At 61.5% G+C, this 47790-nt stretch carries 50 protein-coding genes and 1 other RNA gene (1 of these 51 only partly in view); 17 read left to right on the top strand and 34 right to left on the bottom strand.

What is annotated here, in order from left to right; translation table 11 throughout:
* The first annotated feature begins 698 nt into the window (after positions 1-698).
* The 4 genes from ABDX79_RS17020 to ABDX79_RS17005 all read left to right on the top strand — a co-directional run bounded on the left by ABDX79_RS17020 (position 699) and on the right by ABDX79_RS17005 (position 4599).
* Positions 699-1034 carry a helix-turn-helix domain-containing protein gene (locus ABDX79_RS17020; protein ID WP_010185539.1) on the top strand — a complete coding sequence of 112 codons (336 nt, stop codon included), beginning with the start codon at positions 699-701 and terminating at the stop codon, positions 1032-1034.
* A complete protein-coding gene (locus ABDX79_RS17015; RefSeq protein ID WP_346221496.1) occupies positions 1027-2274 on the top strand; it encodes a type II toxin-antitoxin system HipA family toxin in 1248 nt (415 codons plus the stop codon). Before ABDX79_RS17020 ends, ABDX79_RS17015 begins: the two co-directional genes overlap by 8 nt.
* A complete protein-coding gene (locus ABDX79_RS17010) occupies positions 2271-3395 on the top strand; it encodes a hypothetical protein (RefSeq protein WP_346221495.1) in 1125 nt (374 codons plus the stop codon). The genes ABDX79_RS17015 and ABDX79_RS17010 overlap by 4 nt, the downstream gene beginning before the upstream one ends.
* Positions 3396-3525: 130 nt before the next feature.
* Entirely contained in the window at positions 3526-4599 is a 1074-nt protein-coding gene (locus ABDX79_RS17005; RefSeq protein WP_346221494.1) for a hypothetical protein, read from the top strand.
* Positions 4600-4637: 38 nt separating this feature from the next.
* Here ABDX79_RS17005 and ABDX79_RS17000 read toward each other — a convergent pair whose 3' ends face one another.
* Genes ABDX79_RS17000 through ABDX79_RS16990 form a run of 3 tightly spaced genes read right to left on the bottom strand, consistent with a single transcriptional unit; the run spans position 4638 to position 8013 of the window.
* Positions 4638-6527 (bottom strand): UvrD-helicase domain-containing protein, encoded by a 1890-nt coding sequence (locus ABDX79_RS17000; RefSeq protein WP_346221493.1) that lies wholly within the window; start codon positions 6525-6527, stop codon positions 4638-4640.
* Complete coding sequence (locus ABDX79_RS16995; RefSeq protein ID WP_346221503.1) at positions 6524-7717, bottom strand: ATP-dependent nuclease; 1194 nt, start codon at positions 7715-7717, stop codon at positions 6524-6526. The genes ABDX79_RS17000 and ABDX79_RS16995 overlap by 4 nt, the downstream gene beginning before the upstream one ends.
* Positions 7718-7749: 32 nt before the next feature.
* Positions 7750-8013 (bottom strand): integrase core domain-containing protein, encoded by a 264-nt coding sequence (locus ABDX79_RS16990; RefSeq protein ID WP_463671192.1) that lies wholly within the window; start codon positions 8011-8013, stop codon positions 7750-7752.
* On the opposite strand from ABDX79_RS16990, the gene ABDX79_RS16985 reads away from it, so the two are divergent.
* On the top strand, positions 7909-8433 hold the full coding sequence (locus tag ABDX79_RS16985) for a putative immunity protein (RefSeq protein WP_346221492.1): 525 nt from the start codon (positions 7909-7911) through the stop codon (positions 8431-8433). The two genes, ABDX79_RS16990 and ABDX79_RS16985, sit on opposite strands and share 105 nt — an antisense overlap.
* 125 nt (positions 8434-8558) lie before the next feature.
* Here ABDX79_RS16985 and ABDX79_RS16980 read toward each other — a convergent pair whose 3' ends face one another.
* Positions 8559-9503 carry a MerR family transcriptional regulator gene (locus tag ABDX79_RS16980; RefSeq protein WP_346221491.1) on the bottom strand — a complete coding sequence of 315 codons (945 nt, stop codon included), beginning with the start codon at positions 9501-9503 and terminating at the stop codon, positions 8559-8561.
* 417 nt (positions 9504-9920) lie between these two features.
* On the opposite strand from ABDX79_RS16980, the gene ABDX79_RS16975 reads away from it, so the two are divergent.
* A complete protein-coding gene (locus tag ABDX79_RS16975) occupies positions 9921-10190 on the top strand; it encodes a helix-turn-helix transcriptional regulator (protein WP_346221490.1) in 270 nt (89 codons plus the stop codon).
* On the opposite strand, the gene ABDX79_RS16970 is transcribed toward ABDX79_RS16975, so the two are convergent.
* Both ABDX79_RS16970 and guaA read right to left on the bottom strand, forming a co-directional pair.
* Positions 10180-11436: a tyrosine-type recombinase/integrase gene (locus ABDX79_RS16970; RefSeq protein ID WP_346221489.1), complete on the bottom strand. Its 1257-nt coding sequence runs from the start codon at positions 11434-11436 to the stop codon at positions 10180-10182. The two genes, ABDX79_RS16975 and ABDX79_RS16970, sit on opposite strands and share 11 nt — an antisense overlap.
* A gap of 319 nt (positions 11437-11755) precedes the next feature.
* Positions 11756-13312 (bottom strand): glutamine-hydrolyzing GMP synthase, encoded by a 1557-nt coding sequence (guaA, locus tag ABDX79_RS16965; protein ID WP_346221488.1) that lies wholly within the window; start codon positions 13310-13312, stop codon positions 11756-11758.
* 101 nt (positions 13313-13413) lie between these two features.
* On the opposite strand from guaA, the gene ABDX79_RS16960 reads away from it, so the two are divergent.
* Positions 13414-14046 carry a hypothetical protein gene (locus tag ABDX79_RS16960; protein WP_346221487.1) on the top strand — a complete coding sequence of 211 codons (633 nt, stop codon included), beginning with the start codon at positions 13414-13416 and terminating at the stop codon, positions 14044-14046.
* Here ABDX79_RS16960 and ABDX79_RS16955 read toward each other — a convergent pair.
* The 14 genes from ABDX79_RS16955 to ABDX79_RS16890 form a co-directional block, all read right to left on the bottom strand.
* Positions 14029-14685: a 5'-methylthioadenosine/S-adenosylhomocysteine nucleosidase gene (locus ABDX79_RS16955; protein ID WP_346221486.1), complete on the bottom strand. Its 657-nt coding sequence runs from the start codon at positions 14683-14685 to the stop codon at positions 14029-14031. The genes ABDX79_RS16960 and ABDX79_RS16955 overlap by 18 nt on opposite strands.
* A complete protein-coding gene (locus tag ABDX79_RS16950) occupies positions 14682-15131 on the bottom strand; it encodes a TspO/MBR family protein (protein WP_346221485.1) in 450 nt (149 codons plus the stop codon). Before ABDX79_RS16950 ends, ABDX79_RS16955 begins: the two co-directional genes overlap by 4 nt.
* On the bottom strand, positions 15131-16432 hold the full coding sequence (locus ABDX79_RS16945) for an RsmB/NOP family class I SAM-dependent RNA methyltransferase (protein WP_346221484.1): 1302 nt from the start codon (positions 16430-16432) through the stop codon (positions 15131-15133). Before ABDX79_RS16945 ends, ABDX79_RS16950 begins: the two co-directional genes overlap by 1 nt.
* 131 nt (positions 16433-16563) lie before the next feature.
* Positions 16564-17673 carry a YeeE/YedE family protein gene (locus tag ABDX79_RS16940; protein WP_346221483.1) on the bottom strand — a complete coding sequence of 370 codons (1110 nt, stop codon included), beginning with the start codon at positions 17671-17673 and terminating at the stop codon, positions 16564-16566.
* 160 nt (positions 17674-17833) lie between these two features.
* Positions 17834-18349: a DsrE family protein gene (locus ABDX79_RS16935; protein WP_346221482.1), complete on the bottom strand. Its 516-nt coding sequence runs from the start codon at positions 18347-18349 to the stop codon at positions 17834-17836.
* A 133-nt stretch (positions 18350-18482) separates the two neighbouring features.
* Entirely contained in the window at positions 18483-19271 is a 789-nt protein-coding gene (locus ABDX79_RS16930; protein ID WP_346221481.1) for a c-type cytochrome, read from the bottom strand.
* Positions 19255-20544, bottom strand: coding sequence for a sulfite dehydrogenase (soxC, locus tag ABDX79_RS16925; protein WP_346221480.1), 1290 nt, complete (start codon positions 20542-20544; stop codon positions 19255-19257). The genes ABDX79_RS16930 and soxC overlap by 17 nt, the downstream gene beginning before the upstream one ends.
* A 76-nt stretch (positions 20545-20620) precedes the next feature.
* Positions 20621-22315 (bottom strand): thiosulfohydrolase SoxB, encoded by a 1695-nt coding sequence (gene soxB / locus ABDX79_RS16920; RefSeq protein WP_346221479.1) that lies wholly within the window; start codon positions 22313-22315, stop codon positions 20621-20623.
* A gap of 226 nt (positions 22316-22541) precedes the next feature.
* The gene (soxA, locus tag ABDX79_RS16915) at positions 22542-23408 is read right to left on the bottom strand and encodes a sulfur oxidation c-type cytochrome SoxA (RefSeq protein WP_346221478.1); all 867 of its coding nucleotides are present in this window, start codon (positions 23406-23408) and stop codon (positions 22542-22544) included.
* 161 nt (positions 23409-23569) lie between these two features.
* Positions 23570-23896, bottom strand: coding sequence for a thiosulfate oxidation carrier complex protein SoxZ (gene soxZ, locus ABDX79_RS16910; protein WP_346221477.1), 327 nt, complete (start codon positions 23894-23896; stop codon positions 23570-23572).
* Between the two features lie 92 nt (positions 23897-23988).
* The gene (gene soxY, locus ABDX79_RS16905; RefSeq protein ID WP_346221476.1) at positions 23989-24447 is read right to left on the bottom strand and encodes a thiosulfate oxidation carrier protein SoxY; all 459 of its coding nucleotides are present in this window, start codon (positions 24445-24447) and stop codon (positions 23989-23991) included.
* Positions 24444-24908 carry a sulfur oxidation c-type cytochrome SoxX gene (gene soxX / locus ABDX79_RS16900; RefSeq protein WP_346221475.1) on the bottom strand — a complete coding sequence of 155 codons (465 nt, stop codon included), beginning with the start codon at positions 24906-24908 and terminating at the stop codon, positions 24444-24446. The genes soxY and soxX overlap by 4 nt, the downstream gene beginning before the upstream one ends.
* A 164-nt stretch (positions 24909-25072) precedes the next feature.
* Positions 25073-25657 (bottom strand): thioredoxin family protein, encoded by a 585-nt coding sequence (locus ABDX79_RS16895; RefSeq protein ID WP_346221474.1) that lies wholly within the window; start codon positions 25655-25657, stop codon positions 25073-25075.
* 49 nt (positions 25658-25706) lie between these two features.
* Positions 25707-26441: a cytochrome c biogenesis CcdA family protein gene (locus ABDX79_RS16890; RefSeq protein ID WP_346221473.1), complete on the bottom strand. Its 735-nt coding sequence runs from the start codon at positions 26439-26441 to the stop codon at positions 25707-25709.
* 140 nt (positions 26442-26581) lie between these two features.
* Between ABDX79_RS16890 and ABDX79_RS16885 the strand changes: the two genes are divergently transcribed.
* Complete coding sequence (locus ABDX79_RS16885) at positions 26582-26971, top strand: thioredoxin fold domain-containing protein (RefSeq protein WP_463671191.1); 390 nt, start codon at positions 26582-26584, stop codon at positions 26969-26971.
* Between the two features lie 14 nt (positions 26972-26985).
* Positions 26986-27339, top strand: coding sequence for an ArsR/SmtB family transcription factor (locus tag ABDX79_RS16880; protein WP_346221502.1), 354 nt, complete (start codon positions 26986-26988; stop codon positions 27337-27339).
* Positions 27340-27397: 58 nt separating this feature from the next.
* Here ABDX79_RS16880 and ABDX79_RS16875 read toward each other — a convergent pair whose 3' ends face one another.
* Positions 27398-28303: a mechanosensitive ion channel family protein gene (locus ABDX79_RS16875; RefSeq protein ID WP_346221471.1), complete on the bottom strand. Its 906-nt coding sequence runs from the start codon at positions 28301-28303 to the stop codon at positions 27398-27400.
* A 478-nt stretch (positions 28304-28781) separates the two neighbouring features.
* Between ABDX79_RS16875 and ABDX79_RS16870 the strand changes: the two genes are divergently transcribed.
* Together ABDX79_RS16870 and ABDX79_RS16865 are read left to right on the top strand one after the other, a co-directional pair.
* Complete coding sequence (locus ABDX79_RS16870; RefSeq protein ID WP_346221470.1) at positions 28782-29534, top strand: class I SAM-dependent methyltransferase; 753 nt, start codon at positions 28782-28784, stop codon at positions 29532-29534.
* Positions 29535-29665: 131 nt separating this feature from the next.
* Entirely contained in the window at positions 29666-30751 is a 1086-nt protein-coding gene (locus ABDX79_RS16865; RefSeq protein ID WP_346221469.1) for a YeeE/YedE family protein, read from the top strand.
* Between the two features lie 173 nt (positions 30752-30924).
* Here the strand turns inward: ABDX79_RS16865 and ABDX79_RS16860 are convergent, their stop codons facing one another.
* Complete coding sequence (locus tag ABDX79_RS16860) at positions 30925-31653, bottom strand: outer membrane protein (RefSeq protein ID WP_346221468.1); 729 nt, start codon at positions 31651-31653, stop codon at positions 30925-30927.
* Between the two features lie 264 nt (positions 31654-31917).
* Complete coding sequence (locus tag ABDX79_RS16855) at positions 31918-32820, bottom strand: MBL fold metallo-hydrolase (protein WP_346221467.1); 903 nt, start codon at positions 32818-32820, stop codon at positions 31918-31920.
* Between the two features lie 236 nt (positions 32821-33056).
* On the opposite strand from ABDX79_RS16855, the gene tal reads away from it, so the two are divergent.
* Positions 33057-34001, top strand: a complete 945-nt coding sequence (tal, locus tag ABDX79_RS16850) for a transaldolase (protein ID WP_346221466.1) — start codon at positions 33057-33059, stop codon at positions 33999-34001.
* A 45-nt stretch (positions 34002-34046) separates the two neighbouring features.
* Here the strand turns inward: tal and ABDX79_RS16845 are convergent, their stop codons facing one another.
* The 3 genes from ABDX79_RS16845 to ABDX79_RS16835 form a co-directional block, all read right to left on the bottom strand.
* Positions 34047-34766 carry a Crp/Fnr family transcriptional regulator gene (locus ABDX79_RS16845; protein ID WP_346221465.1) on the bottom strand — a complete coding sequence of 240 codons (720 nt, stop codon included), beginning with the start codon at positions 34764-34766 and terminating at the stop codon, positions 34047-34049.
* A 407-nt stretch (positions 34767-35173) separates the two neighbouring features.
* Positions 35174-35995, bottom strand: a complete 822-nt coding sequence (locus ABDX79_RS16840) for a TIGR00282 family metallophosphoesterase (protein ID WP_346221501.1) — start codon at positions 35993-35995, stop codon at positions 35174-35176.
* Positions 35996-36089: 94 nt separating this feature from the next.
* Positions 36090-36731 carry a glutathione S-transferase N-terminal domain-containing protein gene (locus ABDX79_RS16835; RefSeq protein ID WP_346221464.1) on the bottom strand — a complete coding sequence of 214 codons (642 nt, stop codon included), beginning with the start codon at positions 36729-36731 and terminating at the stop codon, positions 36090-36092.
* A 110-nt stretch (positions 36732-36841) separates the two neighbouring features.
* Between ABDX79_RS16835 and ABDX79_RS16830 the strand changes: the two genes are divergently transcribed.
* Positions 36842-37363 (top strand): CAP domain-containing protein, encoded by a 522-nt coding sequence (locus ABDX79_RS16830; RefSeq protein ID WP_346221463.1) that lies wholly within the window; start codon positions 36842-36844, stop codon positions 37361-37363.
* A gap of 13 nt (positions 37364-37376) precedes the next feature.
* On the opposite strand, the gene ABDX79_RS16825 is transcribed toward ABDX79_RS16830, so the two are convergent.
* Together ABDX79_RS16825 and ssrS are read right to left on the bottom strand one after the other, a co-directional pair.
* On the bottom strand, positions 37377-37955 hold the full coding sequence (locus tag ABDX79_RS16825; RefSeq protein WP_346221462.1) for a 5-formyltetrahydrofolate cyclo-ligase: 579 nt from the start codon (positions 37953-37955) through the stop codon (positions 37377-37379).
* 74 nt (positions 37956-38029) lie between these two features.
* Positions 38030-38187: non-coding RNA, 6S RNA (ssrS, locus tag ABDX79_RS16820), on the bottom strand.
* 216 nt (positions 38188-38403) lie between these two features.
* On the opposite strand from ssrS, the gene hslV reads away from it, so the two are divergent.
* On the top strand, positions 38404-38958 hold the full coding sequence (gene hslV / locus ABDX79_RS16815; protein WP_346221500.1) for an ATP-dependent protease subunit HslV: 555 nt from the start codon (positions 38404-38406) through the stop codon (positions 38956-38958).
* Between the two features lie 62 nt (positions 38959-39020).
* On the opposite strand, the gene ABDX79_RS16810 is transcribed toward hslV, so the two are convergent.
* Together ABDX79_RS16810 and ABDX79_RS16805 are read right to left on the bottom strand one after the other, a co-directional pair.
* Positions 39021-39791 carry a fatty acid desaturase gene (locus ABDX79_RS16810; RefSeq protein ID WP_346221461.1) on the bottom strand — a complete coding sequence of 257 codons (771 nt, stop codon included), beginning with the start codon at positions 39789-39791 and terminating at the stop codon, positions 39021-39023.
* Between the two features lie 14 nt (positions 39792-39805).
* The gene (locus ABDX79_RS16805) at positions 39806-41146 is read right to left on the bottom strand and encodes a glycosyltransferase (RefSeq protein WP_346221460.1); all 1341 of its coding nucleotides are present in this window, start codon (positions 41144-41146) and stop codon (positions 39806-39808) included.
* A 182-nt stretch (positions 41147-41328) separates the two neighbouring features.
* Between ABDX79_RS16805 and ABDX79_RS16800 the strand changes: the two genes are divergently transcribed.
* Entirely contained in the window at positions 41329-41937 is a 609-nt protein-coding gene (locus ABDX79_RS16800; RefSeq protein ID WP_346221459.1) for a DUF2585 family protein, read from the top strand.
* A gap of 181 nt (positions 41938-42118) precedes the next feature.
* A complete protein-coding gene (locus tag ABDX79_RS16795; RefSeq protein WP_346221458.1) occupies positions 42119-42661 on the top strand; it encodes a sterol desaturase family protein in 543 nt (180 codons plus the stop codon).
* Positions 42662-42765: 104 nt separating this feature from the next.
* On the opposite strand, the gene ABDX79_RS16790 is transcribed toward ABDX79_RS16795, so the two are convergent.
* From ABDX79_RS16790 to rpmE, 4 genes are all read right to left on the bottom strand, one after another.
* Positions 42766-43704 carry an HlyD family secretion protein gene (locus ABDX79_RS16790; RefSeq protein ID WP_346221457.1) on the bottom strand — a complete coding sequence of 313 codons (939 nt, stop codon included), beginning with the start codon at positions 43702-43704 and terminating at the stop codon, positions 42766-42768.
* Between the two features lie 21 nt (positions 43705-43725).
* The gene (locus tag ABDX79_RS16785; protein WP_346221456.1) at positions 43726-43929 is read right to left on the bottom strand and encodes a DUF1656 domain-containing protein; all 204 of its coding nucleotides are present in this window, start codon (positions 43927-43929) and stop codon (positions 43726-43728) included.
* Entirely contained in the window at positions 43919-46051 is a 2133-nt protein-coding gene (locus ABDX79_RS16780; protein WP_346221455.1) for an FUSC family protein, read from the bottom strand. The genes ABDX79_RS16785 and ABDX79_RS16780 overlap by 11 nt, the downstream gene beginning before the upstream one ends.
* 321 nt (positions 46052-46372) lie before the next feature.
* Positions 46373-46594, bottom strand: a complete 222-nt coding sequence (gene rpmE, locus ABDX79_RS16775; RefSeq protein ID WP_007067658.1) for a 50S ribosomal protein L31 — start codon at positions 46592-46594, stop codon at positions 46373-46375.
* A gap of 243 nt (positions 46595-46837) precedes the next feature.
* Between rpmE and ABDX79_RS16770 the strand changes: the two genes are divergently transcribed.
* Positions 46838-47790, top strand: partial view of an ABC transporter transmembrane domain-containing protein gene (locus ABDX79_RS16770; RefSeq protein WP_346221499.1) — the 5' portion only. Its footprint extends 847 nt past the window's final position; only the first 953 of its 1800 coding nucleotides appear in the window; the start codon lies at positions 46838-46840; its stop codon lies beyond the right edge, outside the window.

The raw sequence follows: 47790 nt of genomic DNA, 5'->3' as shown, positions 1-47790 counted from the left end.
CGAGGCCTTCGCAGAGATCGACAAGGAGGAGATCGATCCGATCCTCACCATCACAACCATGAAAGCCGCCTGATCATGACCTCAGGCCACCCAGAAAATTACACCAGCTTGACGGACGTGACCGATACGACGCCCGTCGCGCACTCATAAACCATGGCTAGGCCCAGCGCCTTCGGCTGATGTCAAGCACTGTCATGCGGGTCAAATTCCGCTCGCCTCATAGCGTATCCGGCTGATTATGCCGGATACGCTATGAGGCGAGCGCGGCAAAGCCACGTTTTCAAATCCGTTATTGCGAAGAACCGCGTAGAGCCTCCGTCATTCCCACTCGATTATCAACTGACGTATTAAGCATCTGAATCAATTGCGAAAAATATTTTCGCGATTTCTGTATACCGTCATATAGACCGTCAAAAGTACCGGCCTTTGAAATCATTGGCTTTTTCTGGCAGATCGCGAAAATTGTGGTTCCGCCATCTATCGACAGGCGCGGCGGCGACATCGCCCCGAAAGTCCGCCCAGCCCGGACCGCCGCCTCTACGCCAGACTACGCCGGCCACGATTCAGCCTCCCGGAATTATACCGTCACGGCCCCGGTCTGCCACCCCTCCCTCAATGGGATGGCCATCGCGCGAGGGCTAGGAAAATTGTAATCTTCGTGCTACATATCTCGCCAATCTGTAGTGCGAAGGTTTCAAATGCCTACACCACATAACCCTCCAGCCGCTGTGCGGCGCGTTCTGCGCAAGCTCGGCGCAGACATCCACGATGCCCGTAGGCGTCGGCGGCTGCCAATGGCTGTCGTCGCAGAACGCGCCTTCACATCCCGCTCGACCCTGCAAAAGGTCGAGGCTGGGGACACCAATGTCAGCATCGGCATTTATGCAGGCGTCCTTCAGGCGCTCGGCTTGCTCGACGGTCTGGGCCAGATCGCCGACATCGGCAACGACCCTGTTGGCCAAGCGCTGGCCAGCGCGGAACTGCCCAAGCACGTCCATCTCAAGCGAACAGTCGGATCATCTCGCGATGGCTGACTTCGAGGTACATATCGACTTGGATGGCCGCACGCGCCCTATCGGCCTGGCGAGGAGCAATCGCGTTCGAGGCGCGGAGACTATCCTTTTCGAATATGATGGCGCGTGGCTCGCCGATCCCGACCGGTTCTCGCTTGAGCCTGCCCTTGCCCTAAGCCGCGGTGCCTTCGCCCCTCCTGCCGGACTGGTGACTTTTGGCTCCATCGGAGACTCAGCGCCCGACACATGGGGGCGCCGTCTTATGCAACGGGCCGAGCGCCGTCTTGCCGAACGCGGAGGGCGCGCCGTTCGCACCCTTGCGGAAAGTGATTACCTGCTCGGCGTCGCCGACGAGACTCGCCTGGGTGCCCTCAGATTCCGTTGGGCAGGCGAAGAGGCGTTCCAGGCGCCGATCCGCGCCGGCGTCCCCGCTCTGATCGAACTCGGGCGGCTGCTCCAGATCACCGAACGGATCCTCCGGGACGAGGAAACGGACGACGATCTTCAACTCATCTTCGCCCCCGGCTCCTCCCTTGGCGGCGCGCGGCCGAAAGCGTCGGTCATCGACCAGCACGGACACCTCTCCATCGCCAAATTCCCGAAGGAGACCGACGATTACAGCATGGAGACGTGGGAGGAGATTGCGCTACGGCTGGCTGACCAGGCCGGCATCACCACCCCTCACCATGAGCTGATTGAGGTCGCCGGCAAGGCGGTGATGCTGTCGCGGCGCTTCGATCGCGCCGGCCCGATCCGCACTCCTTTCCTATCTGCAATGGCGATGATGGGCGCCAAGGACGGTGAGCGCGGCAGCTACCCGGAGATCGTCGACGCTCTTACGCAACATGGTGCGCAGGGGAAGACCGACGCTCATGCCCTCTATCGGCGCGTCGTCTTCAACGTGTTGATTTCCAATGTCGACGATCACCTGCGCAACCATGGTTTCCTTTGGCTCGGCAAGGCAGGGTGGTCTCTTTCTCCCGCCTATGACCTCAATCCTGTGCCCACCGATCTCAAAGCCCGCGTGCTAACGACGAACATCGACCTCGACGAGGGCACCTGCTCGCTTGACCTGCTTGAGGCAGCTTCGGAATTCTTCGGCCTCACAATGCTGCAAGCCCGCGCAATCATCAAAGAGGTCGCGACCGTGACCGCGACGTGGCGTGAAACCGCCAAAGCGGCCGGCGCCCGCTCTGCCGAGATTACCCGGATGGCCAGCGCCTTCGAGCACGATGATCTCAAGCGGGCGCTGGCGCTATGACCCGAACCTTCATCTACAGCTTCACGCCGCCATCACTTGACCCGTCCCCAGGCGCGACCATCGCGCTGGACGTCTCCGAGATCGAAGACGCCGGCATTCGCGAAGTGCTTCAGACGCCGGGCGCAGCCTATGGCGCATGGTCGATCCTGGATGCGCTGCTGGCGCCGACCGGCGCGGGCACGTCCTTCATTTTCAGACAGCCGCTTGGCCAAGCGCGCGAAGTGAAGGTCGCGTTGTCGGGCCTGTTCGGACGGTTCGTTGCCCGCGCTTATCTCGAGCGATATTTTGATCTCTCCATCTTCGCCCATCTCGGCAACCACTTGATCGATCTCGACCGTCGCAAGCAGGTCAGGATCAAACGCCTCGCCCGAGGCGACCTCCCCGACTGGATCGCATGCAAATCCGATCTGACCTCACTCACGATCGCGGAGGCCAAGGGCTGTCACGACCCAGGCGGACCGGCGAAAGCACTCGCGCGCGCCTGGACGCAAGCCGGGCGTATCGACGTGACGGTCAAAGGCCGAAAGGTCACCGTAAAGCGGATCGCGGTCGCCAGCCGGTGGGGCGTGGCCAATTCCAATCCCGCTGACGCCCACCTGTCGGTTCGCGATCCCATCGACAAGGGCGATCCCATCGATCCGCAAGACAAGGACGCCCCCTTCATCGGCCTGCTTCGTCTGCATGTCGCCAGTATGATCGAACCTCTCGGCCATACAGAACTCGCCCAGGCGCTGCGCGCTCTGACACGCCAAACCTTTCCGCGACCACTCCGGGATGCCGCCGCTCGCGCCCGTGCCGTCCTCGACAATGCGCCGATAGAACAGGTGGAAAAGACCCACGATATCGGCGGCCTCGTGGGCGGGATCGTCACGCGGGCCGGCCCGATTACCGACGCGGTCGCTAGTACCGTCGATCAGGAGGCCCTGGCCCGGCTCAACCTTCGTCCGGTTTTCGTCGGAGTAGACCGAGATCTAATCCGTGCAGCAATCGACGGCGAAGCGGATGCCATTCGTGGTCGTCTGGCAGAAAAAATGAGTCCCGACGAATTCGCGCGGCCGGATCGCGCTGGCGGCTGGATCATCCCGCTCGGTACGGAACGACGCATCGTTGGAGGGGCTTGATGAGACACTGCGGGTGCAAATATCAAGAAGATCTGGTCAATAAAGCGGGCCAACTGGGGGAGACCAGTATGATAGATGAACAGAGTAATGACATCTCAAAGTGGCGGGTACGACCGGAACGACTGACGCCATGTTAAAATGGTCCGATCTGAAACGATCTCGCGACGAAATTCTCGCCGTGTGGCCAGTCTTCAAGCCGCTGCATGGGCGTTGGTTTATGCAGGAGCTCGTCGACAAGGGTGAGCTCCCTCCGATCTGGCGGGACCGCTACATCCAAGGCGAGAACGATAGCGTCCTGAGCGACCACTACCCTGACCGCGCCGCCGCGATCGCTTCGGCTAACGAACTCAATCCGCGGCTACGGTCTGTGCTGTCTGCTCGTCCGATCGAACCCGCCATTTTGCGCTCGCTCGAGCTCAAGGCCGACAAAGCGCTGCAGTCCAAGCAGCGGCTTCAGGACGAGGAAGCTTTGATGCTGGCCGAGGCCATTCGCCGGCATGCGGGAGACGAACGCCCTGACGTGGCATCCCTTAAACTCGCGCCAGAATCGGAGTCCTATCGTCAGGATCTCGCTGAGCAGCTCCGCGTCATGCCCTACCTTTGGATCGCACAGGTAGGCTGGGAGGCTGGTCGCTGGAGGACGCACATGCTCCTCTATCGAGACTCTAACGGCGCTTGGTCGAAGCCATACAATGTAGGCGAGAAGGCCGCGGCGGCCTCGGAACGCGCTAAGATCGCCAACGGCTTCAATTTCAGCGTTACCAGTCATTGGGGGCAAACGAAGGCGCGCATCCGACAAATGCTTCTGCCGCGCGCCAACCAGCTTTTGCAACTCGCAAGCGTTCAAAGGCTTCTCGCGGAGGCATTCGCGCGCGGGGAGCGCGTCCTGGTCTCGAACGGAATCGTATTCTGGTACGAGGAGGACGGCGGCATCGGATGGCAAGTAAAGGAGACTGCCGCCACGACGGAATCAGAGGGCGCAACGCTCTGGCGGGAGGGTACGATCCGATCGACCAATCACGGCCGCTTGGTCATTCTTCCCTATGTGAAGGAGGACGGTGAGCAGGTGCGAGGTCATACGAAGAATGGCCCGGGTGACGGCCGTGCTTTGCCTCGCCATCCCGATCACTATGTCGACATCCCTTTTTCAATGTACCGCGGCGACCTGATGATCGGCCTCTTCGGCGAGTTACCCTACGAATGATAGCGCAGCTCGCTCTGATTGAGGGGTAGCGCGGCCACCTACGCGATCAGCTCAATCTCTTCTGCGTCGAACCAGGCTTGCCTGATCATAGCGTCACGCGCCTGTGCAGGCTGAGCCGCGTAGTACACGACGGCGAGACTTCGCTCAGCCCGGCTACATGTCACATAGAAGAGGCGCCGCGTGCGATCGACAGTGGTCTCCTTACCTGCGGCCTCGTTGTCCAGATCGGTCTTGCTCTTTTCCTTGGCGCCGAAGAGCTTGTCGTACGCGAACATAAACCCACGGGCCTCGTCGTCACTTATGACGACCATCACGCGCGGAAACTCCAGTCCCTTCACACCTTGGTGCGTGTCGAACTGCGAGACGCCGCGAACATAGCGGTCGTATTTCGCGATCTGCTCAAACGCCGCGTCGAGCGCCAATCGCCACCCTCCAAGCTCGCTCTTCTGATCGGCTTCGTCCTCTTCCTCGTCCGCGTCACCATCGGCGCCGGTCACATCGGGCACCGCGAATGGCGCGAGGACGTCCGGAATGGTGAAGAGGTTGGTTTCAGCGACATAACGGAGGACCGCTCGTGCGGTCGGCGCCTCCTTGGCATCCACCAGTGCCAGGAGGCCCTCGCAAGCCGCCCTCACATTCCCGAGGATTTCGATTTGCTTCTCGCCTGCCGCTTCGAGCGCCTTCCTGTCGAGCAGAGGCGATGTCCGCCTCGCGACCGCCGCGGCGGCGAACCGATCGCCCTCGCACAACGCGGCAACGAGCGGCAATATCTCTCGGGTGAATAGGCCGATGCCGGCGCCGGAGCCCTGTAGGAAGCTCGTTCGAATTCGCTCGACGGCGTAGAGAGGCTCGAAAAACTGCTCAAATCCGAAGCGCCGCGCCGACATCAGATGCTCTAGAGCGAGCGTCTTGATCGCATCCGATCCATCCGCCCAGCTTCGGTCGCCGGTGATTTCCGCCATTCGCATTGCGATCGTAGCCTCGGCAACGGTCTTGTCGACGGTCGCCTGCGGCAGGACGAATAGGCGAACGACGCCTAGCTCGGCGTCGCTTCGAGGCGTTTGCTCCTCGCCGTCCTCATCACGGCGGATTTTATTGATCAGGCTGATAACCCGCGTCGGGCACCGATGGTTCATCCGCTTTCGCGGTTTTGCCCACTCTGGCGGAATTGCTTCAGCCAAGCGATCTTTCCCATCCGCGTAGATGCGCTGCATCGTGTCGCCGAACAGGCCAAGGCAGAAGGCGTCACGGTATCCCGCCTCGACGTCGAGCAAGGCTTCCATAAGCCGCCGGCTTGTATCTTGGCTCTCGTCGATCAACAGGATGGGAAAGCGGGTAACGAGCAGGCGGCGAAGGCCGGGCTTTGCACTTAGGAAATCCGCGGTCATGGCAATGACCTCGGCATGGCTGAGAGAGTCGCGCGTCCGGTTATCGCCGGTAGGGCTGTACACGAAACGAATGATGCCAGGGAGGCTGGCGGCGCGCCGCCGTTTGCTCTCGATGGAACGAGCCCGATCCGACGCCGCTTTGCTGTTCGGTCGCCCCTTGGCCTGCGCCTCTTCCAACTCGACGATGTCTTGGAGCAGCCTGGTCGCCACCCACCCGCGAATATCGGAATCATAGCCAGCAATCAGCGACCAGGCGAAGGCGTGAATTGTCGACACCTCCACGCGTGGATCGAACTCAAGGCGCTGTTTGATTTCGTCGCAGGCTGCGTTCGTATACGTGATCACACCAATCTTTTGACCGGTAAGCGAAAGGCGCCGCCCTTGGTCTCGACACACGGCGCGTATCGCTTCGACGAGCGAGCGGGTCTTTCCCGAGCCCGCGCCAGCGTAAAGAAAAAAGCTCCTGGGCTTCGCTATGTCGAGGCAGGCGAGGATTGCTTCGTCGGCCGCGGCGTCGAATGCATCGTCAACAGCGCTCATGCGTCTACCTCTTCGGCTGGCTCCGGAGGCCCTTCCTTGACTTGCGGAAGGATCTCGACCTGCTTCTTCTTGAGTTGAGACAGCAGCCACTCAAGCCCTTCAGCAATGTACCGAGGCACGGCGATCTCGTCGAACTTCTCGACTTCGAGAACGTCAAGGGCAAATTCCGCCTTCTTGCCGTTCTTCAGTGCGAGATACATTTGCTCACCAACGGCGGCTGCTCCGCCGCCCGCAGTGATCGCGTCCCGGAATTTTCGCACCAGCCCCGTGCCGGCCAGCGCCGAGAAGATGCCAAGGTTCTCAAACGCGAGCGCATCCTCAAACGTGTAGGGATATGCGACTTCGGGTCCTACGACGCCTGTAGTCGTGACGCCGATCGGCATCTGGAAGGCGGCGCGCACCGCAAAGAGGGGGTCCGCATCATCGCGCAAAGTCTTGGCCGCGCCATCGGCAGACATCAGTTGATCGACGTCGTCGAACCCTGGCACCCAAGTCTTGAGCGTTGCATTGTTGGTCTTCTGACGAGCGCCTTTCGCAGGCTGCACCGATGCGCCACCTGTTTCCGCCAGCGTATCCAAGTCCGTGATGATAAGTGTCAGTAGCCCGAGGTGATCAATGAGCGGCTTAAGCCGGTGCGCGTGACTTCCCCCGATCTCCAACAGCGTGATGTAACATTGGTTTAGTTCATCATAGTGGGCTCGGATGAAATTCGGCACGAGCATCCGTTCAGCCGGGCCCTCCACGAGGATCGCCGCGTCTGCGAAGAACAGATCGGCATGTTGGGCACGCAGATATCGCGTGACGAAACGCTCGGTCTCGCTTCCTAGGCCGAAGACCTCCGACAGGTTGATTACCGTGGAAACTGGCACCTTGGCAGCCATGCCTGCCGGCAGGCGGCGAAAATACCTTAGGCAAGCGAACGACGTTTCGTGCGCGACGTGACTTGAGTGCGTGCTGACGACGAGCTGGGTTCGCAGCTTTTTGCTCTCACCCAAATCTTCATGGGCCCGCAAGACGGCATAAGCCTTCTTGATAAAGACCTGCTGCACCTGTGCATGCAGATGCGCCTCCGGCTCCTCGACCAGGACCAGATGCAGAGGCTCGGTAGCGGCCGCTGTGAGGCCGGTCGAAGCCTTACCAACGCGCATCCACGCATCGCGAAAGCTCATCAGGCGGAAGATCATCGAAATTAGGTTTTGATAACTGACGTTGCCCCCAAGTTTTATCCAGCCGTGAGTTCGTTTCCGGCGTTTTTGTTGCCTCGGCGGGCTTGGTAAGCGAGGGGCTTCGGCGCGGAGCCATCCATCGAGCGGAGCGCCGGAGCCTGTCGCGGTTTGAAGGTCGCGGCGAAGGCGGCCGGAGTGCGCCAGCCGATCCCGGAATGGGGGCGCGTTGTGTTGTAGTCGGCCCGCCAGCACGCCAGCTTCTCGCGGGCTTGGGCGAGCGCGAGGCATTGACAATTTTCGAAGCGGAACGCCCTAACGATTTACGGCCGCGCAGCGCGATTGATGCCGCACAGGCTTTTGCAGAGGGCGCCGAGCGAACCAAAGCTATTCGAGATAGCGCGTGGGCTGCACAACGGGCGGCTCAAGAAACCCGTGATGCCGGACTGGACGCTGCTAGCGAGGCTGCACGAGCGGCATTAGCCGCGGCTGGCGCTGCCTTTCTTCACCCACTCGCGAAAGCTACACAGGTCAAACACATCTTGGGAGCGGCCGCCCATGCGGCGCGCTCGTTTGAGCTTTCCGCTGGCGATAATCCCAATGTGGGCGTGATTCATGTGCAAAAGGTGGGGCTGCTTCCGGTTCGAACAGTGCAGGATGTGCTTCGCCGCTACCCACCTGCCCCACCTGGCGGCGGACGCGTTGGAGAATTGATCCGTCGACTAGACGTCTTGCTGCGATAAGGCGATCAAAAGATTCGCGTGCCTCCATCTAGTTATGGTGACTATCGCCACGTCCGACTGCGCTGGACAAGATAGAACTCGAACTCAGCCGCCGCTGTACCCGGCTGCTCTCTCGCGTTGACGCTTCACTCAGGTTTTCTGCCGCGGCTGACGAGCAACTGAGATAATGCCTCATTTATCCAGTTCCATGATGCGCCTGGGGATTGACTTGATTTCCTTCCGACTAAGATTTCCCTCAAACGCTCATATTTCTCCCGCCGCTCACCGTATTTTTTATGCTGTTCCAGGTACCATCGAATAAGGACGTCATCCGGATTGCGAGACATCGCACATGCAGAACGAGCGATCCATGTCTCGGCTATGGCTACCCCCTCCCTTGATGTTGGACCAATGCCTTCGTCCAGAGCCCGTTGGATTTCTGCGAAGGTATTCTCCGCCGCAGCCCAATATGCCTCAGGATTCAAACTCTCATTCCAGACAAATTTGTAGTCTTCTCGCATACTGTTCGTCGCTTTGGATTCGCTGATCATCGCCGTGATTTCGCTCCAAGCGGAGACTTGCTCAGGTGTAGGATCGGCCGGCAGTTCTACGGAGGCAGTGTCTGCCATCCGCTCAGCCCAATGCCCAGGAGATTGAGCTCCTTGGATCGCTCGCCGATAGAAGCGTTCTATGGCACGTTCAAATTGCTGACGAGAGAGTCTCATCGCAGACCAAAGTTCCGTTAGGTCGCTTTCCAGCGCCTCGCGCTTGAGTGTCGCCTGGAGGAGAGCGGCCATTCGCCGGCGGGATGCGATCTCAATTTCGAGAGCTTTTACTCTCAGATTCAGCACGTCTGCCAGGGACTGGCGCTCCGAGATGATTTCCCGAATTTGGTGAAGTCCGACACCTGCCTCGCGAAGCGCAGAAATTAGGTGCAGCCGCGCAACATCCGTCTCTGTATATAACCGGTACCCACTATCCGTGCGCCGCGCAGGCGGGATGAGACCTGCATCCGAGTAGAAACGCAGCTTGCGAACGCTTGTACCGGTAAGCCGGGACAGAGTGCCGATTGTGTATTCACGATTCCGCATTGCGCGACCAACTCTCCATTTATGCGCTGACTTGGCATGCCCGCACGCTCTCACCTTTAGCCTTCTATCAATCAGTACCTATCGGTCTCAATCTCCGTCCAGCGATCGCTAGGTGCCCTGAAATTTGAGCCCCGCTGATCCACGATACGGGTGGCCGGGGGGTCCAACCGGCACTCCTCTAGGAACCGGATTCTGGGTTGAAGCGCGAGTTCCGCTAGGCTGATATTTCACGTCGGGCGCTGCCTCGGGCAAGAGCCGCAGGGTCGCCCGACGCTCCTAGACGACACCTGCCCTTTGGGGCCACCCGTCCGATTTGCACGCTATAGCCCGATATTCCCGCACCCGTTCGCGCGTGGGCTTCAAAGCGGAGGATCTATCGCCTTCTATCTCCACAAGAGCAAGACGTGGAGATACAGTATGAGCGCTGCACCGCATGTCGCCCGCAGAACAATTCGCCGGCAGCAGTTACGAGAGATCGTGCCGCTTGCCGACAGCACGATCTACGACATGGAGCAGCGAGGAGAATTCCCGCAGCGCTTCTATCTCACCTCGCGCTGCGTCGTCTGGGACTTGGCAGAAGTCGAAGCCTGGCTCGACGCTCGACGCCATGCCTCTCTGGCCAACACCGTTAAGCGCGCTCCCAGTCCCGATGTGAGATTGCGCCGTTCGCGGCCCGTCAAACACTAGGCTCAAGCTCAAGCAGCTCCATCGTGGCGGGGAGCAAAGTCGGAACATACTTCCGCCCCAAGACCCATGCGTCCACCAGATTGGACCACTCCTGCATCATGTGCCGGCGTTGATGCTCGTACTCCGCCTTGTTGTAGACACCCCGCGAGGACCTTCCGTCTTCGTGCGCCAGGCACTTCTCGATCCAGTCACTGTTGAAGCCGAGCTCATTCAACAGGGTCGAGCCTGTGCGCCGAAGATCGTGAACAGTGAAAGGTTCAAGTAGCAGCCCCTCCTTTTTCGCCCTGACAACGACCGCGGTCGTGATCCGGTTGAACGTCGCCCGCGACATCGGAGCGTCAGCGTCATATCTCGAAGGAAGAACGTAGCGCGAATTGCCCGCGCAAGTTTTCAGCGCGATGAAGATGTCGACGGCCTGCTGTGACAGGTAGACGTTGTGTGCCTTCGACCGCTTCATTCGCACCTTGGGTATCGACCAGACGGCGTTCTCGAAGTCGACTTCATCCCACGTCGCGTCCTGCAGCTCGCTTTTTCTGACCATCGTTAGAAGAAAGAGCTTCATTCCCAGCCGTATAGTCGGCAGGGTCGGTACATGCTCGAGCTGACCGAGCATGACGCGGATCTCGGCAGGTGATAGCGAACGATCCTTCGGTACGAAGGTCGCGATAGACGAGGGCCCAACTTCATCCGCTGGGTTGGCAACCTTCTCGCCATGCAAGATCGCAAACGCAAAGATCAGCTTCACGATATCCCGCACATGCACGGCCGTGGCTGGAGCGCCGCGATCCTTCACCTTTCCGCACATCATGCGGAGATCGTCCGGCGTGATCTCCGTCAGAAGCCTATTTCGAAACGTTGGCAGGATGTCGCGCTCGTAGATCGAGCGCCGCATGGCACGCGTGCTGTCGGCCATGCGCGACTCCTGGAACCACTTCTCGCCGAACTCGCCGAACCGCTTCGCCTCCTTCAGGCGCCGCTTATCGTGCTGCTTCTCTTGAGCAGGTGACCGACCCTCTGAAATGGCCCGCTTCGCGTCGATCAGTTTCTCACGAGCCCTCGCGAGCGAGAGGCCATCTGGACCGTATCGGCCGAGCGTCAGCGTCTCGCGACGTCCATTGAGGCGGTAGTCGTACCGGAATACGATCGCCCCCGATGGCTGCACCACGACGTACATACCGTCACGGTCGCTCACCTTGTATAATTTCTTCTGGGACTTCAGCGCCTTAATCGCAGTGTCAGTAAGCATGAGGGCCTCCAAAACCGTCTTAAAACCCGGGGAGAGGCGCTGATTATACCGTCAGACAAAAACCGGCGATGCTGGAAGCATGATTCCCGTTGTGAATCAGCCTGTTAACATCAAAAATTATACCGTCACCAGCTCTCTCAGCCGTGACGGTATAGAGAAATTCGCGATCGAACAAGTTGGCCCATACCGTCTGCTATACCGTCAAATCGGGATACTGCCCCCCGATAGACGGCGATAGATCAGGTTGCAATTATCCCTGCACTTCAATACGTTATGGCGTATCGGAGCGTAGAAACGGATACTGCCGGAGGGGTGAAAATCATTCCCATTCGATCGTGCCGGGCGGTTTCGACGTGACATCGTAGACGACGCGGTTGATGCCCTTCACCTCGTTGATGATCCGGGTCGCGGCCTGACCGAGGAATTCCATGTCGAAGTGGTAGAAGTCGGCCGTCATGCCGTCGACCGAGGTGACGGCCCTGAGCGCGCAGACGAATTCATAGGTGCGCCCGTCGCCCATCACGCCCACCGTCTGCACGGGAAGCAGCACGGCGAATGCCTGCCAGATGGCATCGTAGAGACCGGCCTTGCGGATTTCGTCGAGATAGATCGCATCGGCTTCGCGCAGAATGCGCAGCTTGTCGCGCGTGATTCCGCCCGGACAGCGGATCGCAAGGCCCGGTCCCGGGAAGGGCTGGCGACCGACAAAGCTCTCGGGAAGCCCCAACTCCTTGCCGAGAACACGGACCTCGTCCTTGAAGAGTTCGCGCAAGGGCTCGACGAGCTGCATGTTCATGCGCTCGGGCAATCCGCCCACATTATGGTGCGACTTGATCGTCACCGACGGACCGCCGGTAAAGGAGACGCTCTCGATCACGTCCGGATAGAGCGTTCCCTGGGCAAGGAAATCGGCGCCGCCCAGCTTCTTGGCTTCCGCCTCGAAGGTTTCGATGAAGAGGCGACCGATGGTCTTGCGCTTCACCTCCGGATCCATCTCGCCCTCGAGGGCATCGACGAAGGTGTCTTCCGCCTGCACATGGACGAGCGGGATGTTGTAGTGGTCGCGGAACATCGTCACGACCTCTTCCGCCTCGTTCATGCGCAAAAGCCCATGATCGACGAAGATGCAGGTGAGCTGGTCGCCGATCGCCTCGTGAATCAGCACCGCCGCGACCGACGAGTCGACGCCGCCGGACAGTCCGCAGATCACCTTGCCGTCGCCGACCTTTTCGCGAATCTCAGAGATCGCCTTTTCGCGGAATGCCGCCATCGTCCAGTCGCCCTTGAGGCCGGCGACCTTCTGGACGAAATTGGCGATCAGCTGGGCGCCATCGGTGGTGTGGACCACTTCCGGGTGGAACATCAGCCCGTACATCTTGCGCTCTTCGTTACCGAAGACCGCATAGGGCGCGCCGGGGGATTTGGCGAAGATCTCGAAGCCCGGCGGCATTTCGATCACACGGTCGCCATGGCTCATCCAGACCTGATGGCGCGTACCGACGGGCCAGAGATCCTTGAAGAGAGCGCAGTCCTTCTCGATGTTGAGAAAGGCGCGGCCGTATTCGCGGTGATCGGAAGGCTCGGCCTTGCCGCCCATCTGCACGCACATGGTCATCTGGCCGTAGCAGATGCCGAGGACGGGCAGGCCGGAATCGAAGATCACCTGGGGCGCTTTCGGCGAATCGATGTCGCCGGTCGAAGCGGGCGAACCCGACAGGATGACCGCCTTCGGCTTCAGCCGATGGAAGCTTTCCTCGGCCGACTGGAAGGGCACGATCTCGGAATAGGCTCCCGCTTCGCGCACGCGGCGGGCGATCAGCTGTGTGACCTGAGAGCCAAAATCGACGATAAGGACGGTATCGGGGAGCGGTGTCATGGATCATGCCATAGTGTTTCCACGAATACTGTGCAACACGCGCGGGATCACCCGGCGCAGAGCCGGTGGATAATTGCAAATCTCTTGGGGAATTTTCGCTCTTGTCGTCGCGTCTTACCGCCACTCTCGCGCTTTCAGCGCTCCTGCCGTTGGTCCTCGCCGGCTGCGAGACCGGCGGAAGCGGCGACGCCCTGAAGGACACGGCCTCCTCGATCCAGGCGGTCTCGGCACCCCAGCAGTTCCAGTATACGTCCGCGAGCCAGATCAAATACAATCCGTTCACGGTCGATATCTGGTCGCAGCCCGCCTCGGGCGCAGGACCGCAGAAGTCCCTCGTGCGCGTCGCATCGCCGGGCATCTCCATCGGCTCGCCCCAACACGAGGCCGTGGCGCGGGCGGTGGTGGTCGAGGTCGCCAACGAACGTATCTGCCAGCCGGGCACCTCGCCCCAGTTCCAGCAGCAATACGGCCACGATGTCTATCTTAACGAACGCGTGCAGAAATGGGGCGCCATCGTCTATTGCGGTTCAGGTCCAGAGTTCCAGCCGCAATCCGGCCCCGCCATGGCAGGCGCGATGCCGCCAATCGCGAACCAGGGCCAGAACGCCTATAGCGGCAACGCGATGAACGCCCCGCAGCCACCGCTCGCAACGAGCCAGGACACGATCACGCCGCTGCCGCAGACGAATTCCCCCCTGCCCCTGTCGATGATGAGCTCAGACGGATATCAATGACGCCAGTCGGCCGGACTGGATCTCCGTCTCCAGCCGGTCCACCGCATGGGCGAGCTTCTCGTCGATGACGTGAAGCAGAACGGTCCAGTCGTCGAAATGATGAAGATCGCTCGCGCCATCCGAAATGCCGCGCAGGCCGATCAGCGGAACGCCGTAAAGCTGACAGACGCGCAGGATCGCGAAGGTTTCCATCTCGACCATCTCGGCGTCGATCGTATCATAGACGGCGCCTGAGACGATGTTGCCGCCGGTCGACATCCGCGCCGTCGGCAGATCCGGGATCGGCGTCGGCAGGTCGGTATGGACGGGATGGTCCAGAAAGGGCGTCACGCCCTTGGTAAAGCCCAGCGGCGAGGCATCCATATCGCGCCATGCGATCGACGAGGCCTGATAGATCTCGCCCTGTTCGAGGACGCGCGAACCGGCAGAGCCGAGCGAGACGACGAGCTTCGGCAACCGCCCGGCGGCACGCAGCTTTTCCATGGCGATGGCGGTGGAAACCCCGGCCTCGACCGGACCGACACCGGTCATCAGCGGTGTGATCCGCTGCTTCAGATGCGCGCCGTATTCCTGTTCGGCCGCCATGAGGAAAAGGACCGGCAGGCCGGCAAGTTCGGTGATCGGCGGGTCTTCGATCATGGGTTGATCCACCACAGGGTTGCGTTGAGCAAGGTCGCGTAAGCGGTCCACAGGGCGTAGGGCACGAAGAGGATCGCGGCAAGACGGTCCGCCCGCCAGGCCCTGGCGATGAACAGCCAGATGGCGATGTCGAGCGCGATGACGACGCCGAGGGCGATCAGCAGCTCCTGGGCGGTGAAGAAGATCGGCGACCAAACGAAGTTGAGGACCAGCTGGGTCCACCAGAGCGACTGGAGTTGCGCACGTCCGCCGCGCCAGATGCGCCAGCCGACAAAGCCGATCATGACGTAGAGCACGGTCCAGACCGGACCGAACACCCAGTTCGGCGGATTGAACGACGGCTTGGCAAGTGCGGCGTACCAGTCGCCCGGCGCGGTCAGGATCCCGATCAGGATGCCGCCGCCAAGCGTCAGCAGAATGAAGAGAGGAAGGGCGAATCTTCGCATCAGGCCGGTTTCTGGAGCGCCGAGATGAAGAAGCCGTCCGTGCCGGATGTCGCCGGCGTCAGCATGAGGGCCGTGCCGCCATGGAGCGAAAGACGGTGAACGCGATCCGCCTCGCCCCCTGAGACAAGGCCGTCCCAGGCCGCGCCGAGATCGGCAACGGCAAAGCCCGGCGCGCGGGTGAGGAAAGCCTCGATCCGCGCGGTGTTTTCGTCCGGCAGAACCGAGCAGGTGACGTAGACGAGTCGTCCGCCCGGCTTCACATAGCGCGAGGCCTGATCGAGGACGGCGTCCTGTTCCGCTATCCGCTTTTCGAGCGCGGCCTCCGACAGACGCCATTTCGCGTCCGGGCGACGGCGCCATGTTCCCGTGCCGGTGCAGGGGGCATCGACGAGTACCACGTCCATCGCGCCTTCGAGACCGGAAAGGTCGTCGCGCGGATCATGCACCTGAACATTGCGGCAGCCGGCGCGCTTCAGCCGGTCATAGATCGGTGCGAGGCGCTGACGGTCCCCGTCGAAGGCGTGGATCTGGCCGCTATTGTCCATCGCGGCCGAAAGGGCCAGCGTCTTGCCGCCGGCGCCTGCGCAGAAATCGAGGACCTGCATCGACGGCCCGGCGCTCGCGAGCAGGGCGGCAAGCTGCGAACCCTCGTCCTGAATCTCGAACCAGCCCTTCTGGAAGCCAGCCTCGACCTGCACGTTCGGGTGCCGACCATCCGCCTCGATCGGCGCGATGCGCACGCCGACCGGCGAAAGCGCCATGGGGGCTGCCGCAAAAGGCTTCAGCGCTTCAAGCACCTTGTCTCGGTCGGCCTTCAGCGTGTTGACCCTGAGATCGAGCGGCGGGCGATCGGAAAGGCTCGCAGCTTCCGCAATCCACTCCTCGCCAAACAAGGCTTCGAATTTCGGCGCGAGCCAGTCGGGAATATCGGCGCGCACGGCACCGGGAGCGTCCGAGGCATCGCTGACGAGAAAATTCGACAGGACGGCTTCATCTGGAAGGTCCGGCGCGAACCGGTCGCCTTCGAGCGCTGCTTTCAGGCCCGTGCCATCCATGGCGAGACTACCGAGAACGGCCGCGACCGCGATGGCGCGCGGGGTTTCCTCGCCCATGCGATAGGCATAGGAGCGCTTTCGCCGCAGGGCGTCGTAGACGAGATTGCCGATCGCCGAGCGATCCTTGGAGCCGGCGAAGCGGTGCGCGGTGCCCCAATCCTTTAGCGCCTGTGCGACGGGCCGATGGCGCGCCTCGATATCACTCAGAATCTCGATGGCTGCAGAAAGCCGTCCGCCAAGCCGCATGGGATGTCCCGTTTCACGCTGTGGAAATGATCCGGCCCATTGGCCGGTCTTGGCTTCAGGTGAAGGGCTTGCGCGGCAAGGTCAAGCACTATCGGCGTTTATCGGGACATCACCGGCTTCGTCCCTACCCGCTATTCGGCGGCAGAGAGGGTTTCGCCCGAGCGCGAATGGGAATCGTCGGCCGCAGACACGGTCTTAGGGCGATCGACGAACTTGTCCGCGATCGCGGCACCGGAGATCATCGAAGCAAGGCCGAGCAGCGACGAAATGGCCAGAACCGAGCCGCCGGTAAAGCCTGCGCCGATAGTGCAGCCGACTGCGAGGATTCCGCCGAAGCCCATCAGCGCGCCGCCGATCGTGTAGCGCAGGATGGACGGCGTTCCCTCCTCCGAGAAGGTTTGGATGCGGAAGCCGCCGAACACCACCGAGGCCAGGAAAGCGGCGACGAGCGCGCCGATCAGAACGCCCTGATCGAGACCGGCCGTTGCGCCCGAGGCAGCCATCGCACCGGTCGTTGCCAGCGGACGAATGAAGGACAGGCTCTCCGCCTGGATCGGATCGAAGAGCTGAAGCGAAAGCGTGTAGGTGAAATACCAGCCGGCGACGATGCTGAGACCGACGCAGGCCCCGCCGATCACCCGCCACAGCGAGACGCCTGCCTTGATCGCCAGAACAAAGGCCCCGGCAAGAAGGACCGCGCCGATGATCATGCCGGCCTCCTGCGAGACCCCGAACTGGGCGAGGAGATCGTTTCCGCCGATCGCGCTCGAGCTCCAGAAGCTGCCGACATAATCGCGGAGAGGAACGAGGATGCCGGCATAGGTCGCATAGCCGACCGCCGTGACGACCAGAGCGACATAGATCGCCCGCAGATTGCCGGACGCGGACAGAATGAGGAGGCGTGAGACGCAGCCGCGCGTCAACACCATGCCGATGCCGAAGGCGAGACCGCCGACGAGCGCGCCCGACAGCGATTGGGCCGTTGAGAAAAACCGCGTCTCCCGCGCATCGACATAGCCGTGGCTGAGGAGCAGCTGCACGCCGAAAACGGCGACCGCAAAACCGATCGCCCAGGTTGCCAAGGCCTTCAGGTCGCGTCCCCGCGTCACGTCAAGCACGGCCGCGCGGGTGCAGAAGGCGCTGCGCTGGGCGGCAAAGCCGAACAGGGCACCCACAATGGCGCCGCCAAGAATGATCGTGTTCGTTTCGCCGATCGCGTCGATGACAGGGACGAAATCCATAAGCTCGGGCCTTTTCAACGTGTGCCGCGAACATATGCGAAAATTAAAATTCGTTCAGGCGATAAAAGTGCTTCACGCGCGCTTCGGAGGGCAAGAAATTGCGGCGAAGCCGATCAGGGACGATTCGTTTTCCGGCGCAGTTTCAAGGCCGGCCGGTCCCTTACGGCTTGACGATCGTATAGCCGTCCTCGTCGAGCCGGATCAGCTCGGCGACGCCGGCCTCGACCTCGGTGGCGAAAGACAGGATTTCCGGTCGCGCGCCCTCTTTCCGCTCCAGGGTATCGAGCGTGTTGCCGCAGGCAACGAAGCTGACATTCGGCATGGACTGATCGAACGCGGTGAGCCGTTCCATGACGGGAGTCTTGTCCGGAATCAGCATCTCGATACCCGGTCCGTAGGCGACGATGCTGATCTGCACCTCTTCGGCTTTGGCCGTGTAGAAGCGGGAGACGTTCGACGCGATATCGAGCGCCGAGCGCATGGTCGCCTCGTCCCCGTTCGAAACCTGAAGCGCGAGCTTGTGGGTGGCGAAGGCCAGATCGTCGTCGATTGCCTGCGCCGCGCTCGGAGAGAGCGTTGCGGCCCACATCGCCGCAAGCAGGAGGATGGTCCGGATCGCGCGAAGCCATCCGCTCGGGGCGATCATGCGAAATTGGAAAGTGCGAACAGCCGTCATGATAAGTCCTCCCGATCTGCCAGTGGCTCAAGCAGCATACGCGACATGAGGACCGCAACACCAGCTTGGTGGGCCGACCAAACCCTTGATGGCTTTACAGGAAGCTGCCCGGCTCCATCGGCCGACCGTCGTCTTAGTCGACGTTTCCGCCGGCCCCCGCCTCGTCGTCACCGGAGTCAGGGGTGACGTCGAGCACCTGGGCCCGCATGGTGATCTCCACCGGCCCCGGCTTGCAATCACTCATGCAAGAGTCGGCATCGGTGCGGTAATGCTCTTCCTCGGCCCGATCGTCCGGTTTGAACCCATCGGCGTTCGGCATTTCGATGGTCGTGAAATTCGCCCTGGACAGCTCGAAGTCCTCATCCTCGACGATGAAATTGAGATAGAGGATGTAGGCCGTCAGCGCATAGACCTCGTCGTCCGACAGGGACTGGGCATTGCCGAAGGGCATGGCCCGGTGAACGTAGTCATAGACCGTCGAGAGATAGGGCCAGTAGGAGCCGACCGTCTTTTCCGGCCGCATGTCCTTCAGGCTGTCATCGCCTCCGGCCAAAGCCGGCCAGCGACCGCGCCCCTCGCCGAAATCGCCGTGACACATCGCGCACTGGGCGTTGAAGATCTCCTCGCCCTCGGCGACCGTACCGGAGCCGTCCGGCAGGCCGTCGCCGTTCGGGCTGACATCGATATCCCAGGCCGCGATTTCCTCTTCTGTCGCAGGCCGGCCGAGATGGGAGGGCGTTTCTGCGGCCTTCACCTTGGAAGACGCGTCCTCGCTCGCGGCCTTGGTGGACGATGCCGGTGCGCTTTGGCTCGCCCTCGTCCCGTCATCCTTGCCGTCTGATGCTGCATGGGCGCCGAAACCGAAACCAGCGGCGAGGATGAGCGCGAGGGCCGTCGAGGCACGTTTAAGAGACTTCGACATTTTCCAGCCCTCCGTCGGATTTCAGATACCAGGTCTGAATCCCGTTGTTGTGATAGATCGAGTTCTCGCCGCGCGCGGCGCGCAGCTCGTTCTTGGTGGGCTGCACGAAGCCGTCGGAATCCACCGCACGGGACTGGAGCAGGAGTTCCGAGCCGTCCCAGTCGAAATCGTAATAGAAGCGATGGACCGCCTTATCGAAGCTCGGCCCATCGATCCGCGCCTCGACCCAGTTGCGGCCGCCATCGAGTGAAACATCGACGCGCCTGATCGTGCCATTGCCGGACCAGGCAAGTCCCGTCAGCACCGTGCGCCCCTTGCCATGGGTGATCGGCGCCTGCGGGCTCGGATTGGTGATGACGGATTTGACATCCATCGCCCAGGTAAACTTGCGGGCAACACCATTGGCAAGGAGATCGGTGTATTTCGAGGTTTCCTCGCGCTGCTCCCATGGCGCGTCGCCCACCTCCAGGCGCCGCAGCCACTTGATCCACATATTGCCTTCCCAGCCCGGAACGACGAGGCGCAGCGGATAGCCCTGTTCCGGCCTGAGGGCTTCGCCGTTCATCTTCCAGGCGACGAGGCAATCGTCGAGCGCCTTCTCCATGGGGATCGAGCGCGTCATTGAGGACGCGTCCGCCCCCTCGGCCAGCAGCCACTTGCCGGCGGTCTTCACGCCGGCAGCTTCGAGAACATTGCGCAGCGGCGTGCCGGTATACATCACGCAGTGAACCATGCCGTGGGTATACTGGCAGCCGTTAAGCTGGGCTCCACGCCATTCCATGCCGGAATTGGCCGCGCATTCGAGGAAGTAGACCCGGTTTTCGCGCGGGAAGCGCTTCAGGTCCTCCATGGTGAAGACCAGCGGCTCGTCGACCATGCCATGCACCATCAGGCGATGATCCTGCGGCGGTATTTCCGCAACGCCGCCATGATGACGCTCGAAGCAGAGACCGTTCGGCGTGATGATGCCGTCGAGTTGATGGAGCGGCGTGAAATTGACCGAACTCGTCGCATCGGCCGTCAGCCAGGGCACGTCGCGCCGGACCACATCCTGCTCGTATTGCGACGGCAGACCATAGGGCAAGGCATCGACTCCGACGCCGAGATACTGGTTCCAGTCCTGCAGTTCAGTGATCTTCGGATCGCTCGCCTCGGCGGCGACGGATCGCGCGGCCGCCAATCCGGTCAGCGCCGCGCCTCCAAAAGTAAGCCCCCCCTTGAGGATCGCACGGCGCGATGGCGCAATCCCCTTTCCACGCGTCGATCCACTCATCGCTCCACCCTTATAGATATAATTATTTATTTGAATGTATCAGGCAAAACGGGGTTTGAAAACGCCCTTTCGCAGGTTAGCCGGTGACTTTGACGCTTCTGTTCTCCGTCGGTTCGACGGTCGGATGCGCGGCAAGATACTGCTCGCACACGTCCCAGATCGCCGGGCCTTCCGTGCCCTCGTTGACCGAAGCCCAGCCGGCAACGACGTATTCGCGCGACGGATCGATGGCTTCGCCGGTCTTGAGAACCGTCATGTCGGAAATGCGCTCGCCGATCTTTTTGGTGGGATCAATACCGTAGCCCATGCCACCGACGCGCACCATGTCGCCGCCCTGCTGATAGTAGGGATCGACGTTGAAGAGATTGTCGGCGACATCCTCCAGGATCAGCTTCAGGGTCTCGCCGGTCATCGTCGATCGATAGGCCGCCGGATAGGTCATCGCCGTCGCATTGTGGAGATCCTCCACCGTGATGTCGGAGCCGGCCGGCAGGGACGTGCCCCATCTGAAGCCCGGCGACAGCGCGATCTCGGCGTCACGCTCGGTCATGAGGGCGTCGAGGATGAGATCGTCCCAGGTGCCGTTGAAATTGCCGCGCCTGTAGAGAAGTCCCTCGGTCTGGCCGAGAACCCGGCTGAGCTCGTCCGCAAAGGGCGCCCTCACCTCGTCGATCTTTGCCGCCATCTCCGGGTCCGGCGCGACGACATCGGAAAAGACCGGAATCAGCCGGTAGCGGAAGTCCTTGAGCTCACCGCCGGAGACGTCCAGATCGAGGCGGCTGACGAACTTGCCGTTTGAGCCTGACGCGATCAGCATGGTCTTGCCCACCATCACCGGCTCGGGCAGCGCGTCATGGGTATGGCCGGTCAGAATGATGTCGATCCCGTCCACCTTCCGGGCCAGGCTGCGATCGACGTCGAACCCGTTGTGGGACAGAAGGACGACGAGATCGGCACCGGCGCTCCGCGCCTCTTCCACATGGGTCGCGATCTCTTCGTCGCGAATGCCGAAGGACCAGTCGGGGATCAGCCATGAAGGGTTGGCGATGGGCGTATAGGGAAAGGCCTGCCCTATGACGGCAATCTTCGCGCCCCCGCGCTCGAACATCGTCCAGGCATCGAAGGCCGGCTCGTCCCACGTCGTGTCGAAGATGTTTGAACCAAGGAAGGGAAAACCAAGGTTCTCGATGGCCTCGTTCACGCGGTCCGTCCCGTAGGTGAACTCCCAATGGCCTGTCATCGCGTCAGGCCTCAGGAGCGCCATCGTCGAGATCATGTCCTGACCGGCCGTCTTGTTGGCGGTGTAGCTGCCCTGCCAGGTATCGCCGCCGTCGAGGAGGAGAACATTGCGGTCGCCGCGCTCGGCCCGCGCCCGATTGACGACGGTCGCGACGCGGTCGAGGCCGCCCATCTTGCCGTATCGTTTGGCAAGAGCGGAAAAATCTTCAGAGGTCAGCGCATAGGCCTCTGGCGTTCCCGGCTCGATGGCGTAGAGCTTCAGAAAATCCTTCCCCGTCACATGGGGCGGCAGGCCGGCGACTTCTCCGACACCGATATTCACCGCCGGCTCGCGGAAATAGACCGGCTTCAGCTGCGCGTGGATATCGGTAACATGAAGAAGCGTCAGATTGCCGAACCTGGGCGCCCCGAGAAGGTCGTCCTCGCTCATCGTCTGCTGAGCGGCAGCGCGCGACCAGCGGCCGGTGAGCGAGGCCCCGGTAATCGCCGAGAGCGCGACGGTTGCGGTGAGGAATTCGCGGCGTGAGAACATGATGGATCTCGCTGGCTTCAGGGGTAAAAGGGGGCCGTCATCCTCGGGCTCCGTCCCGAGGATCCAGTAATTTCGCTGGTTGAATTCGGTCTGAGCCCCGCTTCGCAGAGACTGACGACAAGACGCACCGATCCTCGATCCTCGGGACGGAGCCCGAGGATGACGAAGGCTGCGCGTTACGGTGGCGGTGGGCGGACATCAACCGCCTGACGGCGAGAGACTTGGCCTACTGCCGCACCGCCGGCGTCTCGACCGAAAGGCCGCTGCCGCGCCAGGCCGTATAGACCTCGAGCGCCATCAGGTCGTCGGAGAAGGCGGCCGGGAACTCGGCGCGGGTATCGCGGATACAGCCCCGGAAGCGGTTGTGCAGGGAGACCAGCGCGCCCTGTTTCAGGCGATAGGTCGGAAAGCCGTTGGTATTACCCTGGCTGAGATGGTCGGCGCGAATATAGCGGCCATTGTTCTGCTCATGGCAGGTGGCGCAGGACAGGTTGAGCTGGCCGGTGCGCAGATAGTACCGATCCTTGCCGCGCTGCCACCAGTCCATCATCTCGCCCTCGGACAGATCGATCTCGACCGGGATGCCGAGCGACTGGTTCTTGATGAAGGCGGTCAGATCCTTCTGCATGTCGGAATCGAACTTGTAGGGCTCGGCGCCCATCTTCTCTTCCCGGTGCTGGTTGATGAAGAGCTCGATATTGATCGGCTTGCCGCTCGCCTCGTCCCATTTGGGATAATGTGCGCCGACACCCTTGAGGAATTCGGACGCATCCTCGTGGCAGGAGGCGCAGGACTTGCCCGCCTCACCGTCCTCCATATGCCAGATCTCCTCGCCGCGCTCGACGGCGAGCATGCCCGGATTTTCGAAACTGTCGGCTTCCATCGCGCGCGTATCGGCCTCGCGGTAGAGCCAGCCGGACCGCACCTCGTCGAAGGGATGGCCGGGCGGCTCGGTCGGCGCCGGAGCGGTTGTGATGATCTTCTGACCGTCGATCGACAGCTCGTCCGTCGTCGGATCGGCGAGAACGCGCGATGCCAGCGCAAGGCTGGTCAGCGTCAACGCGCCGGATAACAGGATTGCGGTCTTCTTCATGGCGTCCTCCCGATTGTTTGTGTCGCGGTGCCCCGCGCCTCCCGCGGCACGCAGCTTGATCGTGCCGTGCGGGTCACGGCATCGGACGATCGATCGGGATCGCCCGATGCGTTCCGCGTTTTCTCAAGACGCGCCGGCCGATCCGGCGCCTCGGATCGATCTCAGCCGACCTTGATGTCTTTTTCTTCCGTATAGGTCTCGCCGTTATCGTCCTTCCACGTGAACGTGAAGGTGCCGCTCTCGGGGACCTTGGCATTGAATTCGAAATACGGATTGGACGAGATCGCCGGATCGAGCTCGCATTCGAAGACCTTGGCCCCATTGAACTCGCAGATGAAGGTGTTGATGATCTCGCGCGGGATCACGTTGCCTTCCTTATCCTTGCGCTGGCCGGATTCCATGTCGTGGCTGATCAGCGTCTTGATCGTGATCACCTCACCGGCGGAGGCGGAACTGGGGACTTTGACGCGGGGTCTGGGCGCTGCCATGTCGGTTATCTCCTGAATTTGGACGCTACGAGCCGGTCATGAAACCGGCGAGCGGTGCATCTTGGTGAAAGGGCTTCAACCTCGCCGGCGGGTCAGCCGCCGCAGCCGCCGATGGTGACCTTGACTTCCTTCTTGTCGGAATAGACCGACCCGTCGTTCATCTTGGCAACCGCGACGACATTCTGCGTCTTGGCGAGCCGGATGCGCGTCGTCGCCTCGGCGCGGCCGCTCAACGGGGTGAAGATGAAGGTTGCGACTTCCGGGTTCGGATTGCCCTCGGCCAGAAGCGTGACGGACTCGACGAAATCATTGTCGGTCATTTCGCTGTCGACCGAGATAGAGATCGGCACGGTGTTGCCGTTCTCGGCGATTTCGGGGGCCGTCAGAGTGATCTTGCCGGACTTCGGCTCCTTGCCGCCGGTGAACTCACTGATTGCCTTCTCCGCCTCTTCCGGCGTCGCATAAGCCGTGCGCGGCAGGTTGGCCGCGACCGCGAGCGTTCCGGCGCCAGCGGCGAGCGTGAAGAGCTTGCGTCTAGTCAATTGCGTCACTGTGCTGACTCCTGTTTGAGCGTTGCGAGATAGGCGACGACATCCTCGACCTCCTCGGCCGAGAGGATCGTCTTGCCCTTCCGATCCTCGGCGACGTCGACGCCCACATCCAATGTGTAAAAGCCCGGCATGATGGTATCCGGACCAAAAACTTCCTTCGCGTTGACGATGATCGCGCGGAGCTGTTGAGGCTCCCAGCGGCTCGCGACACCATCCATGGACGGGCCGACATTGCCGGGGAACTGCGCGTTCTCGATCTCCGAATTCTGGTGACAGGCGAGGCAGTTTCCAAGCCCCCGGTCGACGAAGACCGCGCGACCGGCATCCGGATCGCCCTTGGTGTCGGCGACCGGTTCACTGACGGACATGCCGTCGAACTTGACGTCGCCCGGCGCGACATTGGCCGCAAGAGCCATTGTAGGGATCGCCAGAATGAGTGCGAGCGCGCTCAAGCGTTTCATGAAAACCTCTCCTCCCTGTCGCCGACCTTGTAAGCCGGTCTTTTCGTGATTTGTCGTCAGCCTATCGGAAAGCGCTGCGATAAAGCAAGTATTCTATTTTTCGCATATATCTCGAAACCCGGACGCCATGTCCGCTTCGAGAGGGACAAACGCCGCTCCGACGCTCACTCAGCCGAGCTGCCCAGCTGACCACTCTCCTCCAGCTTGCGCGCATGATATTTCTGGAAGTGTTCGTCGGTGTCATAGCCCTTCTCGTTCACCCACTGGAACATGTGCAGGAACGTGTTCTTGCCGAAGGCGCCCGGCATTGATGCGACGGCGGCATCGGCAACGCTCGCGTTCTCCGGCACATCTTCCGGCATGAACAGGATCGTCGGCGTAAAGACGACGCGCCATTTGCGCGCAGCCGTTTTCTCGCTCAGCGTCTCGCCGTCGAGATCGGTCACCTCCTCGTCGCCGAACATGTTGTACTGCACCACGGAGAAATGCTCCTTGATGTAGTCGGCGACCGCCGGATCGGCGAGGAGCTCCTCGTGCATCTTGGCGCAGTAGATGCAACCGCGCTGTTCGAAGACGATGGCGAGGCGCTTGCCGTTCTCGCGCGCCGTCTCGATGTCCTCGGCGACATCCTTGAAGGTCAAGGAAAACCAGTCCTCCTTGTGCAGGCCGTCGTCGCCCAACTCGGCTGCGGGAGCGCCGGACGCGAGCGCCAGCGCAACGAGGCATGCGGCTACCAGGGTCTTCAGCATAGTCGTTTCCTCCTCATGGCCGTTTCTAGATGCCGTATCGTAGCCAAGCCTAACCGATCGTTGCGAAAACCGGGAACGTCTCCAGAAGCCAGTAGGAGATCGTCGCCATCTGGCCGGTCGCAAACAGGATGCCGGTGAAGACCAGCGCGCCGCCCATCACCTTCTCGACAATCGCCATATGCTTTCGGAACCGCGATGCCCAGTCCAGAAAGCGCGTCGCGAACATCGCAGCGAGCATGAAGGGCAGTCCGATGCCGAAGGAATAGGTCGCAAGCAGCCCCGCACCGCGCAGGGCCGTGTCTTGGCTTCCGGCGATGAAGAGGATCGCCGCCAGAACCGGACCGACGCAAGGGGTCCAGCCGAAGGCGAAGGCGAGCCCCATGACATAGGCGCCGATCGGCCCGGCGGGCTTTGCGCCGATATTGAGCCGGGCTTCGCGGTAAAGCAGCGAAATCCGGAAGACGCCCAGAAAATGCAGTCCCATCACGATGATGAGAATGCCCGCGATCACCGAGAGCGTATCGAACCATTCGGCGATGGCCTGTCCGATCAGGCTCGCGGTCGCTCCAAGCGCGACGAAAACCGTTGTAAAGCCGATGACGAAGGCGAAGGACGCGATCACGATCCGCCGTGCGACCGCCGGATCGGCACCCTTGGCGCGCACCTGATCGAAGCTGATGCCGGCGAGATAGGCGAGATAGGGCGGCACCAGCGGCAGGACGCAGGGCGAGACGAAAGACAATAGTCCCGCAAGGAATGCTGCGCTAAAACCCACATCGAGCATTGGTCTTCGACCCCCCGCCGACGAGTCCCGCCCCTTGTTCTTTCAGGGGGTAAACGCGATATGCGCTTTCAAGCCCGTCAGTCATTTATATAAGAATGCATATGTTTCGATGCATTGTAAACGCACCCCGGAAAGCCGCCGTGATTAAGCTGGCTCTCCTCCTCTGTCTCGCCGGTCTCGCTCCGGCGCAAGGCCTTGCCGCCGAACTCCTCATGCTCGAACAGCCGGGCTGCCCATGGTGCAAGCGTTTCAACGAGGAGATCGCACCCGGCTATGCCAACTCCGCTGAAGGCGAGATTGCCCCGCTCCGCCGCGTCGACATCACAGAGGATTGGCCGAAAGACCTTGCCCATATCCGCAAGGAGCGTTTGACCCCCACCTTCGTCCTCATGGATAATGGCGAGGAAATCGACCGGCTCCGCGGTTATCCCGGAGACAATTTCTTCTACAGCATGCTTGGCGAGATGCTGGCGAAGCTGCCGGACGAGAATGGCGTGAGTGGCGTGAGCGACGAAGAGGCAGAACGTTGAGCCAGACTGCGAAGCTGTCGCTTCCGAAATTCGACGCGTCCGCATCCGAGGCGGAGATCAAGGCCTTCTTCGATCAGGCGCGCAAGGCGAGCGATCTCCTGAAGGCGATGTCCCACGAGACCCGCCTGGTGATCCTGTGTCTCCTGTCGGAGAAGGAACGCTCGGTCGGCGAGATCGAGACCATTCTATCCATGCCCCAGGCCGCGATTTCTCAGCAGCTTGCCCGCCTGCGCTTCGACCGACTGGTGAAAACACGCCGCGAAGGCCGCACCATCTATTATTCGCTGGCGAGCGAAGAGGTGACGAGCCTGATCGGCACACTCTACGATCTCTTCTGCGAACCGGTGCGCGGCGACGGAACGGCGTAACGCAGAAAGATCGCCGTCGGCCGTCGCGATCCGAGCTTCACCACTCGCTGCAACGCTTTCAGCTTTCGTTGCCGGCCCAGTTCGTCATGGTGACGGTGCGGTGGGGATAGGGAATCTCGATGCCGGCCTCATCCAGCGCTTCCTTGACCGCGCGCTTCATGTCCGCCTGATAGGCGAAATAGTCGCCCGACGAGACCCAGGCCCGCACGAGGAAATCCACTGAGCTGTCGCCGAGATTGTTCACCTTCACCATGATGTCGGCATCGTCCTTGGTGCGGCTGTCGTTGGTCAGCGTGTTGCGGATCACCTCCTCGGCCTTGGCGAGGGACGCATCATAGCTGACGCCGAACGTCCATTCGGCTTGCCGGTTCGGATAGACCGAGTAGTTGTGGATCGTATTGCCCCACACATCCGAATTCGGAACGATGATCTGCACGTTTCCGATGCTCGCCAGCTCGGTATAGTTGATGGAGATCTCCTTGACCGTGCCCATCTCGCCGTTGGAGATCGAAACGAAGTCTCCCTCGCGGAACGGCCGGAAGATGATGATCATCACACCGGCGGCCATGTTGGACAGCGCGCCCTGCAGCGCCAGCCCGACGGCAAGGCCGGCCGCACCGACGGCTGCGACGATCGAAGTCGTCTGGATACCGAAAGTGTTCAGGATGAAGAGAAAGGTGAAGCCGAGAATGACATAACGCGCGATCGAGCCGAGAAACTTGAACAGCGTGTTGTCGAGATCTTTGCGCTTTTCCGCATTCCGGCGGATCTTTCGGCTCACCCAGCGCGAGATCGTCAGGCCGACCATAAGGATGATGAACGCAAGCACGACATCCCCGACGATGCCGAGAATCGAGTCCAGCGTCACATAGTCCGAGATGCTCTGATCGCCGACGAGGTTCATCGTGAAGAGGTTGTTCAGGAAGGACGTGAAGCCATTCCAAATGGATTGCAGCTGATCCATCGTCTTTGTGTCTTTCTTGCTTTTGGCCGGGGCGCGGCATGCCGCCGGACGAGCTCGATGACGTGCCATCCGGTCTAGGTAGCGAAGCTGCCAAAAAGAAAACCGCCCGCAACACAAAGAATAACGCGCCACCTATCGGCCCCACGCTTTGGGCCGCTCCTCCTGCGAAGACACGCCTTCAAGGGCGTCCTGAAGAATCTCGTGAGGATCGAAAGCGGCTATGGCCCTTCCATTCTGGTGGGTCAGCCGGGATCATCAAGGCAATAGGCCGGCCGACAGCCGGGCGACCATGTGGTCTGGCCAGGATGGCCAGCCACCGCGCAACCTGTCTCGGACTTGATTCAAAGCCGATATATTAACGGTTTATCTTAGGTGTATTGCAACAGTTTGCTTTTTGACGGCCGCGTGCGGTGCTATTTCACTGATCGACATCAAGCATTCTCCCATCGATTCCCCGATTTGACGAACGGATACAATCATGTCCCTGACAGGAGTTGTCGATCAATGGCGCCCGGAAACCGGCGCCGGCGGGTTCAGCCGCGACGACGAAGCGGTTAACTTCTACACCCGCATCAACGCTCTCGCGCGGCCGGACATGGTTGCCGTCGATCTCGGCGCAGGTCGCGGCGAGCGCTACCAGAAGGGCACGTCTCCCTATGTGCGCTCGCTCTGCAATTTGCAGGGAAAGGTTCGCCATCTGATCGGTCTCGATGTGGATCCCGTCGTCCGCTCTCATCCCTGTCTCGATGAAGCCCATGTGATCGACCCGACCTCGCCCTACCCGCTCGAAGATGAAAGCGTCGATCTGGTGATCTGCGAATATGTCGCCGAGCACGTGGAACACCCGGAGGTCTTCGCCAGGGAGATCGGGCGCATCCTGAAGCCGGGCGGCTGGTTCTGCGCAATGACACCGAACAAATACGGATATGTCGGCCTCGGCAACCTGATCGTTCCGCCAGCCGTAAAGGACCGGCTGATGCGGATCGTGTGGCCCGACAGGCTTCCGGAGGATGCGTTTCCGACATTCTACCGGCTGAACACCCTCGGCCACTTCAAGAAGGCGTTCCAACCGGCGAACTGGGACCACCACAGCTACACCACCGCCGCGACGCCGAAATATCATGCGAACCGGTCTGCGCTGTTCGCAGCGGTCGGTCTCTATCAGGCCCTCATGCCGGCTCCGCTGCAGACCAATCTGATGGTCTATCTGCGAAAGAAGGAGCAGGCCTGAGATGCGACGGGAAGCCAGATGGGAACGCCGGGCGATCTGCCCCGGCCTTCGGTAGCCGGCTTGTCACTCCTGTGAACGAGGCGTAACCTTCGCCTCGTCAAACGCTCGAAAGAAGCGTTTCGGGAGGAAAGATGATCATCGAAAGCGGTTATGCGCCGCTGTTCGCCGGCTGCATGGCGGGTCTTGTCATGGGCTACGCCGCGCGGCGGCATCATTTCTGCACGCTGTCCGCGCTTGAAAGGCGCTGGTATGCGGCCGACAACACGGGCGTGCGGAGTTGGGGCCTCGCCATTCTCGTCGCGATGCTCCTCACCCAGGGTCTGGTCTGGGCCGGGCTCTTCGATCCTTCAGCGAGCTTCTATCTCGTCCCCTCCTTCGGCTGGACCGGCGCGATCCTCGGCGGCCTCGCCTTCGGCTTCGGGATGGCGCTCGTCGGAACCTGCGGCTTCGGGGCCCTCGTGCGGCTTGGCGGCGGCTCGCTGCGCGGCCTCATCGTCGTCATCGTGCTCGGTATATCGGCGCTTGCGACGCAGCGCGGGATCTTCGCGGCAACGCGTCAGTCGGTCGTCGAGGGGAACGCGCTTCACCTCGCCCGGTTCGGTTCGCCGGACCAGTCGCTGGGCTCTCTCGCAAGCAGCCTGATCGGTCTCGACGTTTCGGGCATGATGACGATCCTCGTGGCCTTTGCTCTCGGCGTCTGGATCTTCCGGGACCCGTCTTTCCGCAAAGAGAGCAGCCGCATCATTTCCGGCGCGACGATCGGCGCGGTCGTCGCCTTCGGCTGGTTCGCGACGAGCCTGATCGAAGCGCACTCGTTCTGGCCGACCCAGGTGGAGAGCGCATCTTTCGTGATGCCGCCGGGCGACCTCATCCTTGCCATCGTCGCGGTGACGGGCAGCTTCCCCGATTACGGCGTCGGGCTTGTGATCGGTGTCATCGGCGGTGCGGCGATCGCCGCCTGGCGCCATGAAGATATCCGCTGGGAAGCCTGTGACGATGCCCGCGAACTCTCGCGCCATCTGGCGGGCGCGATCCTGATGGGGGTCGGCGGCGTCTTTTCCCTCGGCTGCACGATCGGCCAGGGCATTTCCGCAGCTTCCCTTTTGACGATTTCCGCGCCCATCGTTCTCGCCTCGATTGCGATCGGCGCCCGGCTCGGCCTCGCCTATATCCTCGAGGGCTCGATCCGGAACGCCTTCATGGCGCGGGCCCGCTGACCGATTGTCAGCTTTCGGCGACGAACTGGTAGGCCGCGCCCCGGCGGCCAAACGCAACCTCGCAAAGCGTCATACGAAATCCGTTTGATCGCCTCCGCGATAACGGATTTCGAAACGCTCAGGTGCCGCGCGGGCTTCGATATCATCTTCGGCGTAATCGGCCGGACATGGTATCAGAAGCGAAAGTTCAGACCGGACTTCACCGTGTGAAACTGGACGTCCTCATCGACCTTCACGCCGTTCGAGTTCGAAATCTGGTCATTGCCCAGGTCGTAATATCCGTACTCGGTCTGGACGGAGACATTGTCGGTCGCCTTCACCTCGACGCCCGCACCAAGGCCGTAGCCGTATTTCGTGCCGCTCTCGCGGGTCTCGGTGGTCGACGTCACGACCCCACCTGTCCGTACTGACTGGTCGATGGCTGTTTTCGTCGAACCGTAAGCAAGGCCGCCATGGCCATAGGCGAGGACGCGCTCGCCGCCATAGCCCGCACGTGCGCGAACCGTTCCGAGATAGTCGAGCGATGTGCTGGCCGTCTGCGATATTTCGGACCCACCGACCCGCTCGCGCGTCGTGACCTCACCATCAACATTGGTGAGAGCGATGTCGGCGACGCCGCCGAGAACAACCTGACCGAGCTGAACGTCGTATCCGGCCTGAACGCCGCCGATCGCGCCGCCGGCGGATTGGTCGAAGCCCGTGGAGTCAGAACGGTCATAGGAGGTTTCGCCAGAGGCCAGAGCCCCGAAGCCGCCCACATAGCCGCCCGTCCAGTCGGCGGACGAGCCCTGCTCGTAACCGCCGGACATGGACGATGCCGGGCTGTCATAGGTGAGGTCGGCGGCGTGAGCAGCCGAACCAGAGGCAGCGAGGAAAAGGGTCATCGAAAGAAGCTTGCGCATGGCTGTTGCCGCGATCCTTAAAAAGCGATGAACCCTGTCTACCGCTTCTTCACCATGCTGCCTAATGGTTCTATCATATAAGGAAAACAAAGCGTTAAAGGGCCATCGCCGTTCGCAGCCCCACAAATCCGGAACCGTCTCGAAAGACTTGCAATCATCGGGGCCGAAGACGCGATTCCACTTGTCGGGGCTACAGCCGAGGCATGGTGAAAGCGCGCGCTTCCTCATCTAACAGCGATCGTACACTGAGAGTGAGAGACGACGTCAGGCCGACGATGGAACGAACTTGTAGGCCGCGCCACTCGTCTCGACCCGGCCCATGCCGCCATCGGGCAGATGGAAGCCGACGAACCGCATCCTGTCATTCGCCAATCGGTCGAGCAGCCGCTTGCGTGTTGTCGCCCCGGCTTCACTGTCCATATCCGCGCCCCAGGCAAGGTCCGGCCGCAGGAACGAGATCGGATCGTTCGAGATCGCGTCGCCGACGACCATGGTCGGCTCGTCGCCATGAACGACGAACGCCGTATGGCCGGGCGTGTGGCCTTCGGCCGCCACGGCTTCGACACCCGGCAGAACCTCCTCGCCCGGCTTGAAGAAGCTGAGGCGATCCTCCATCGCGTCGAACCGGTTCCGCGCACCCACCACGAAGGTCTGTCGCTCCTCGCCCACATGGCTGAGGGCATCCTCCGAATTCCAGAAGTCGAACTCCTCCTGCGACATGTGATAGTTCGCCTCGGGAAAGAGCAATTCGTCGAACTCATCGACGACACCCCAGAGATGATCCGGATGGGCATGGGTGAAGATCACATCCTTCACCAAGGCCGGATCGATCCCCGCCGCTGCCATGTTCTGGGAAAGATTGCCTGCGCTCGCCATGAAGTTCGGTCCCGAACCGCAATCGAAGACGATAAGTCCTTGTGGCCCCCGGAACGCGGTCACATTGCAGGACACCTTGAACGTACCCTCGGCGGCGACCTCCTGAAGGCTCATGCCCGGGATATTCTCGGGCAGGCCATTCGGCAGCAGAAAATTGGTGGGCAGCTCCAGAAAGCCGTCGCTGATCGTCTCGATCGTTCCGCCTTCGGCCGCAAAGGCCTTCCGGGAGAGGAGATTGGTGCCCATCAGCCCCAAGGATGCAGCTGACATCACGAATTCGCGCCGGTTCATGTCTTTCCCTCCCGATCCAGTTCTTCCCTGAGGCGAGACATAAGGTTTTCACTATCTTTTAGCCAGCAGACCCGCGGTCACGGTTCGATGACCGGGCAGCATCGGCCAATGACCTGTTGAGACGGATCGGCAGAGACTTGCGGCTGTCCTGCCAGAGGAAGACAATCGTAGCGGCGATTGCTATAGCACCCTGAACACTGAACGAACCGGCGAAGAACCGACAGGGAGGATGACTGATGGCCAGCGCACTCGATCAATTGAGGGACATGACGACGGTCGTTGCCGATACCGGCGACTTCGAAGCGATCAAGGCACTGAAGCCCATCGACTGCACGACCAATCCCAGCATTATCTTGAAGGCGATCCAGTCGCCGACGTCCGCGGATATGGTCGCCCGTGAGATCGAAAGCGGAAAGGCCAAGGGCAAGACGCCGCTCCAGATTGCCGACGCCCTGACGATTGCGGTCGGTACGGAGCTGACGAAGATCGTGCCGGGCCGCGTCTCTACCGAGGTCGATGCTGAACTCTCCTTCGACAAGGAGCGCTCGCTTGAAAAGGCGCGCAACATCATCGCCGCCTATGACGAACAGGGCGTTCCGCGCGAGCGCATTCTCATCAAGCTCGCCTCTACCTGGGAGGGCATCCGCGCCGCCGAGGTGCTGGAGGGCGAAGGCATCCAGTGCAACCTGACCCTCCTCTTCTGCCTCGAACAGGCGGTCGCCTGCGCGGATGCGGGCGTCTTCCTGATCTCGCCCTTCGTCGGCCGGATCACCGACTGGTATTCCAAGCGTGAGGGCAAAAGCTTCGAGGCATCGGAGGACCCGGGCGTCAAATCGGTGCGGCGGATCTACGACTATTACAAGAGCAACGGCATCGACACCGTCGTCATGGGTGCATCGTTCCGCAATACTGGGCAGATCAAGGCCCTTGCCGGCTGCGACCGGCTGACGATTTCGCCAAACCTCCTGCAGGAGCTCGACGAGGACCAGAGCGATCTGCCACGGCAGCTGTCGGAAGATCAGGCAAAGCCGATGGACAAGATGCCGATGGGCGAAAGCGAATTTCGCTGGGGGCTCAACGGTGATCCGATGGCCACCGAAAAACTGGCCGAAGGCATCCGCAACTTCGATGCAGACCACAAGAAACTGCTGAAGCTCATCGCCGACAAGCTCGAAGCCTAAGTAAAGCCGAAAATGACGGGACCGGGCCTTTGCGGGTCCGGCCCTTCAGAACTCGAGCGGGCCCAGGATACGCTCGTACTCCTCCTCGGGCATGCCGTAGGAGCCGCCAGCTATTTTAACGAGCTCCTTGCGCTGAAGAACCGTGATACGACCGCGCTGTGCGCGGATCATCCCGGCGCCCTCGAGATTGTGGGTCGCGAGCGTGACGGTGGAGCGCCGCACGGACAGCATGGTGCTCAGGAAATCATGGGTCAGTTCGATTTCGTTTCCGCCGAGCCGGTCCTGACACATGAGCAGCCAGCGGGCGAGACGCTCCTCCACCGTATAATGGGCATTAGCAAGCGCGGTCTGGTTCGATTGCATCGCCAGAACGTGGCGATAGCGCGACAGAGTATGCGCTATCTCCTGACGCTCATTGGCGATCTCGGTCAAAAGTTCGGCGGAAATCGTCAGCGCACGGCCGGCGACCTGCATGAAGCTCGTATGGGGCAGAGAATCAACGCCAATGGTCGCCGCTGCGCCGACGACGCCTTCCGGCCCCACGATGCCGATCTCGGCGATGCGCCCGTCCGCCGATGTCAGCACCAGTGAGCAGACACCGCTTTCGATGAAATAAGCCGTCTCGATCCGCTGGTTCGCCCGGATCAGATCGTCTCCGCGGTTGAAGTCCATCTCGCGCAGATGCGGTGCCAGCGTCTGGAAGGCTTCCTCGGACAGCCGGCGAAGCAACAGATTGCGGCACATTTTATGCGTAATCTCGGACATCCCCGGTGCAGCCCCCATTTGCGAGGCGGAGTCGCAGCCACGGCCGGCGGCGGACACCCGATATTCTCCCCGATTCCAGTTGAACCGTGTGTAGGCAGAGCCGATGCGAAATCAAAGCAAGTGTGCGATAGCCGACAATGCGCGATCGAGACGAGATCAATCAGGCCGGAGACGGAAAGGGATCAGAGTACTCGAGAATTTCTCAAGGAAGGATCTTCTCAGAAGGGACATATGATGAGCGATCCCAATGAATACGCCTTGGTCTTTCGAGTACTATTGCTCAATTCCTTGCAGCCGAAACCGCCTTACGCGAATAAAACCTTCGCCTCAGCTTCTCAGCCATCCGATCTGAATCCATCAAATTGATCAGTGCATCTTTCGGCGTCGATTTCACGTGCGATTCGAATTCACCAAAAATCCGGTACGCTCTCGCTGAGGCGGCCACCGAGCCGCAAGGGCGCGACGTTTTCCGCAAGGCCGGTGCGATCTGAGATGTCGACAGCCAGGCCACAGATGGTCGCCGGACCTTGCGCGGCCTCGAATCGGCCTTTCGTGATCTTAGTGACGAATCGGTTGAGCGGCTCCTCCTTGTCCATGCCAAGGGAGGAATCGTAATCACCGCACATTCCCGCATCGGACTGAAAGGCGGTGCCGTTGGCAAGGATCTGATGATCGGCGGTCGGCACATGGGTGTGGGTGCCGACAACCACGCTCGCCTGCCCGTCGAGAAAATGCCCCATGGACTGTTTCTCGCTGGTCGCTTCGGCATGGAAATCGAGGATGATCGCATCCGCGGCCTCGCCCAGCGGACAGGACCCGACGAGGTCGCCGGCGCAGGCAAACGGATCGTCGAGGTCCGGCGACATGAAGACCCGCCCCATGATATTCGCCACGAGCACCCGTGCGCCATTGCGCGCTTCGTAGACGCCCGAACCATTGCCGGGCGCGCCCTTGGGATAGTTGAGAGGCCGCAGGAACTGCGGCTCGCTCGGCGCAAATTGCAGCGCTTCGCGCTGGTCCCACACGTGGTTTCCCGTGGTGACGACGTTGGCGCCGGCATCGATCGTGTCGAGAAAGATCTGACGCGTGATACCGAACCCGCCGGCTGCGTTTTCGCCGTTCACGACGACGAAATCGAGCCTGAAGTCGGAGATCAGCCCGGGAAGCCTTTCGAACACCGCATTTCGTCCGGATCGACCGACCATGTCGCCGAGGAAAAGAAACCGCATGTCACGTCCAGACTGGTGATTGAAGGCAAGCGACGGCAGAGCCTCGCCCTTCCCGAAGAAGGCGAGGCTCTGCCTTGTCGCCAAGCATAGCGTCCTAGCTTTTCCGGGCCTTGGCGTCTTCAAGCTTTTCGAGGGCGCGCTTCACGGCCGGTCGTTCGCCGATACGGTTCACCCAGTCGGCAAGCGCGTCGTACTTGTCGGTGCCGTGGCTGGAGAGCTCGTTCATACCCGCCTTGGCCCAGCTCCAGTTGATCATGTCGGCGATGGAATAATCGCCGGCGAGCCAATGATTCGATTGGAGGTGCTTGTCGAGAACCCCGAGAACACGCACGGATTCATCGCGATAGCGCTTGATCGCGTAGTCGATCTTCTCGTCGGCGGCGTTGTTGAAGTGATGATACTGGCCGATCATCGGACCGGTATTACCGACCTGAAAGAACGTCCAGGACAGGCACTTTGCGCGCTGCGGCGAAGAGCGCGGCAGAAACTGGCCCCTCAGTTCGGCGAGATAGACGAGAATTGCACCGGATTCGAAGACGGGCTCCACATATCCGCCGCGCGAACGCTCGACGAGCGCGGGAATTTTCGAGTTCGGATTGATCGCAACGAAGTCGTCGGAGAACTGCTCCTTCGAACCGATGTCCACCATGTGCAACTCATAGTCCATGCCGCATTCTTCCAGCATGATCACAGGCTTCTCGCCGTTCGGCGTCGTCCACGTATACAGTTCGATCATCGATTTGCCCTCAAATTGCCGCGCGCGGATGGCTTTGGAAGGAGGATATTAGGGCGATAATGCCACAAGGAAAAAGGTGCCGGCGCAAGCCGGCCGAACGAGGCAGTGAAATGGCGGCAGTTTCGAACGTGATGCGATCCTTTCTCTTCGGCGTCCTCTGCATCGCCGGCCTGAGCTTGGCCGGGTGCAGCGGCGGCACGCCGGGGTCCATCGACGTGTCGGGCACACGGACGATGCAGGTCGACCGGGGCTACGCATTGTCCAGCGTGAACGCGCTGCGGGCCCGGAACGGCCTGCAGCCGCTTCGCTATTCCGCAACGCTGGATCAGGCCTCCGAGCGCCAGGCGAAGGCCATGGCGGCTCGCAATAAAATGAGCCATTCGCTGGAAGGAAGGCTTTCGGCGCGGGTGTCGCAATACGGCTATAACTGGGGCTCGATCGCCGAGAATATCGGCTATGGCTATCGCGATACCCCTGCCGCCATGCAGGGCTGGATCAACTCGGCCGGCCACAAGAAGAACATCCTCAATCCCCGCGTTACCGAAATGGGGTTCGGCATGGCGATGGGCCCGAACAACATCCCTTATTGGGCCATGATCTTCGGCACAGAGAATAAGATGCGGCTTCGCTAAGCGTCGGCAGGCCTCAGGCCGGGCGGATAACGCCCTTCTCGGTCACGACCGCGTCGAGATAGCGGTCATGCTCGGCCATAGGCACAGCGTCGATTTCCTGAACCGCAAATCCCGTGCCGATCAGGCGCGGGGTCATGCCCTTGTCGATCAGCCGCTGGATGGCCCGGTCGTAGAAGCCGCCGCCATAGCCGATGCGTCCGCCCGTCCTGTCGAAGGCCGAGAGAGGCACGAGCATCACGACAGGTTCGAGGACAGCCGCATCCACGCCCGGCGAGACCGTGCCGAAGCCCTGCTCGACAAGTTCGGCGCCGCGCGTCAGCTCGCGAAACTGAAGCTCGTTGTCGACGATCGCAGGAACACAGAGTTTTGCGCCGCGATCGGCGAGATGGGTCATCAGCGGCCTGAGATCGACTTCCGACCGGATCGGCAAGAAGCCCGATACGATCGTTCCAGGTTCTAGATCGGCGAGCAACCTGTCGCCATGCTCGGCGACCATCAGCGAGGCTTCGATCCGCTCGACCTCGTCCATGGCGTCCCGGCGGGCAAGCGCCGCCTTGCGCAGTTCACGCTTGCGTTCCTTGAAATCGGACATGATCCCTCCCGCTCGGCCACCATTCGTAAAAGGGTGTCCTAGCACGACTGTCAGTTCGCTTTCATGGGAAGAATTGGCGAGCCAGCCGGCCGATGGTCGAAGTCGATCCCGGGAACCTACAAAGTAGGTGGGCGCCATATGCCCTGGCCCACGGGCCAAGGCAGGGACAGCTCCCAATGGAATGACTAAGGCCCCGGGGAATAGTTACGCCTGTCGAACCGGCCAGCCCGCCAAGACCAGATATAGGCTGGAACTGGCCCCGGCGAAAGAGCTTCCCGAAGCGATTTCCATCTTATCGCTTCGCGACCCGAACGCCTATCGATTGGAGGGTGTTCGCCGATCATGCGCCGCGACTTCATAAACGGCGCCGTCCTCCCCACATTGTCGCAGAGAAAAGGCTCCGGCGAGGAATGACCGGGGAGCGAACAGACGGAACGACAGTGAAATGATGGACAACCATAAGCCGGACCAGATGTACGGAACGACGATCGTCACGGTCCGCAAGAACGGATCGGTGGTGGTCGCCGGCGACGGGCAGGTCTCCCTCGGCAACACGATGATCAAGGGCAATGCCCGCAAGGTGCGCCGGATCGGCAAGGAGGGGCAGGTCATCGCGGGCTTCGCGGGGGCGACGGCGGATGCGTTCACCCTTCTCGAACGCCTGGAAGCCAAGCTCGAACAATATCCCGATCAGCTGATGCGGGCCTGCGTTGAGCTTGCCAAGGACTGGCGCACGGACCGGTATCTGCGTCGCCTCGAAGCCATGATGATCGTCGCCGACAAGACCGTGACCCTAACGCTGACCGGCAATGGCGACGTTCTGGAGCCTGAGGAAGGCGTGATGGCGATCGGCTCGGGCGGCAATTACGCGCTTGCCGCGGCCAAAGCTCTCCACGAGACCGACTATTCGGCCGAGGAAATCGCGCGACGCGCCATGAAGATCGCGGCCGACATCTGCATCTACACCAATCACAGCGTGATCGTCGAAAAGCTCGACAGCTGATCTCGGGTTTCGGGTGCGCCCTCGCCGAAAGAAGGGAGCACCCGCCGCCTCACTTGTTGAGGTCAGGCTTCGCGAATGTGTGGCAGCGCCCACCACGGCGTCCACGGCGCCACATGATGCTCGTGATGATAGCCGAAATGGAAGCAGGTGGCGAGCGAGGCGAGATAGCCGAATTCGTTCGAGCGCGAATTGTGTTCGTCGGCGAAACCGTCGTCCTCCTCGTGCCGGTGCGGCCGGTAGGTTCCGAAATAGAACAGCTGGAGGGACGAGAGCAGCGAGGGCAAGCCGTAGAACAGGACGACGTTCGTCACCGGCACGCCGAACACGACGAGGTAGGTCGTGACGACGGTGGAGACGAAGAGCACCGATCTCAGGCCGAAATAGCGGGAGAAGAAGGTCCTGAACCAGGGCCAGAAATTCTCCGGATCGTCGGCGAAGAAATCCGGGTCCGCCTCCGTGCCCGGCGCGTCGTGATGGGCGAAGTGAGCGTCGCGGATCTTTTTCCAGGCAAAGCCCGCATAGACGAACAGAATGAAGCTGCCGATGGCGGAATTGGCTCTTGGATGCCCCGGCGCGAGCGAGCCGTGCATCGCGTCATGGGCCAGAATGAACAGCCCGACCGTCAGCCAGCACTGGAAAGCGGCAATCAGCGGCACCAGCGGCAGGGTTGCCCAGGAAATATCGAAAAAGAACACCGCCGAGATGTGAACCGCGAACCAGCAGGCGATGACGCAGACGCAGAGCGTCAGGCCGATGAGGGTCTGATAAGGGCGGATCTTCGGGCGATCGGGTATCAGAGTACGGGTCGAGGCGTCGTGAAGATCGTCGTGCACGGATTGGCTCGGGCTCATAGTCTTGCAGATAGGCCAGCCTTGACCAAGGCGACGTCGTTGGCGACATCCGGACGCGCGGCATAACGCCTCCGGCTTCCGCTCCTTTCAGCACCAGCAAGCAGACGATCGACGAGTTCGGCGGCCGTCTGCGTGCCCCCGGCTTTTGCGATTTCAGAGCGGATCGGCGCGATATGCGTCTCATAGGCCGCTCGATTTGCGATCAGTTTCGCCAGCGCTTCGGTAACGTTTCCAAGTTTTGCCCGCTTGGCCGCGATGGTCTCGCCGACGCCGTGGTAGAGAATGCGGGCGCCGACACCCGGCTGATCGTAGCCGACCGGCAGCGCCAGCATGGGCGTACCGGCCGCGAGACAGTCCAGCACCGTGTTCAGACCGCCATGGGTCACGCAGATATCCGCACGCGCGAGCATTTCGGGCTGATCGGCAAAATCGACGACCCAGTCGGCCGAAAGCCTGGCGGCCTGCCTAGCGCTGAGCCCACCGCAATGGGCGATCATCACCTGCAGATCGAGCCGCCGGCAGGCCGATGCGATCGCCTTGAAGAGATCGAACCGATGCCCCTGCATCGTCCCGAGAGAGGCAAAGACGAAGGGCCGCTTCGGATCGATCGGGAACCGCTCATCGCCTCTGAGACGCGTGACCGGCGCACTGCGGATCGGGCCGACCGGCCGCAGATTGGGGCTTCTCGGCCTCGGAAAATCGAAACCCTCGACGGTCTGGGCCAAGCGAAGTGTGGGCGAGAGGCAGGAGACATCGTCCTTGCGGCCTTCGAGACCGAAACGCTCTGCCCATGTTTCGATGACCTTGCGCTGTCTGCGCATGAAGATGCCGCCGACCAGCTCGCCGCCCCGATTGCGGGCAAGCCCACGCTCACTCGGATCGTAGGGCCAGTCGAGAAACGGCAGGGGCATCGCCACATCGCGCTCGATCGGCAGCGCGGCGGCAAACGAGATATGCGGCAGGTCGAGATAGGCCGCGACGAGGCCGGCCCCCGGCTCGAATTCATCGGCAAGCACCGCATCGATCCGGTTCGCCCGGAAGATGCACGGCGCAAGGCGGCAGAACTGGTCCGTGGCCGCCGCGCGGTCGGCGACGGCCCTCAATATGCCCAGCACGCCGGCCCCGCCGCTGTCCCGGCGCTTCCTGCCGCTCTGCGGGGACGAGCCGGAAGCTGCTATCGTCACGATGGACGTGCCCGGCCGCTGCACCATGGCCTCAGCGCCTTCGGGCAATATAAAGACGATCTCATGCTCACGCATCTCAAGCGCCTGGCCGAGAACCTCGAATGCTCTGATATGACTGTAATACGCCGGGCAGACGAGAGCTATGCGCGCCAATGAGACCAATCCCGAAAGTCGAAGCGAATCGACGCAGACAGGCGCCACTCGAACATTTGCAACCTAACTAGCATGAATTGAGAACTGCATGGGCTTGGTATGATGTCGACAGGTTTGAGAGCGGCTTATCGGTCTGTTCGGCCGAACCGGTCGGCGAGTCGATGCTGATGGAAAGGAGACGAATGTCGACGGCGCGCGGTTCCCGGCTCGATCGTCAGACGGTCCATCAATGGTGGCTCCGCTCCGTCTCGGCGGCCTGGCCCATCGCCTCGACGCTGGCCTGCCTGCTGCTCACGAACGGCCTTGTCGTCCTCTACCTCTGGGCGATCGGCAGACCCTTCGTCGCACCGGACGAACCGCTGAAGCTTTTCAGCACAGACCTCTCGGTCAGAGCGAACTCGCTCCATCTTGCCGACCCGTATTCCTTGCTGCACGCCATCTTCGGCATCGGCCTTTTCCTGTTCCTCGACCGGATCAAGCCCCATTGGCCCATGCGGGAAAAGCTGATCGTCGCAATCCTTGGCAGTGCGGTTTGGGAAATCGTCGAGAACACGCCATTCGTGGTGGCGCTCTTCAACGATACGAGCAGTCCGGCAGCCTATAAGGGCGACAGCATCGTCAATTCAGTGAGCGATGCCCTGTTTGCCGCCGCCGGTTTCCTCTTCGCGCGATACACGCCCCTGTGGGTTTCACTGGCCGTCGCACTGGCGCTGGAACTTCTGGTTTCGGTCTGGATCTCGGACGGCCTGATCCTTGGGACCCTCAAATTGTTCGGCCTGTCTCCGTTTTGATACGGCAACGCCACGCGGCGCAGATGCGCCTGTCAAACCGGTAATCACGACGCGATCAGACCTGTTTCGCAAGGCCGGCGCGGCTTATGCGCCCGCCGCCCGGGAGGGGCGTGCCATATCCTCGCCGGATACCTATAATGAAGGCGAAGAGCACACCACCGGAAACGCCGACAGAGACCCCATGACGATCTGGACACTCTATTACGTCAGCCTGACCCTTATCACCGTCGCCCTGATGGAGGTCTATGCGTGGTGGGCCCACAAGTTCGTCATGCACGGGAAATTCGGCTGGGGCTGGCACAAGTCCCATCACGAGGAGACGGAAGGCTGGTTCGAGAAGAACGATCTCTACGCGGTCGTCTTCGCCGGCTTCGCGATCGGGCTCTTCACCGTCGGCCATTATCTCTCGCCGACATTGCTCGCCATCGGCTGGGGCATCACGATCTATGGACTTCTTTATTTCGTCGCCCATGACGGCCTCGTGCACCAGCGCTGGCCGTTCAATTATGTGCCCCATCGCGGCTATGCCAAGCGCCTCGTCCAGGCCCATCGGCTGCACCATGCGGTCGAGGGACGCGAACATTGCGTCTCGTTCGGCTTTCTCTACGCGCCGCCCATCGACAAGCTGAAGCGCGATCTGCGCGAATCCGGCGTGCTCGAGCGCGAGCGCATCGAGCGATCCCTTACAGAACAGGGTTCCGCCCACGCACCAGTCCGCAGCTGACCGCACGGCGCCCTGCCCCGTCCTGCGCCGAAGCGATAACACCAGGCGATTTTAAAGGTCCGCCGGCAGCCGGAGCGGCGGCGACAGCCATTCGTTCCGGCGACTTAATGAAGACTGGCGAACAGCCCCGTCACCTTCCGGCCAATCCAGTCGAACACACCCTCGTTCTGCGTCCTGTCATCACCGGTCGGTTCGATGATCACGGTCGCCGTCGTGCCGGAGACGAGCGGAATTCCATCGGGAAGCTCCAGAATGGCGATCTGGACGGGAACGCGCTGGGCAAGTCGTATCCACTGGAAAGAAGCCTTCGGCATTTCCAGCAGCTCCGACGATTCGCCCTGTTCGCGATAAATGCCGCGGGCAATGCCCTGCACCTTGCCCTTCAGCACCTGAGAGTTCGCCATCAGGTTGATCTTCGCAGCGTCGCCGACCTTGATGCCCGGTAGCTTCGTCTCCATGAAATAGGCATCGATCCGGAAGGAGTTCTTGTCGACGATCGCCATGAAGGCATTGCCGGCGGAAACGAAGTCGCCCGTATCGGCGGTGAGGTTCGTTATATAGCCGCTTACCGGGGCTTCGATCGTCGTGCGTTCGAGATCGATCTGGGCCGCACGCAAGTGTTCTCGTGCCGCCTCGAGCGAAGCCTTCGCCGCCGTCGCCTGCAGCTGGGCATTGGCAACCTTCACATTGGCGATGGCCGCGGTGTCCTGGTTCTCCAATTCGGTCAGACGCGCCGCTTGTTGCTGCTGCAGCCTGAATTCGGCCTCTGCCTGAGCGACCTGAGCCTGGGCCTGTGCGACGGAGGTCTCGTAGCCCCTCTGATCGATCCTCAGAATGACGTCGCCCTTCTTCACCTCCTGATTATCGACGACGTTGAGCTCGGTGATCGTGCCCGGCACGTAGCTTGCGATCTCGACGACGTCCGCGCGCACATGGGCGTCGCGCGTCCACGGGTTCTCGAAATAGGTGGTCCAGATATAGACGACGCCGAAGATGGCCGCGATCACGATGGCGGCAGTGAGGAGAAGGCGAATGACGATCATGCGGCGAGGATATCCCGAAGCTCAGAAGTCTGGATAGAGCACCGAGACGATGCCGAAGAGAAAGAAGTAGAGCGCAAGCCGCGCCAGGGGCGGATGCCAGAAGAACCGCCAGATCGAGAACCGCAGCATGACATAGTCGACGAGAAACCACGACGCAGCCGCAAGCAGGGCGCAGAGGATGAGAGAGGGCGCGAACACACCGATGACGGAGATCTCATGACGCATGGGCGTTCTTTCGTGGCAGTGCGATACCTCCAAGCTCGACGAGCGTCCTGATCTGTTCGATCGCGAGCGCGTAACGAAGCGTCGCGCTTTGTTTCAAGGCGCTGATCTCGCTGTCGGACAGGAGTTCGGCCGCGTGGATCCGTGCCTGTTCCAGAACCCCGATCTCTTCGGACGTATCCTCGCCGCTATGTTTAAGCGCGGCGTTGGCCATCGCCTCGCGCACTTTCGGGAGATCGTCCTTCAGGCGGGCCGGTAAACGGTTGTGCCGTCGAAGCCTCTCGATCGCGATCAGTTCGCGTCCAGCCTGCGTGATTGCCCGCACCCGCTTCACCAGACGGGCGTCGCCCTCATTGTCCATATCGAGGTCACCGCCATAATCGGCGACGACATCGATTGCCTGGGCAAGGAAGGTGTTCTCGTTGCGAGCCCGGCCGGAGGCCGCGGATCGCAACAGCTTCGTTCCCGCCTTGTTGAGGTGGCGCCGAAGCCAAGCCGTATTTTCCGGGAAGATTATATACATCGCCGAGATGAAGGCTGCCGGCATGATCATCAGAGTCATCACCGTATTGATCAGACGGGCCGGATCGTAGACCTGTGTGTTGGACGGCTGCAGAGCGATGGCGAGCATGATCGTCGAGCCGAGCGCGACCGCCCGGTTCGGTCCCTTGCAGACGTAGAAGATCACGAAGATCGTGGGCAGGAACAGGGTGAGAAACCCGGTAAACCCGGTCATATATGGCAGCATCAGCATCAGCATCAGGGCAATGATGCCGCCAGAGAGAAAGCCCATGAAGATCTTGATGCCCGCCGTTGCGAACATCGCGCGCGGCAGGATCGTTGGGATCAGGAGAGAAAGAGCGCCGGTGATGAGCGCCAGGATCGCGCCATTGCTCCAGGCGGAAAAGATCCAGAACAGGCCGACGCAGACAAAGGCGGACGCCGGCCTCAGCCCGCGCTGGATGGCGGCACTTCTGTCGGGATAGCGTGTCGAGAAGCTGACCTCCGGCAGCGCATCGCGCTTCGGATCGGCGACAGCCGCCGCCGCCTCCAGCGTGGCGGCGAGCGAGATGGCGGATTGGCGCAACCAGAAAAGCAGCAATCCCTCGGCGCGCTCCGCCTTGCTCTTGCTGAGGACGACCGCCTTCATCGCCTTCTTGCGGTCGATTGTCTCGGCGTAGTCGCGGAGCGCCGTAATTCGATCTCCTGCCGTTTCCAGGTGGGAAAGCGGGCTCGGAACATCCTCGATCAGCTCGCTGAAGCGGCTACGCTTGGCTTCCAGATCCCCGTCGAGAATACCCTCGTCCGTCGCCTGTGCGACAACTGTGGAGAGTGCTCCCGTATCGATATACAATGCATCGAGACGGGCAGTCGCCGTGCGAACGCGCGTGAAATCGGGCCCAGAATGGGCGCGCTCCAGCTTCTGCGCACGCAGCAGCGTGAAGAGCCCATCAAGGCTGGTCGCAGCGCCCAGACGGGCTTTCGCACTCTGCTCTGCATTGATCCGCGCAGCATCGCGCAAAAGGTCGAGCACCTTGCCCGTCGCGGTCGTGAAATTATCGATGAGATCATCCCCGACGGAGCGCGGAAAGATCGTCAGAAGCACCATGAAACTCGCGATCACCGCGATAATCGTCTCGGTGGACCGCCAGTAGGCGTAAAAGAACCCCATCTGGGCATTCGCACCGGTATCAATCGCAACCACGAGCGCGGTGAGGCCGGCCGTGCCGTAGGCGTACCCATCGAAACCGACCTGCGAGCGGGCATTGTAGCCGCAGCCGAAGATCCAGAGCGCCAGGCAGGCAATCATCACGAGGCCATTCTGCGCGAAAAGCCCGATGAAGAAGAGCACGACCGCTGCGCCGGTCAATGTTCCGCCGACACGCGCTGCGCTGCGCCAGACGGTCGTGCCGGACTGCTGGGTGGCGACGAGCGGGAGCGTCAACAGCGCCCAGTATGTGTTGGGAAGGTCGACGAGAAACGCCAGAAACATGGTGATGCCGGCCGCGACCATCACCTTGAACGCGTAGAGAGCCTGTGCGCCATCGAGGCCGATCGCCGAGAGGCCGCCGGTTATCCGATTCTCCCAGCTGATTGCGTCCGCTGAGGTCGCGGTGTCACTCATCCATGATCGTCCCAGCCGAAAAACCGCAGCGGCAGCGCCCGGCTTGCCGGGAAATTAGAGCGGCGGCGCACCTTTCCAGCCCGCGCTTCGGCCCATGCCGAAAAACGGCCCGTCTTCGCCGACGCAGAGCACGAGGGCCTACTGCTGCGGCCGTTCCCGCGTATCAAGACTTCTCGACGCTCAAACCGCTTTGCATGCCCTGATCACACGGCCATAGAACGGCAGCAGCATTATGGTCGGACAAACGAAGAAAGCCCGGCAGACACGAAAGCCTGCCGGGAGAAATCCCTTTTCGATGGCGCGAAAGGACCCGCCGGTAAATTAGATGCCGAGGCCTTCGTAGCGCTTCTTGAAGCGCGAAACGCGGCCGCCGCGATCCATCAGCTGCTGATTGCCGCCGGTCCAGGCCGGATGGGTCGTGGGGTCGATGTCGAGGTTCATCTTGTCGCCCTCGGAACCCCAGGTCGAACGGGTCTGGTATTCAGTGCCGTTCGTCATGACCACGGTGATCATGTGGTAGTCGGGATGCAGATCTTGTTTCATAACCATCGTCCTTGGCTTCGGCAGAACCCCAAGAGACCGGCGCTCCCAGCATGAAGCTGGCCAAAAGCCCAGGTTGTCGCGGGGGACAAGAAGCCGTTCAAAGCTTCCAAATTCAGGGGCGAGCCTATACACAAGCCGCGCGTCCACCGCAAGGCCATGGCGCGCGCGATGTCGCACCGAACTTGAAACGCCCGGCAAACGGGCGGACTTAAACCCCGAACGGGGAAGGCGTAACGCTTGAGTTTGACGAGCAGCAAGAACACCGAAGATGCCCGGAAGCGGCGCAATCTGCGTCCTCTTCGCAGGCTGGTTCCCTATGTGAAGCACCACAAGGGGCTCGCCATCGGCGCTGTGATTTTCCTCACACTCGCAGCGCTCGTCACGCTTTCCCTGCCACTTGCCGTGCGCCGCGTCGTCGACGAGGGCTTCACCTCGTCCTCGACTTCTCTCATCAACGCCTATTTCGTCATGCTCTTCGTGCTGGCCGCGCTTCTCGCGATTTCCAGCGCGTGCCGATATTTCTTCGTCGTCACCCTCGGCGAGCGCGTCGTCGCGGAAGTGCGCAAGGATGTCTTCACCCACGTAACGAAGCTCTCGCCAGCCTTTTACGACCGCTCGCTGTCCGGCGAGATCGTCTCGCGGCTCGCGGCCGATACGACGCAGATCAAGTCCGCTGTCGGCTCCACCGCCTCGGTTTTCCTGCGCAATGCGATCCTCTTTCTTGGCGCACTCGCCATGATGATCGTCACCAGCCCGAGCCTGTCGCTGATCGTGATCGCGGCGATTCCTCTCATCGTCCTGCCGCTCGTCGCTTTCGGGCGCGGCGTGCGCCGGCGCTCCCGCGAGGCGCAGGATACGCTCGCAGAGGCGACGGCCTATGCCTCGGAAGCGATCGGCGCCATGCGTACGGTCCAGGCCTTCACAAGCGAAGGCGCGGTCTCAAAGCGTTATGGCGATGCCGTCGACCGGGCCTTCGGTGCGGCGAAATCCTCGATCAAGGCCCGAGCGATGCTGACGGCCGTCGCGATCTTCCTGATTTTTGCCTCGATCGTCGCGGTGCTGTGGATCGGTGCGAGCCGCGTCGCGCTCGACACGCTTTCACCCGGCACGCTCGGCCAGTTCCTGCTCTACGCGGTCTTTGCGGCCGGCGCCCTCGGCCAGCTTTCGGAGGTCTGGGGCGAACTGGCGCTCGCTGC

It is taken from the genome of Fulvimarina fulva (genome assembly GCF_039652615.1).
In the GTDB taxonomy this organism is placed as follows: Bacteria; Pseudomonadota; Alphaproteobacteria; order Rhizobiales; family Rhizobiaceae; genus Fulvimarina.
The sequence above is the reverse complement of the archived record's forward strand: the minus strand, read 5'-3'. Positions and strand labels throughout refer to the sequence as shown.

Bases quoted from the DNA above. Each gene is read 5' to 3' on its own strand.
- ABDX79_RS17020 (WP_010185539.1), top strand. From the start codon at position 699: ATGCCTACACCACATAACCCTCCAGCCGCTGTGCGGCGCGTTCTGCGC.
- ABDX79_RS17015 (WP_346221496.1), top strand. From the start codon at position 1,027: ATGGCTGACTTCGAGGTACATATCGACTTGGATGGCCGCACGCGCCCT.
- ABDX79_RS17010 (WP_346221495.1), top strand. From the start codon at position 2,271: ATGACCCGAACCTTCATCTACAGCTTCACGCCGCCATCACTTGACCCG.
- ABDX79_RS17005 (WP_346221494.1), top strand. From the start codon at position 3,526: ATGTTAAAATGGTCCGATCTGAAACGATCTCGCGACGAAATTCTCGCC.
- ABDX79_RS17000 (WP_346221493.1), bottom strand. From the start codon at position 6,527: ATGAGCGCTGTTGACGATGCATTCGACGCCGCGGCCGACGAAGCAATC.
- ABDX79_RS16985 (WP_346221492.1), top strand. From the start codon at position 7,909: ATGGGGGCGCGTTGTGTTGTAGTCGGCCCGCCAGCACGCCAGCTTCTC.
- ABDX79_RS16980 (WP_346221491.1), bottom strand. From the start codon at position 9,503: ATGCGGAATCGTGAATACACAATCGGCACTCTGTCCCGGCTTACCGGT.
- ABDX79_RS16975 (WP_346221490.1), top strand. From the start codon at position 9,921: ATGAGCGCTGCACCGCATGTCGCCCGCAGAACAATTCGCCGGCAGCAG.
- ABDX79_RS16970 (WP_346221489.1), bottom strand. From the start codon at position 11,436: ATGCTTACTGACACTGCGATTAAGGCGCTGAAGTCCCAGAAGAAATTA.
- guaA (WP_346221488.1), bottom strand. From the start codon at position 13,312: ATGACACCGCTCCCCGATACCGTCCTTATCGTCGATTTTGGCTCTCAG.
- ABDX79_RS16955 (WP_346221486.1), bottom strand. From the start codon at position 14,685: ATGATCGAAGACCCGCCGATCACCGAACTTGCCGGCCTGCCGGTCCTT.
- ABDX79_RS16950 (WP_346221485.1), bottom strand. From the start codon at position 15,131: ATGCGAAGATTCGCCCTTCCTCTCTTCATTCTGCTGACGCTTGGCGGC.
- ABDX79_RS16945 (WP_346221484.1), bottom strand. From the start codon at position 16,432: ATGCGGCTTGGCGGACGGCTTTCTGCAGCCATCGAGATTCTGAGTGAT.
- ABDX79_RS16940 (WP_346221483.1), bottom strand. From the start codon at position 17,673: ATGGATTTCGTCCCTGTCATCGACGCGATCGGCGAAACGAACACGATC.
- ABDX79_RS16935 (WP_346221482.1), bottom strand. From the start codon at position 18,349: ATGACGGCTGTTCGCACTTTCCAATTTCGCATGATCGCCCCGAGCGGA.
- ABDX79_RS16930 (WP_346221481.1), bottom strand. From the start codon at position 19,271: ATGTCGAAGTCTCTTAAACGTGCCTCGACGGCCCTCGCGCTCATCCTC.
- soxC (WP_346221480.1), bottom strand. From the start codon at position 20,544: ATGAGTGGATCGACGCGTGGAAAGGGGATTGCGCCATCGCGCCGTGCG.
- soxB (WP_346221479.1), bottom strand. From the start codon at position 22,315: ATGTTCTCACGCCGCGAATTCCTCACCGCAACCGTCGCGCTCTCGGCG.
- soxA (WP_346221478.1), bottom strand. From the start codon at position 23,408: ATGAAGAAGACCGCAATCCTGTTATCCGGCGCGTTGACGCTGACCAGC.
- soxZ (WP_346221477.1), bottom strand. From the start codon at position 23,896: ATGGCAGCGCCCAGACCCCGCGTCAAAGTCCCCAGTTCCGCCTCCGCC.
- soxX (WP_346221475.1), bottom strand. From the start codon at position 24,908: ATGAAACGCTTGAGCGCGCTCGCACTCATTCTGGCGATCCCTACAATG.
- ABDX79_RS16895 (WP_346221474.1), bottom strand. From the start codon at position 25,657: ATGCTGAAGACCCTGGTAGCCGCATGCCTCGTTGCGCTGGCGCTCGCG.
- ABDX79_RS16890 (WP_346221473.1), bottom strand. From the start codon at position 26,441: ATGCTCGATGTGGGTTTTAGCGCAGCATTCCTTGCGGGACTATTGTCT.
- ABDX79_RS16875 (WP_346221471.1), bottom strand. From the start codon at position 28,303: ATGGATCAGCTGCAATCCATTTGGAATGGCTTCACGTCCTTCCTGAAC.
- ABDX79_RS16870 (WP_346221470.1), top strand. From the start codon at position 28,782: ATGTCCCTGACAGGAGTTGTCGATCAATGGCGCCCGGAAACCGGCGCC.
- ABDX79_RS16865 (WP_346221469.1), top strand. From the start codon at position 29,666: ATGATCATCGAAAGCGGTTATGCGCCGCTGTTCGCCGGCTGCATGGCG.
- ABDX79_RS16860 (WP_346221468.1), bottom strand. From the start codon at position 31,653: ATGCGCAAGCTTCTTTCGATGACCCTTTTCCTCGCTGCCTCTGGTTCG.
- ABDX79_RS16855 (WP_346221467.1), bottom strand. From the start codon at position 32,820: ATGAACCGGCGCGAATTCGTGATGTCAGCTGCATCCTTGGGGCTGATG.
- tal (WP_346221466.1), top strand. From the start codon at position 33,057: ATGGCCAGCGCACTCGATCAATTGAGGGACATGACGACGGTCGTTGCC.
- ABDX79_RS16845 (WP_346221465.1), bottom strand. From the start codon at position 34,766: ATGTCCGAGATTACGCATAAAATGTGCCGCAATCTGTTGCTTCGCCGG.
- ABDX79_RS16840 (WP_346221501.1), bottom strand. From the start codon at position 35,995: ATGCGGTTTCTTTTCCTCGGCGACATGGTCGGTCGATCCGGACGAAAT.
- ABDX79_RS16835 (WP_346221464.1), bottom strand. From the start codon at position 36,731: ATGATCGAACTGTATACGTGGACGACGCCGAACGGCGAGAAGCCTGTG.
- ABDX79_RS16830 (WP_346221463.1), top strand. From the start codon at position 36,842: ATGGCGGCAGTTTCGAACGTGATGCGATCCTTTCTCTTCGGCGTCCTC.
- ABDX79_RS16825 (WP_346221462.1), bottom strand. From the start codon at position 37,955: ATGTCCGATTTCAAGGAACGCAAGCGTGAACTGCGCAAGGCGGCGCTT.
- hslV (WP_346221500.1), top strand. From the start codon at position 38,404: ATGGACAACCATAAGCCGGACCAGATGTACGGAACGACGATCGTCACG.
- ABDX79_RS16800 (WP_346221459.1), top strand. From the start codon at position 41,329: ATGTCGACGGCGCGCGGTTCCCGGCTCGATCGTCAGACGGTCCATCAA.
- ABDX79_RS16795 (WP_346221458.1), top strand. From the start codon at position 42,119: ATGACGATCTGGACACTCTATTACGTCAGCCTGACCCTTATCACCGTC.
- ABDX79_RS16790 (WP_346221457.1), bottom strand. From the start codon at position 43,704: ATGATCGTCATTCGCCTTCTCCTCACTGCCGCCATCGTGATCGCGGCC.
- ABDX79_RS16785 (WP_346221456.1), bottom strand. From the start codon at position 43,929: ATGCGTCATGAGATCTCCGTCATCGGTGTGTTCGCGCCCTCTCTCATC.
- ABDX79_RS16780 (WP_346221455.1), bottom strand. From the start codon at position 46,051: ATGAGTGACACCGCGACCTCAGCGGACGCAATCAGCTGGGAGAATCGG.
- rpmE (WP_007067658.1), bottom strand. From the start codon at position 46,594: ATGAAACAAGATCTGCATCCCGACTACCACATGATCACCGTGGTCATG.